Genomic DNA, 57,671 nt, shown 5'->3' on the forward strand with positions numbered 1-57,671 from the left:
CGTTGACGGCTGACAATGCCTGCTTCTCGCATCAAGCTGCGAGCCATGAACCGCCCGACATCATGCCCGCCGGCTTGCAGCTGTTTAGCCAAGGTACGAGCGCCCGCAGACTCTCTCGACGCCCTGTGGTGCTTGACCAGCATAGCCTTGAGTTTCTCTCGCTTAGGGCTCACCTTGCCTTGGCGCTGACGCCATGCGTAAAAGCTACTGCGGTTTATTCCGAACACACGACAGCAATCGTTAACGCCGTACTGCTCGCCCAGCTCACAGATCAACGAGAGTGATCTTTGGCGTCCAAAAGCAGGAGAGCACTGGCCTTTTTTAGGATTTCGATATCCCGGTCTCTTTGCCTGAGCAAGGCTTTAAGTTCCTGGATCTCTCGCTGATCCGCGGTAATCGCCTTGGCTCCCACCGGAGTCGAGCCCAAGCGTTCCTTGCGAACTTGATCGACCCAGCGGCGCAAGGCCGTAGGGCCAATATCCAAGCTGGCACAGACCTCGGGAACCGACTGCCCCTCGTCCAGCACCATGCTGGCAGCCTTGAGTTTGAACTCACTTGAATAAGATTTACGCATATCCAAACACCTCAGATTTGGACGCCATCATAGCGCCCGATTGAGGTGTCCAAAATCATTAGGCCAGTTCACTTCGCCACCCAACGCGGGGCAAGCCCGCCCGCCACAGGAAGCCTGTTTGCCACATGAAGCTGTTTGCAGCCACAAGCCTGTTCACCACAGTAAGCCCGCTTGCCTCAACAAGCCCGCTCACCACAGGAAACAGCTCAGCACAAAAAGCCCCGCTTGCTACAGGGCGCTATTCCCCGCTTACAAACGAGCTATCCGCCCGGACACAAAGTGCCCCACATCATTGAACCCCGGCGTGGACGAGTGCCCGGGCGTCACCAGCGAGTCGATGAAGGCTTCATCCTCCGCCGAGATCTTCACGTCGAGCGCGCCGATGTAGGCATCCCACTGTGCTTCCGTGCGCGGCCCGACAATCGCCGAGCTCACCGCAGCATTGTTGAGCACCCAGGCAATCGCAAACTCGACAATCCCCACGCCACGGCCTTGGGTGTACTGCTGGATCTGCTGGGCGATGCGCAACGACTCCACGCGCCATTCGGTTTCCAGGATGCGTTTGTCCTGGCGCGCCGCGCGGCTGCCGGCCTCGGGGGTTACATCCGGCGCGTACTTGCCGCTGAGTACGCCACGCGCCAATGGGCTGTAAGGCACCACGCCCAAGCCATAGGCGGCGGCCGCAGTGATCTGCTCGACCTCGGCCTGGCGATTGACGATGTTGTACAGCGGCTGGCTGATCACCGGCTTGTCCACACCCAGGCGCTCGGCGACGCGAATCACTTCGGCGATGCGCCAGCCGCGATAGTTGGACAAGCCCCAATAGCGGATCTTGCCCTGGCGGATCAGGTCACCTATCGCCGACACCGTGACGTCCAGCGGCGTGTCGTGGTCTTCGCGGTGCAGATAGTAGATGTCGAGATAGTCGGTATCCAGGCGCGTCAGGCTGGCTTCCAGCGCATTGAAGATACGCTTGCGGCTCAAGCCGCTGCGATTGGGCAGGCCGTCGGTGGGGCCGATGGCAACTTTGGAGGCCAGCACCCAATCCTCACGATGGCGCGCAATGGCTTCGCCGACGATCTCCTCGGAGCGTCCGCCGGTGTAGACGTCCGCCGTGTCGATAAAATTGATGCCCTGGTCCCAGGCCTTGTCGATGATGCGCAGCGAGTCCTCGGTGTTGGTCTGTTCGCCAAACATCATGGTGCCCAGGGTCAGGGCGCTGACCTTCAGTCCGGACTGGCCTAATGTGCGGTAAATCATGCAAAGCTCCTCAAGGCAGGGAAACGTGACCTATGCAATACCAGAGAGGGAGGCTCTAGAACAAGCCTGATGTCGCGTTTTGCTGCTCGTATGTGCGTACACGGCCCTACCGCCGATAACACTTGCTTGAGGAGCAAGCGAAATCAGCGGGTGATGATTCAAGGCAATCGCTGAGTATCCAGCAGGTCAGGCGGTATAGAAGGGCGCGCGGACGTCAAACTTACCGTCGAACTGGAATTCCCCGCCTTGGGGATTAACGAAACTGCAATTCAGCTTGCCTTTTGCGTGACCGGTGCCGGGTAATGAATCGAAATGCAGTGTTCCCTTGCGGTGGACATAAAACGTCCACCCAGGCAGGGCGCTGCAATTAACGTACACCCCTTTGGCTTCTGGGCCGATGAAATAGTCATGCTCGGTCAGGTTCTTATCTATTTGAATACTGACAATAAGATTTGAGGGCAGGGGTAGGGCAATGCGCTGCGAGCCAAAAACTTCCCACACGTGCGGAAAGACGGGCGATTCGTGACTGATGATGCCCGCACTCTCGGCGACAAACTGCTTATGTAAAAAAGGGCTGTTGGTGAATTCTCCCTCGAAGGTTCCCGTATTGAGCCTTGGATAGGAAACTCCCTTTAAATGGAGCACGCCGGCAGTCACATCCACATGGTCATTGTTCAATGCTGAGGAGAAGTGAAAGGCTGCTTTCATCTCGTCATTTTGTACGGAAACGGTAATCTTGCCGCTGACAACCGTGTAGACCGAAATCCCTGCGCGATGGGGCGTAAAGACGAAACCAGTGGCCTCGCCGGGGAAGCTGTAGGTGTGGTCCTTGCCATTTTCCTCAAGGCTGGCTGGCAATACCACACTGAGTCCGTAGTAGTTCTGGTGCGGATCGCTGCTTTGCAGTTGTACTCCGCTGAAACGCCATTGGCCGCCCGCTTTGAAAATGTGTTGCCTGTCAGGATCCGATACGAATGAGTGATTATGGCTGCCGCTGAACTTTGCGGTCAGCGTGCCTGTACTGGTGAGTGCCTCTGTCTCAGCTTTCATCTCGATGTTCCTTGCGTAACGTGAAGGGTACCTCGGGATGACTATGCTAATCGGGGTCAACGAACTCAGATACTGTCATAAATGACAGGTTTAAACGGCCGCGTTTTTATCGCCAAATTGTCACTGGTGCGTCGTGTTAAGCAACGACTGGCAGCGCCTCTGCAGAAAATCATGCAGTACTTTCACGCGCTCCGAGACCTGCAGGCGATGAGGACACATCAAGTTGAACGGCGCGGGCTCACCTTGCCAGTCAGTTAAGAGAGGCACCAGCCGGCCTGCTTTGATGTCGCGGGCAACATCCAGGTTGGCCTTATAGGCGATACCGTGGCCGGCCAGGGCCCAGCGCCGCACGATCTCACCGTCATCGCTGAGGTAGTCACCGCTGACCTCGACCTCCTGCAACAGTGCGCCTTGACGGAAATACCAGGTGCTGTTGGCGCGGCCGCGACGCATGTAGCGCAGCGTGCTGTGCTGCGCCAGGTCCGCCGGTGTGCGGGGTGTGCCGTGGCGTGCGAGGTAGTCGGGGCTGGCGCACGCGATGCGGTGGTGGCCGGGCACCACCGGCAGCGCCACCAGGCTGGAATCCTGCGGCACGCCAAAGCGCAGGGCAATGTCAACGGTGTCGCGAAACAGGTCGGCGTTGCTGTCATTGAGCAGCAGTTGCAGGCGGATAGCCGGGTGTTCGACCTTGAATTCATCCAGCCAGCCCAGCAGTACATTGCGCCCGAAGTCCGAAGGCGCCGCCAATTGCAGCAGGCCGCTGAGGCTCTGGCCTTGCTGCTTGATCGCTTGCTCGCCCTCGGACAGTGCTTCCAGCGCCACGCGCACGCTGTCCAGATAGCGCCGGCCTTCTTCGGTGAGGCGCATGCTGCGGGTGGAACGCGCGAGCAGGCGAATACCCAGGCGGGTTTCCAGGCGTTTGAGCGCGATGCTCGCCGCAGCCGGCGTCAGGTTAAGGCTGCGTGCGGCGGCCGAGAGGCTGCCGGTGTCGGCGGTGCGTACAAACACGTCCAGGTCGAGAATCGAGCTCATTTGTAAAAATCCTTTAAAGATCTTGTCGTTTTACCGGGATTTTTCGTCGATTGCCAAGCTGGGAAGATGAACGCTCACTTTCTGACCCAGGACACTTCTTCATGACTTCTTCCCTCAACGGCAAAACGGTGATCGTCATCGGCGGCAGCAGCGGTATTGGCGCCGCCGTGGCCAAGGCCGCCGCAGCACGGGGCGCCCAAGTGGTACTGGCCGGGCGTCGTTTGTCTGCGGGCAACGAAAACGGCCTGCGCAGCGAGCCGGTAGACGTTACCGATGCCGCTTCGCTGCAGCGACTGTTCGAAAGCGTGGGGCGGTTTCATCATCTGGTCTATACATCCGGGCCATCCGTGCGCGCCAAGACGCTGGCCGAGACCGACCTGGATGAGGCCCAGGCAAACTTCAATGTGAAACTCTGGGGTTCACTGCGGGCCATTCAACTGGCGCTGCCGTTTCTCGACGAGCATGGCAGCATCAGCCTGACCTCCGGGCAGTTGGGGCGTAAAGCGGCGGCTGGCCAATTCATCAAGACCGGCATCAACGCCGCGACCGAGGCATTGGGCAAGCAGTTGGCTAAAGAGCTCGCGCCACGGCGCGTCAATGTGATCAGCCCCGGGGTCATTGATACACCGGCCTATGCGGGGTTGACCGAGGAGCAGCGCCTGGCGATGTTCGCCAAGGCCGGCGGCGCCTTGCCGGTAGGGCGTGTCGGGCAGGCTGGGGAAGTGGCGGCGGGGTATGTGCTGGCCATGGAGAATGGCTTCATGACCGGCGCCGTGATCGACATCGACGGCGGCGGCTTGCTCTGACTGAACCGGCAGGAGCCGGCTTGCCGGCGATCGCGCCCTCTGGCGCGTAGCAAGGCTTTGGGCCTTATCGCCGGCAAGCCGACTCCTGCAGGATGAAAGTTACGCCTTCAGGGTTCGCGTCATCCGCAACGCCAGCACGCTGCCCGCCACGATCACCGCCGCCAGCAGGTACAGCGCCACATCCGTGGAGCCGGTGGCATCTTTCACGAAGCCGACGATATACGGGCTGAGGAAACCCGCCATCTGCCCCATGGAGTTGATCAACGCCAAACCACCCGCCGCCGCACCTGCACTGAGCATGGCGGTCGGTACTGGCCAGAACATCGGCAGGCCGGTGAGGGCGCCCATCGTCGCGATGGTCAGGCCGAGGATGGCAATGGCCGGGGTGGTGGCGAAATTCACCGCGATCACCAGGCCGATCGCGCCCATCAACATCGGCACCACCAAGTGCCAGCGGCGCTCTTTGCGCAAGTCCGCCGAACGACCGACCAGCAGCATGAAGACTGCGGCCAGCAGGTAGGGGATCGCGCTGAGCCAGCCAATCACCAGGTTATCGCTGAACCCCAGGTTCTTGATGATCGACGGCAGCCAGAAGTTGATCGCGTACACGCCGCTCTGGATGCAGAAGTAAATCAGGCCGAACGCCCAGATCGCCGGGTTCTTGAACACTTCCGCCAACGAGTCGGTGGTGGTTTTCGGCTTGTTCGCCAGGTCCGTCGCCTGGTCGGCTTCCAGCACCGCGCGTTCGTGCGGCGTGAGCCACTTGGCGTTGGCGAAGCTGTCGCTGAGCAGGAAGTAGGCGAGGGCGCCGAGGATCACGGTCGGGATGCCCTGCAGCAGGAACATCCACTGCCAGCCCGCCAGGCCGCCTTGGCCGGCGGCGAAGTGGTTGAGGATCCAGCCGGAAAACGGGCTGCCGAGCAAGCCGGACACCGGGATCGCCGACATGAACAACGCCATGATCCGCCCACGACGGAAGGTCGGGAACCACTGCGAGAGGTACAGCACCACACCCGGGAAGAAGCCGGCTTCGGCGGCACCGGTAAACAGGCGCAGGGTGTAGAAATGCGTCGGCGTGGTGACGAACAGCAGGCAGGTGGACAAGGTGCCCCAGACGATCATCATCAGCGCGATCCAGCGCCTCGGACCGAATTTGGTCAGCGCCAGGTTGCTCGGCACGCCGCACAGCACGTAGCCGATAAAGAAGATCCCGGCACCCAGGCCGTACACGGTTTCGCTGAATTTCAATGCATCGAGCATCTGCAACTTGGCGAAGCCAACGTTTACCCGGTCGAGGTAGTTGAACAGATAGCAGATGAAAATGAAGGGGATCAGGCGCAGGGTAATGCGCTTGTAGATGGCGTTTTTATCGTCATCGGTGGCCAGTGTGGCAGCGGCGCTCTGTGACATGGGGAGTCTCTCTTTATTATGATTTTTCGCGATGCGCAGGTAACGTTGATCGCCCAAAGAGTCTCAGCCACGTGGCAGGGTGCTGTCTTTGTGCTTGCGCACAGTGAAGCATCAATTGCGCTGTGCTGATGAACAACCTGCGTTTTCAAGCACTTCTTTCAAGGAGATGGCCCCATGTTCGAGCTGGATCATGACCTGGCTCAGGATATCGTCGATCGCACCATGGCGATCCTGCCGCACAACGTCAATGTCATGGACAGCCAGGGCCTGATCCTTGGCAGCGGTGAACCGGAGCGCATCAATACCCGCCACGAGGGCGCGCAACTGGTCCTGGCCAATGGGCGCGTGGTCGAGATCGACGGGCAGACCGCCAAGCACCTCAAGGGCGTGCAGCCGGGCATCAACCTGCCGCTGATGCACGACCAGCGTCTGATCGGCGTGCTGGGCATCACCGGTGAGCCGGAAGGCCTGCGCACTTACGCCGAGCTGGTGCGCATGACCGCCGAGATGCTTGTCAGCCATCGGCACCAGCAGGTCGAACAGCAATGGCGACGCCAGCGCTGCGATGACTTGCTGGCCTTGCTGCTCGCCGACACTGGCGACTCGCCGCGCCTGGTGGACGAGGCGCAACAACTGGGCCTCAAGCCGCAGCTGCCACGCACCCCGTACTTGTTCGAGCTGGGTGTGGGGCAATCGGCGGAGGCGTTGAGTGCCTGGCTGACCTCGCGCTATCCGGACAGCTGGTGTGTCAGCTCGGCGCAGTTTTCGCTGCTGTGGTGTCGGCCTGCCGCGCTGCAGGTCGACAATCCGCGCTTGTTGGAAAAGCTCGAAGGCCTGGGTTGGCACATTCTGCGCGTGGCCGTGGGTGGGCAAGCCGATGGCTTGGCGGGGCTGCGCCGCTGTTACCGGCGTGTCGGTGATCTGCTCGCGTATGGGCGCGATATCCTGCCGCAATCGCGGCTGCTGACCCTCAACCGTTATCGCCTGCCCGTCATGCTCTGGCGCCATCGCAACGATGATGCCCTGGACGAATTGCTCAAGCCGCTGCACAAGGTGCTGGCCAAAGACACCAACGGCCAGTTGCTCGCGACCTTGCGCAGTTGGTGCGACCACGACGGGCAAAGCCAGGCGTGCGCCGACGCCCTCGGCATTCATCGCAATAGCCTGCGTTATCGCATGGAGCGCATCGCTGAGCTGAGCGGCGTTGATCCGCTGACCCTGGACGGCATGCTGGCTCTTTACCTTGGCGTACAGCTGCTGCCCCAGGCTTTGTCGGAATGAACAACAAACCTGAGCCAGACTTGTGCATCGGACCGGCGTCATTCCCGAAGCCAACTGGCAGCATGGGCGTCATAAAAACCGGAGAAAGCCCATGAAAATCATCATCGCCCCCGACTCGTTCAAGGACAGCCTGAGTGCCGAGGGCGTCGCCCAGGCCATTGCCGCCGGGCTGGCGCAGGTCTGGCCGGATGCGCAGAGCGTCTTGTGCCCCATGGCGGACGGTGGTGAAGGGACGGTGGATGCGGTGCTCGCGGCCTGCAACGGCGAGTTGCGGCGCCAGGCGGTGCGGGGTCCGTTGGGGGCCACGGTGCAAGCGCGTTGGGGCTGGTTGGCTGACAGCCACACCGCGATTATCGAAATGGCCGAAGCCAGCGGCCTGCAACTGGTGCCGCCGGGCCAGCGGGACGCCTGCAGCAGCAGTACGTTCGGCACCGGTGAGCTGATCCGCGCCGCCCTCGACCTGGGTGCCCAGCGCATCATCCTGGCGATTGGCGGCAGCGCCACCAACGATGGCGGGGCCGGCGCGATGCAGGCGCTCGGCGTGCAACTGTTCGACGCCGATCACCAGGCCCTCGCACCCGGTGGCCTGGCCTTGGCTGGACTGGCGCGGATCAGCCTGGAGAACCTTGACCCACGGCTGGCGCAGGTACGCTTTGAAATCGCCGCCGATGTGAATAATCCACTGTGCGGCCCCCACGGCGCGTCGGCGATATTCGGTCCGCAAAAAGGCGCCAATCCCGAGCAGGTGCAACAGTTGGACGCCGCCCTCGGGCACTTCGCCGACCAGTGCGCCCAGGTGTTGCCCAAGGATGTGCGCGATGAGCCCGGCAGCGGCGCCGCCGGCGGCCTGGGTTTTGCCGCCAAGGCGTTTCTCGGTGCGCAGTTCCGGGCCGGGGTGGACGTGGTCGCCGAGCTGGTCGGCCTGGACGCCGCCGTACGGGGCGCCGACCTGGTGATCACCGGTGAAGGCCGCTTCGACGCCCAGACCCTGCGCGGCAAAACTCCGTTCGGGGTCGCGCGCATTGCCCGCCAACATGGGGTGCCGGTGATTGTCATCGCTGGCACCCTGGGCGATGGCTACGAACAGATGTACGCCCATGGCGTGAATGCCGCGTTTGCCTTGCCGTCGGGCCCGATGAGCCTGGAGCAGGCCTGCAGTGAAGCCCCGCGATTGTTGGCCGAGCGCGCGGCGGATATTGCGCGGGTATGGCGCACGGCTGCCGGGCGCTGACTTGAACCCTTGAACATGGGACAATCCGCGCCTTTTTGACACGGAGAGTCCCCATGCTGCGCCCCGCATTCCTGGCCATGCTGCTGGCTGGTATCAGCCCTCACGTCCTCGCTCGACCCGCGACTGAAACCGTACCGCTGCTGCGGGAAATCAAAAACTGGGTCACCGGTTGCGACAACTTGCGCAATTGCCACGCGCTCAGTTCACCCAGCGGCGTCGATGAAGAAGACTACAGTTCGCTGACCCTGCATATCTTTCACCAGACAGGCCCCGAAGGGTACTTGCGCCTGCGCTTTGATCACCGCGGCGAAGACCTGGATCTTTCCACCTTGCTGCTGGATGGCCACCCCTTGGGGCAGGCATTGACGCGCGACTTGCATGTGGAGCTGGACGATGAAGGCGGCGACCCCGAGATGCACTTCTACAGCGTCATCGAGGACGCGCCGGCGCGGCGCTGGTTGCAGCGGTTGCGCAATGGCCAGCGCCTGCAGTTGCCCGGCGATGAAAACGCAAAGGTGTCGCTGAGCGGGCTGAGTGCTTCGCTGTTGTTGATGGACGCGGTGCAGGGCCGGGTAGACAACGTCACCGCGCTGGCCCGGCCGGGCAAGGCCGCTGCCAGCGAGGTGCCGGCTCGCCAGCCGACCCCGGTGCTGCGCAAGTTCCCGACCGCCCCCGCACTGACCGCGCAAGAACAGGCCGGCCTGGCTGCAGCGGCGATCAAGGCGCTGACCAACACCGACACTGAAATGAAACCCGACGCCGAGGCCGGCGCCTTGAGTGCCGACCAGGCCATGATGGTGGTGCGCACTGACTGCGCGGCCTACAACTGCGAGTACGAAATCAGCAGCCGTGAGCGCAAGCCGCCTTACACCGAAACGTTGCTGAGCATTCAGCCTTTGCCGTTGGACGGCGCCGCGTTCGAAGGCTCCGTGGGGTATGACGAAACCACCGGCACCTTGAGTTATTTCTACAAGCTGCGCGGGATCGGTGATTGCGGTGCGGGCGGGGTCTGGGTCTTTGACGGCAAGGCGTTCCAGTTGCGTGAGTTTAAGATGATGCCGCGCTGCACCGGGACCCCCTACGGGGATTGGCCGGCGTTGTGGACAACCCTGCCGGCGCCCTAGCCAGGCAGCGCGCGTTGCCTCTACACTGGTCGGCCACGTGTCTTTCCAAGGATGAAACACCATGCACGCCCCTGAACCGCATATCGTGATCCAGCGCTTTGGCGAAACCCACCTCGAAGGCGTGGCTGCGCTCTATAACGATCCGGCCGTGTGCCGACAGGTGCTGCAGATGCCGTTTCAGTCGGTAGAGGCCTGGCGCAACAAGCTGGTCACCGACAATGAGCGCCGGCTACAACTGGTCGCCGTGCACGGCGGCGAGGTCATTGGCCAGCTGGGCCTGGAACAGTACCCGCGCGTGCGCCGTGCGCATGTCGGCTCGTTTGGCATGGGCGTGGCGCCGGCCTGGCAGGGCAAGGGCGTCGGTTCGCGCTTGTTGGCCGCCGCGCTGGACGTGGCCGACAACTGGATGAACCTGCGCCGCGTGGAACTGACGGTGTACGCCGACAACGAAGCCGCGCATCACCTGTATCGCAAGTTCGGCTTCGAAGTCGAAGGGCGCATGCGCGACTACGCCCTGCGTGACGGTGTTTTTGTCGACACCTTGAGCATGGCGCGCCTGCGCCAATCGGCTTAATCCTGCAGTGCAAACGCCACCGCAGCCTGCGCATGCAGCTCGGTAGTGTCCAACAGCGGCAGCGTGCTGTGCTCGGGCTTGACCAGCAGGCTGATTTCCGTGCAACCGAGGATGATCGCCTGGGCGCCCCGTGCGGCCAGGCCTTCGATCACCCGCAGGTAGACCGCGCGTGACGCATCGCTGATCACGCCGACACACAATTCGTCATAGATGATCCGGTGCACGGCCTGGCGCTCGTCGGCGTCCGGCACCAGCACGGTCAGGCCCTGGGCGGCGAGGCGCGTCTTGAGAAAGTCCCGCTCCATGGTGAACGCCGTGCCGAGCAAGCCGACGGTCAGCGTGCCGGCGGCCACGGCAGCGGCGCCGGCCGCATCGGCGATATGCAGGAAGGGAATCGACACCGCCGCCTCGATGCGCGGCGCGACCAAATGCATGGTGTTGGTACACAACACCACACACTCGGCGCCCCCGGCCTGCAGGCGAAGCGCGGCATCTTCGAGGATCAGCGCGGCGTCATCCCAGCGCCCGGCATGCTGGGCTTGTTCCATCGGGCCGAAATCCACGCTGTACATCAACAGTTGCGCCGAGCGCAGCGGGCCGAGCTGGTCGCGCACGCGCTGGTTGATGATGCGGTAGTACTCGGCGCTGGACTCCCAGCTCATGCCGCCGATAAGGCCGATAGTGCGCATGCGATGCTCCTGACAAGGAAAGTCGCTTCACCTTACCCAGCGGCTGCCGATTAGTCATACGCAGTTGCCAACTCATTCACCATAGCAGTTCAAATAACGGCGCTTGCCGATCGCAGCCAGCGTGCTGGGGGACTCGTCCATACCTGTAAGAAATGACAGTATATTTCGAATCAATGCGCGTATCTAATCAACAGTGGCGAGCAATCAATACACCTGCCAGACCGCTGGGACGGGAGGGGTAGGGATGGCGGTTCACCCCCCCCACACTCTGAGAGGCATTGTCCGGGTCGACTTAAGGCAATGCCCACATTTCAAGAGATTAGCTTCAAGTAAGATCAGGCCGGTTGAAGAAACTACGATCTATTCTGCTTCGTCGTGACGGCAGGCGTTGCAGCCGGAGCCCAATCTTATAAAAAGTTGATTCAGGAGGAATCCCTCATGGCATCGCAACCCTGCGAAGGCGATCCCGGCACCGGCCAACGCGATCACTTATCACCGACACCGCTCATTATTCCCGAAATCCATCTGCCTTTCGCTGGTCCGCCACCGCGTTCCGACTGTGAGCCGTTGCGTGCACATGCTCTCGCCTGGGCGCAGCGGTATGGCTTGATCGGACGCCGCGGTGCGCATCGGTTGAGTACCACTGCGCTGCTCGAACTGGGCATTGCGCTGTGCGGAAGGGCGCCCACGCCACAAGCCGAGATTCTGGTCTGCTGGTACCTGTGGGCGCTGATCCTCGATGACCGAATCGATGATGGCCCTTGGGCGGAAAAAGGTGCACTGGATCGTTTCATCACCGCAGTACAGGCTTTGACCGACGGTTGCGAGGCTGATCCTGCAGCTGAAACCAGCCGTTTTGATGACCCGATGCTCAGTGTTCTGGTCGATGACCTGTGGCCTCAGACCCAGCGCTTGGGGGACGACCATTGGCGAAATAGGCTCGTGCGGCATTTGATCCAACATCTGCGAGCGCAGTCGACGCTGGTCCGCGTGCGGGAAACCGACACGGCGCTCACGTTGGCCGAGTACCTGCCTTTGCGCCGTAACTCTTTCGGCGCACTGTTCTTCTTTGATCTCATCGATGCGGCTGAAACGCTCGATCCGTACGCGGATGCAGCGGACACCGAATGGTGGAACACGCTGCGTGAGCACGCTGCCGATATAATTGCCTGGACGAACGACATCCATTCGATTGCCAAAGATGTGGTGTGTGGTGAGCGCTTCAACCTGGTGTCGATCCTTGCCGATACCAGAAGCCTGGACTGGCCTGCCGCGATTGAATCGGCCCATCAGATGGTGAACACGGCGGTTACGCAGTTCACCGCGGTCGCCGCCCAGCCTGCGAATCATCGGCGGTCCGCCGCGACTGACCCCGATCGGCTGCGCCAGGTTGTCCGGGCGGCGGGCGACTGGCACCGGAGCGTTTCTCGCTATCACCTGCAAGCTGCCGACGCTTCGGCACAGGATAACCGGCAAGTGGATCTGAAACTGACCCCGCCGACCCTTAAATTCCGTCAATTCGAAGTCGACCCGTACCCATTGTATGAGCGTTTGCGTACCTCGCTACCGATCGTTTACGACGAGCCCACCGATGTGTGGCTGGTCAGTCGGTATGTGGATGTGAAGGCGGCGCTGACCCATCCTGGGGCGAGCAACAACAACTACAGTTGGCAGATTGGACCGTTGCTGGGACACACAATTGTCACTATGGACGGATGCGAGCACGCTCAGCACCGAGCGTTGCTGAGTCCATCGTTTCGCAGCAATGCCCTCGCGGCGCTTGAGACCTCCATCATCGCGGTAACCACAGACCTTCTGGCGCAAATGCAGGGTCGACCTCAGGTGGACCTCATTGCCGATTTCACCGCGGCACTGCCCGTGCGGGTGATGGCTCGCGCACTGGGTCTCCCGGCTGAAACCCGCGAGGAAGTGGAGCGGCTTAAACGTTGGTGTGCCGTGGGCTTTGCTTATATGGGCAACTATCGACAGGACCCGGCACTGTTGACCGGTGGGTTATCCAACCGAGACAGTTTCTACGACTTCATCCAGCCACACATCGACGCCCGCCGTTCTGAACCCTCAGATGATTTGATTTCGCAGCTCCTGGCGGCTCAGATCGACGGCAAGCCGTTGTCGGAGACGTTCGTCCGATCCTACTGTGCGATCCTGATGACGGCGGGTAGTGAGACCAGTCACGGTGCGCTGGCGAATCTGATTGTCAACCTGCTGAACGAGCCGGGTGTCAAAGACGCGGTGATGACCAATCCAGAGCTGATGGATAATGCGCTCGCCGAAACCCTGCGACGCAACCCGCCTTTGCAACTTGTACTGCGGGAGGCCCGTGAATCGCTGGAGCTGCCGTCGGGAACGATTCCTGCCGGAGCGACCCTGGCCTGTCTGATCGGCTCGGCCAACCGTGATCCAGACCAATTCACCGATCCGGACACTTTCAACATGTCGCGCACCGAACACGCAGCCAGCCATTTCGCCTTTGGCGCGGGGCGCCACTTCTGTCTGGGCTCAATGCTGGCACGGATGGAGATCACGATCAGCGCTCGCATGCTGCTACAGGCCTTTCCAAACCTGCACTGGGCTCCTGGGTTCAAGCCTACCGAGCACGGATTCCTCAATCGATGCCCTGGGCAACTGGAGGTCACACTATGAGTACTACTGACTTCACTGAGGAACCCGGCTACACCAGCAGTTATCTTGCCGATCAGCACGCAGGCCAATTGGCCCGTTTACGCACCCTGGAGCGTGCCTTTGACCCCTTGAGCCAGGAGGTTTTTAATCAGTTGGATCTTGCGCACACGCCCGCCATCCTCGATCTCGGCGCCGGTGCCGGATCCCTCGCGAGATGGCTGAGCAAGCGATATCTCGACGCGACGGTCACCGCCACTGACATCGATACCCGATTCCTGGCCGATATTCCCGGCATTCGGGTGCTGACCCACAATGCGGCGACTGATGGTTTTCCTGCTGCCTCCTTTGACGTGGTGCATGCTCGGGCGCTGCTGTGTCACCTCAGCGAACGCGAAGAAATCTTGACGCGAGCCGCAACCTGGGTCCGCCCTGGCGGTTGGTTGGTGATCGAAGACGTGAGTCTGCAACCGAGCTTGAGCACTGCGAACCCGCTGTTTCGAAAAGTCGCCGAGGCCGGAGTCACCCTCCTGGAGCAGACCATCGGCTCCAACATGCGCTGGGCTGATACGCTTGCCGCTGGATTACGTGCTCGGGGACTCTCCAGCGTCGGGCAGCGTACCCTCGAAGGTCGAATCGGTGACAACAGCCTCGCCGATGCCTTTTGGGCTGCAACCACCGCCCAGGCTGGACCGGCGCTGCTGAAACTGGCGTTACTCACTCAAGACGACCTTGACGCCATGGCCCGCCTGCGTGCCGATCCAGGGTTCGACGAGGCAGCGCTGACGTTCGTCAGCGCCTGGGGGCAAGTCCCCTTACCTGAGTAAACCTCGCGCACTGAAAGCAGTGTGCGGGGGAGGGCATGCGTAATTGCACGGAAGGGAATGCACAATGAACAATGATGTAGTGTTAGTTGACGCCCAGGATGTACAGATTGGAGTGTGTGACAAACGCACAGCACACCTGGGAGCGGGAAAGCTTCATCGCGCATTTTCAGTGCACCTGATCGACAGCGACGGGCGTCATCTACTTCAGCGTCGTGCCGCCGGAAAAATGCTCTGGCCAGGGTTCTGGTCGAATGCGTGCTGCAGTCATCCGGCTCCGGGAGAGACTATCCTGGATGCCGCAGCTCGTCGTCTGCGTGAGGAATTAGGCGTCACGGCCTCGTGCCGTTTTTTATACAGTTTTGAGTACCATGCGCGCTTTGGTTCAATCGGCGCGGAACACGAATTTTGTCATGTATTGGTTGCGCAATCTGACGCTTTGGTCAGCCCGGCACTTGAAGAAGTCAGCGAGATCAAGTGGTGGACACGAGCCGAAATATCCGCGCGCCTTTCAGAATCGCAAGAACAGTTCACTCCCTGGTTTCGAATGGAGTGGCGTCAGCTTTTATCGGAGCATCCCTCTTTCGATACACCTGTATTGCAGGCCTGATCAAGCCGCAATGGGCGTCAGGCAAATCCCCTGAAATCCTTAATCCCAGGCGAGAATCTTGCGCGTGCTGCAGGGTGTACCTGCAGCACGCACCACCGTCATGACAGGTATAAACCTGTTAATTCTAACAGTAGACGGTAAGCGTTTTGGCGCTGTTAATGGAGGTCAGGCCTATTCCATGCGGCCTGATCCATTGATACGAGGAGGATTGCCAGATGCCAAATACCTACGAGTTTCTCAGCTTCGACGCCCTGCCTGCGGTCACGGTTACCGAGACAGACGATAAACTCACGATCACCGCGCCGGCGATTCCTGGCCTTGATGAGAAACAGGAAGTGGTGTTCTTCCTGCGTAAGCCGACGGGTCATGGAATTGCGATCTACCTGACCTTGCAACCAGACAACTTGAAGCGGCCAATGGTGATTGAGCTTGATAAGAGCCAGCTTCCCAAGACGAAGGAATTGCATATCGACTACGGCGCTTACGTTAACAGGCGCGCCGTTCATCGATCAGCCGTGGCGCAATATCCCGCCGCTGAAACGCCAGCCCAGGGCTGACACGTCAACCGCACCTTCCATTGCATTCCACGTTGAGGCCGGGGCGCCCGGGTTGGAGTTGATCCAACGGTCAGCGACGAGCCGCGCCTCACGCTGGTGTTTAGTCATACGCTGAGTGGCCGCATCTGCCATGATCAGGCTTCGCAATCTGGCTCACCCAAGGAAATCCGCAATGGACGATGTACAGCAACTGGGCGAGATGCTTCGTCATTACGCTGATAGCGAAGCGCACAAAAAACAGCAATTTGACCTGCAGTCGGCGCGCTGGACGCACAAGCTCAGCGAGTTGTTCGGGCAGATCGAGCAGTGGCTCGAACCGGTCAAGCAGGTGGGGTTGCTCGAAGTCCACCGTGAGCCCTATGTGGCCAGCGGGCCGAGCGTGCCGGTCGAGGCCTCGACCTTCAAGACTGAGAAGCTGACCGTGCAGATCACCGGCAAACCGGTGGAGTTCGTGCCGGACGTGATGGGCGTGGGCGGCTTGATTTCCGTGGCCGTGATGGGCCTGACCGCTGCGCGCCACGGCAGTGTGTCGCTGGTGCTGGCGGCGGATAAAAATGACTGGATCTGGAAGAAAACCAACGGCCTGAAAGACCCGGACACTTTTGCCTTCGACGCCAACTTCCTCGCCTCGCAATTGCAGAGCCTGATTCCGCGCGAACGCGGCTGAGGCACACGGCCCTCGCCGGCACGTCGGTGCCGACTGAGGACGTGTCTATTTCAGCGCCGGGTCGCCGGGGTTGAGCGCCTTCCAGCTTTGCAGCACGGCCTGCGCCTTGGGTTCCTGGCCATTTTCCAGGTAGTACTGGATCAGCGACAGCCGCGCAGTGCGGTGATAGGGCTGACGCTTGAGCAGGTCTTCCAGTTGCTCGCAGGCTGGCTCGACCTCACCGATGTCATGCAGGGCCACGGCCAGTACGTACGCAAACTGGGCGTTGGCCGGGTCCAGTCGTGCCGCTTGGCGCAGGTAGGGCATGGCCTTGGCGGTGTCGCCAGCGCGAATCCGCATCAAGCCCTGGGTGTGCTGCAACAGCGGCGCGTCGGGGTGCAGTGCCAGCTGCTCGGCGATCAACGCGCGTGCTTCGTCGGCGCGGCCATTGGCTTCAAGCCACTGGGCGAGGGTCACCAATGCCGGGAAAAAGTCCGGATCGCGCAATAACGCGGCGCGCAACTGCGCCTCGACCCGGTCGCCACGGCCGCTGGCCTGGTAGAGCATCGCCAGGTTGAGGTTGGCTTCGGCGCGTTCCTGCAGGCTCAACTGCACCTGTTCATATTCGGCGATGGCCTTGTCCCAGGCCGGGCCCTGTCCCGGCACACTGAGCAGATCGCGCGCGGCGAGGATGCGCACGGCGCGCACCGGATCCTTGAGCAATGGCCCATACAGCGCGACACGCTCCGGTGGCGGCAACAACGCGCTGACCGCACGCACGGCACTTTCGCGCACCTGCGGGGCGGCGTTGGCCAGGTCCCTGGTTGCCAGCTTCAGCGCTTGTTCGCTGGGGTAATTGGGCAACTCCATCAACATCGTCGCGCGCTGGATCGCCGGCAGGTTGCTGCGCGCCAGCTGGTCATACAGTGCCTGGGCCGCACCGGGCTGGCCCCCGCGAATCAGCGCCATGCTGTCCGCGTAGCTGGGAGCGCGCAGCACGTCACGCGCGCCGGCGGGGATGCTGAAGCTGTGGTCGTGCCGCAAATCGTTGCCCATGTAGAACTTGCCGGGCATATGGCAATCGACGCAGAACGAACCGGGTTGCCCAGGTGGCAGCCGCGTGTGTTCGCTGGACTCGTAGTTTTTTGCCTGCAAGCCACGCCCGGCCACCGTAGCGATCGGGGTTTTGCCTGCCGGGTTATGGCACTGCAGGCATACGCCATTGCCTTGGGCCTTGAGCTCGGCGCTGTGGGGGTTGTGGCAATTGCTGCAGCGCACGCCTTTTTCGGCCATTTTGCTTTGGGCGAAGGAGCCGTGTTCAAACACTTCATCCTTGATCTTGCCGTCCAGGGCATACAGCTCGCGGGTCAACACGCTGGGCAGGTAGTCGTCCATCAGGCGCTTGCCCACGGTGAAACCATCGCCCAGCGGCGCACGGCGTGCATGGCAGCGGGCGCAGGTTTCGAGTTCGACGGTGGCGTCCTTGTCTTTCAAATCCACGGCAAACCCGGCGTGCACCGCATCAGTGTTTTTGGCGGTCCACTGCAGGTGGTTGGAGGCCGGGCCATGACAGGCCTGGCAGCCCACGCCGAGGCTGTTCCATTGACTGTTAAAGCGGTTGTTGAGCGCATCGAAGTTGCGTTTGTAGCCGGTGGTGTGGCATTCCACGCACATGAAGTTGGCGTTCTGGTTGGGTTTGCTCCAGTGCAACGGGTTCTTGAAGTTGACGCCCTGGCCTGGATAGAGATGAAACCAGCGGCCTTTCTGTGTATCCCAGGCCACGCCCAGGGCCTGCAAGCGACCGTCGCCGACTTCGAGCAGATATTGCTGCAACGGCGCGATGCCAAAGGTGTAGGCCACCTTGAAGTCGGCCGCCTTGCCATCGCTGCCCGGCGTGTTGACCCAGAACTCATCGCCGCGTTGATAGAACCGCGTGGTTTCACCTTCGGCACTGAACGAGGCGTTGTTGAAATCCGCCGGGACCGTCTGCGGCGTGGCGGGCTGCATCGCCAGTTGGTGGTGCGAGCCTTGCCAGTCCTTGGCCTGGGCCTGGTGGCAGCCCTGGCACTGCTGCTCGTCGACCAGTTGCGCAGGGGGCGTGCTGACCACCGGTTTGGTCGCCGCCACGGGCGCCGGAGCCGGTAACCGAGGCGCGCTGGCCTGCAGGAAAAACCAGATCCCGGCCATGGCCGCCAACAGCAGCACAATCAGCACGGGGTACAGGTAACGACGGGGCGAATCACGGTGGGGTACAACAGGTGCTGGTTTGGGCTTGGGCATTCCGACTTCCGCTGTCTTGATGCATGGACGCTCTACGGCGTGCTTAAGCTCCGTGCAGCTTTGACGCTGGCCACAGTCCTGTCAAACGGGCAGGTGAAAAAAGCACTATTTCGCCAGGATTGGCTATACCTACAGCTCAGTGTTTTGACGAAGACCGCCAGGGAGTTCAATGATGAAACTAAGGCTAATGATCAGCACCGTGTGCATCGCAACCCTCGCCATGAGCGGTTGCGCCAGCAAGGTCACGCAACCGGATGAGTACTCGGGCTTTCTCTCCGACTACAGCCAGCTCAAGGAGGCCCAGTCGCCTTCGGGGGCCGAAGTGATGCGCTGGGTCGATCCCAAGCTGGATCTGAGTCGCTATAACGCGGTGTACATCGAACCGACGCAGTTCTACCCCAAGCCCCAGGCCACCGCGAAAATCCCGGACAGCACCCTCAATGGCATCAACACCTACTACAACCAGGCGCTCAAGCGTGAGCTGGCGAAGTCGTTGCCGCTGGCCAATGCCCCCGGCCCTGGCGTGATAGTGGTGCGTGCGGCGATCACAGCGGTAAGCAGCAAGACAGAGTCCCTCAAGCCGTATGAGTACATTCCGGTTGCCCTGGTGGCGGCGGCGGTGAGTACCGGCACCGGCATCCGCGACCAGGAAACCACCCTCGGCACCGAGGCGCAGTTCCTCGACGGCGCCAGTGGCAAGGTGCTCGCCCAAGTCGTGCGCAAAGGCACCGGTAAGCCACTGGCGAACGACTCGCAGGTGATGAAGGCCGACGATGTCAAAAGCGTCATTGATGGCTGGGCATCGGACCTGCATCAGTCTTACCTGAAGCTGAAAAAGCACTGACGCTTAAAACGCATTCCTGGCCGGTTTGTTGTAGTAGCTGAGCAGGGCATCGTAGCGGCGGGTGACGAGGTAATAGTCGTCACTCAGTTGCTGCGGTGGGGCGTGTTCGTGCCAGTGTTGGGTGAGCGTGCGCAAGGCTGAGAGGTACGCGTCGGCCGGCTCGTTCAGGGTGTACCAGAGAAAATGGGCTTCTTCGTCGAGCTTGTCGCCCGGATGGGTACGCACATAGGCCCGGGCGCTGTCTGCCGCCTGTTGCACGGTGTCGGCCAAGGCTGCCACGGCAGGCGGCGTCAGGCTGGCGTTGCGCATGCCTTGCTCGATCTGGTTCACGGCCTGGCGCGCGGCGATCATGTAATTGAGCACCTGCCAGTGCATGTCCCGGCCGAAGCGTGCCTCGATCAACGCCAGCTGCGCCGGGCGCACCGCCATGTCGGCCTGCTCCAGCGGCGTGCGCAGCGCGGTCGAGGCCGCCAGGTAGTCCTGGCCTTTCTCGGCCAGTTGCAACGCATACTGTTTTCTCACGGCTTCGACGAGGATTTGCTGCGCGGCAGACGCCCACTCCGGCAGCGTGACCCGATCAGCCAGCGAGGTGAAGCTGTTCAGGCTGGCCGCGTAGGTCGCGGCGGGCCCGAGCAGTGGGCTGTCGGGTTGCTGGCGCCGCAGTTTCAGGGTGTACAGCTCAGAGCAGACCGACGCGCGGATGTAGCGGGCATCGGGCTCGTTGCGGTCGCCGAATTTATCGTAGCTGCGCACTTCCTCCTGCCCGGTACTCATGAAGTAGTAGGCCAGGCGTGTTTCGCGATCGACGCGGTTTACGCAATCAATGATCGGCGCAATGGCGCTGGCCGCCGCGGTGTAGGGGCTGTCGCGCTGGTCGAGCCACAATTGCGCGTATTGCAGCGGTTTGGTGGCGCCGGCTACGCCGAGCAAGCCCAGGCCGAGCACCAGGCCGATAGGCACCAGCCATTTCGGATTCATTGCGTAGCCTCCTGTCCATACCACTGCGCCTCGGTGGCGGGGGCCTGGCACGCGGTGTCGGTGCGCGGCATGCGACTGCACAGGCGTTCGGTCCAGGGTTGCAGGCCCTGGTTGCGGGTGACGCGGTGCTGGCTGTCGAGCAGGGCCAGGCCCGCGTACAGCACAATCCCCAGGATCACCAACAGTGCCATGCCCAGTGCGGCCCAGCGCGGATTGCGCGCGGTCCACGGGGTGTGGCTGTTCATCAAGGGTCGCTTGATCACGCCGATAAGCGCCAGCACCGCCACCAGTGTCAGGCTGGCAAGCGGGCTGAAGACATACTCCAGCGTGGCCGCGAGGATCAGTCCAGGCACCAGGTCCCGTATCGGCAACAATGGCAAGTGTGTAGGGCTGAGCCAGCGGGGCAGGCGTTGACTGAGCTGCTCATCCAGCACGCGGTACTGATGGGCCAGCGGGCGCCAGGCCTGCCAGGCCACGCCGGCGCCGATCACTGCCGCGAATGCCCACAACACGCCGTAGCCCAGCGTCGGTACCACGTTGCCGGCCAGGGTTTCGGCCTTTGCCAGCGCGCCGACCAGGCAACTCAGCACCAGCGCGACGATCCACGGCCAGGTGTCCATCGCCGTGTCCCAGCCTTGCCAGAAATACACAGTGCCGCCGGGCATCGCCTCGGCCTCGGCCACGTGGTCGGCGTAGATGTCGGCGCTGAGCGCCTGGCAGGCTTTCCAGTCGTGTTCGTTGAAGCGCTGGGCGAAGGCACGCCGCTGGCCCAGGCTCAGCGGTGCCAGCAGCAACCGCGCGGCCCGTTGTTGCGGGGTGTTGGGGGCTTCGGCCGCCAGGGCACGCTGGCGCGCCATGACGATTGGCGCTTGCTGGCGCCGCAACAGCAGCGTCCACTCGTCTGCCGGGCACTCATGGCCCGCGCCGCCGTGCCAGTGCTGGCCGGCGCAGACTGCCTCGAATACGGCGCTCGACCAGTAGTGACTCTGCGCCAGCAGCCGCGCCAGCCACTGGTTGAACCACTCGGCATGTGGGTGATTGTTCACCCAAGGGTGCTCGTCGCGCGCTGCATAAGCGGCCAGGAACGCCGCCTCATCCTTGTGCTCCAGAGCCTCGCGCAGCGGTTGCTGCAAGGCCGCGCGGTGCTTGCGCTCGAGCTTCCCGACCAGCTCGGCGGGCAACTCCAGGCGCTGCCAGGCGGTCAGCCAGTTGAACGTTTCAAAGGCCCAGCGCGTGTCTTCGGGGTTGAGGTCGCCTTCGATGTCGCGCAGCAGCAGGTGGATTTCGAAGTGCAGGGCGCCGCCATTACCGAGCGCCGCCTGGTAACGCTCGGCCAGGGTCTCGCCATGGGTCTCGATGATGACTTCGTCGGCTTCCTGCGGGTCCTCGCTCCACGTCAGCGCGGCCTCATAGGCTTCGCGCAGGCGCTGGAAACCCTCGGGGTCGTCATCCGGCCGGGTCTTCTTCAGCAGCGCCGCGTAAGTGCGCTTGATCGTGCGGCTATCGGCATCCGGCGGCAGGCCAAGGACATTCCAGCAAGTCATGTGCGGTGCAACTCCCTAAACAATCGCGCGCACATTACCTGTTTTACGGGGTGATAAACCAGCGGTAGTAGGGGTTGGCGCTGTCTTGCTGCAATACATCGCGAATATCCCGGCCCCAGGCATCGCGGTCGCCGTCGTAGGCATGCAGGCTCGCGCGGTAGAACTGCAGCAGGCGTTGCTGCTCGGCGGCCACGGTGCGGGTGAAGGCTGCATCGGCGTTGACCAGCGGCGCCGGCACCCGCAGGTCGAGCAACGCCGGCAGCACCCGCGTGATCTCCTTGCTGCGCACCCATGGCGCGTATTCGATGCGCGGCTGGTCGTCGGTGACCGGCAATGCATCGGCGGCAAAGCGCTCAAGACCCTGGCGGTCGGTGACCCAGGTGGCCAGCAGCGTGGCCGCCGAATCGATACCGACGTCCGCCAGCGCGCTGCTGACGCCGGGTTGCGCAAACCGTTGGCGAATGCGTTCGGCATCCAGTTCGATGGGGTCGCGGGAGCCCACCAGCAACATCTCGTGGAATTCACTGGTCCACAGCGAGGCGTACGGGAATACGTTGAGGAAACTGCGCACCAAGGCACGGGAATCGTCGATATTCTGCGTCGGCAACGGCAGCCATTGCGCCAGCAGGCCCTGATTGCCCAGGCGCGTGGCCGCCAGTTGGTAGAAGTCCTGGGAATACAGGTTGACCACGCCGGCGGCGGAGGGCGGCGGCGGCTCCAGGGTGATCAGGTCATAGGTTTGCGGGTTGCGCAGCAGTTCCTGGCGACCGTCGCGCAGGCGCACCTCCACGCCCGGGTCACTCGCGGCGTTGTAGTTGCCCTTGAACAGCGGCGCGGCTTGCACCACGCCCGGCAACAACTCGGCAACCACACGCTGCTCCAGGCCCGGATAGCGCAACAGCGCACCGGCGGTGATACCGGTACCGAAGCCGATTACCAGCGCCGATTTGGGCTCGGCGTTATGAATCAACAACGGCAACAATGCCTGGATGCGCATGTAGCGCAGCGACGGCATGGCGTCACCGGTATTCGACACGCCCTGGATATACAGGCGCTGGAAGCTCCGCGCGCCCTGGCCCTGGGTGACCACCGCGACCGTCGCGCCACGTCCTTCCTGGTAAAACGCCACGCTGGCATTGCGCGCGCCGGGCAGCAGCTTGGCGAGCCGGTCCACCGGCGTCAGCAACGCCACCGCCAGCGACACCAGCGCCACTGCGACCACGGCCTGGCGCCGGCCTTTTTTCACGCCATGGCCACGGCGTACGGCCAAGTAACCCACCATGCAGGCGACCACGGCCAACAGGCCGAGGGTGCGCACCAGCCCCAACCAGGGAATCAGCACAAAGCCGCACAGCATCACCCCGACAATCCCGCCGAGGGTGTTGAAGGCCACCACCGCGCCGACATCGCGCCCGACCTGCTGGTTGCCGACACTCAGGCGCAAGGCCACGGGGAACGCCGCACCGAGCAACAGCGTAGGCACAAACACGATGCACAACGCCGCCACGGCAAAACGCGCGCTCATCCCGGGCAACTCACTGCCGCCCAGGCTCAACACCAACGCCTCGGCCTGGGTTTGCAGCAGCACCAGCCAACGCCCGAGCAAGGCGATTTCCAGCAGCGCCACCAGCCCCGCGCCGGCAATCAGCAGGCCAAAGACACCCCAGGGATCGCGCAGGCGCTGCACCCGATGGGCCATCAACTGGCTGCCGATAAACAGCCCGCCAAGGTAGGTGGCCAGCACCACGGCAAACGCGTAGGTACGGGTGCTCATGAACTGCACGATGGACTGCGACCACACCACTTCATACCCCAACGCCACGCCCCCGGCGATGGCGTACAACACCAGTGCCAGCCGCGCCGGCTGCACGCGATGGGCCGGCGGCACCCGCGCCGCCACCGGGTGACGCACCGACAGCAGCGCCCCCAGCGCTGCCACCAGGTTAAGCAGCGCCGCCGCCAGTGCACTGCCGCGCACACCGAATTGCGCGATCAGCACAAACGCGCTCAGCAAGGTCCCGGCAATCGCGCCCGCGGTATTCGCCGCATACAGGCGCCCACCGGCCTGGCCCAGGCCCTTGGCGTCGATGTTCAGCGAACGCACCAGTACCGGCAGCGTGCCGCCCATCAGCAGTGCTGGCAAACCAACCAGCAGGAACGGCAGCGCCCAAGCCAGCAGGCCGATGCGCTGCTCCAGCCAGGCGAACGGTTCAGCCGCCATGCCCAGGGCCAGCGTCGCGCCGACGCCAAAGACCGCGACCAGTAATTCAATCCCGGCATACAACAACAGCGGCCGTGCAGAGCGGTCCGCCAGGCGCCCGAACAGCAGCCCGCCCAAGGCCAGCCCGGCGAAAAACGCACTGATCCCGGTGGTGATCGCGTACACCTCCACGCCGACCACCAGCGACAGCTGCTTGATCCACAGCACCTGGTACACCAGGGCGGCGCTGCCGGAGATAAACAGGAGGAGGGCGGGAATGAGGATTGCGGCGGACGAGGTCACATCAATGGGCTTGCTGGCGGTGCGTGAGGTCATTGCCGAATTCCAAGGTAAGCGCAGGAACCTGTGGGCGCACGCAAGCCGGTGCCCACAGTGATCTCCAGTGATTCACAGAATGTGCCCACCCCATGCGGTGAGCACAGTGTTACCGCTAGCCCGCAGGTGCGGCCTTCATCTTCGCCTCGATTTTCTTGTCCACCGCTTCACGTATCTGGTCGATGCTGAAGCTGGCCGGTTTCTGGCTGGGCGGGTACTCGATGAACGTCTCGAGGAACTTCGCCGATTTGGTCACCGCGACCGCACCGAGGTAGACGTTCTTGGTGCTCCAGTCGTAGTACTGGTCGGAGACCACGTCCGCGCGTTCATACGGGTCCATCCTCAGGTTGAAGATCTTCGGCACCCGCAATTGCACGAAGGGCTCGCTCCAGACGCGGAAACCACCCGGCTGGCGTTGTTCGGCGAACACTACTTTCCAGTTGTCGAAGCGGACCGCCACCAGCGCTCCGTCATCGTTGAAGTAGAAGAACTCGTTACGCGCGCCCTTGGGTTGCTGGCCGGTGATGTACGGCAGTTGGTTGTAGCCGTCCAGGTGCACTTTGAAGTTGGTGCCGCCTGCCGTCGGCGCCCAGCCCTTGAGCAGCTTGTCCTTGACGTCGCCATCACCGGCGGCGGCCAGCAGGGTCGGGAACCAGTCCAGCCCCGAGACCATTTCGTTGGACACTTCACCCGCCTTGACCTTGCCCGGCCAACGGATGATCGCTGGCACCCGGTAGGCGCCTTCCCAGTTGGAGTCTTTCTCGTTGCGGAACGGCGTGGTCGCCGCGTCCGGCCAGGAGAACTGGTTCGGCCCGTTGTCGGTGGTGTAGACGACGATGGTGTTGTCGGCGATTTTCAGCTCGTCGAGGGTTTGCAGGAGCTTGCCCACATCGCCATCGTGTTCGAGCATGCCATCGGCGTACTCGTTGCCGGGCATGCCGCTCTGGCCCTTTATCGAGTCACGCACGTGCGTGAATACGTGCATGCGCGTGGTGTTCATCCACACGAAGAAGGGTTTGTTGGCTTCGGCCTGTTTCTTGATGAATGCCTGGGCCGCCGCGGTGGTTTCATCGTCGATGGTTTCCATGCGCTTGGTGGTCAAGGCACCGGTGTCTTCGATCTTGCCGTCGGCGAAGCTGTGGATCACCCCGCGCGGGGTGTTGGCCTTGACGAACTCCGCGTCGTCCTTGGGCCAGTAGGGGCGCTCGGGTTCTTCTTCGGCATTGAGGTGGTACAGGTTGCCGAAGAACTCATCGAAACCGTGGTTGGTCGGCAGGTATTCGTCGCGGTCACCGAGGTGGTTCTTGCCGAACTGCCCGGTGGAGTAGCCCAGCGACTTGAGCGCCTGGGCGATGGTGATATCACGCTTTTGCAGGCCGATTGGCGCGCCCGGGATGCCCACCTTCGACAGGCCGGTGCGCAACGGCGTCTGGCCAGTGATAAAGGACGAGCGCCCGGCCGTGCAGCTGTTCTCCGCGTAGTAGTCGGTGAACAGCATGCCTTCTTTGGCGATCCGGTCGATATTCGGGGTCTTGTAGCCCACCACGCCCATGGAATAGGCGCTGATGTTGGTCTGCCCGATATCATCGCCGAATATCACCAGGATATTCGGCTTGTCGGCGGCCCAGGCGGATGCCGAGGCCCCCAGCACCGAAGCCGCCACCAGGGCGAGCTTCGGCAGCCACTTACGTATGCGAGTCATAAGACTTGCTCCTTCTAGGGCTTGAGTCGCATTGCCTGCGACCAACGTTTTTTACAGTCCATCGCTACGTCTTGCTTATTGCACCTTCACTTGCACAGCCGGTTCGAAGGGGTAGATGCGGCGCCATTCGCTCGCCATGTCCACCACGGTCCAGTGCTGTGTCCTGGCCAGGTCCAGGGCCTTGTCCAGGCGCCCCACCTGAGAATTGCGGTCATAGGCCCACTCGCGCTTGGCGTCGGTGTGGTGGACCAGGCCCATAAAGCGCTTGCCCGAACCTGCGGCGGTCCACTGCAGCATTTGCAGGTCGCCGTCGGAGTTGCCGAAGGCCAGGATCGGCCGGCGGCCGATGATCGAGTCGATGCTTTCCGGCTTGCCCGGGCCGTCGTCGTTGTGCGCCAGCTTGGCCGTGCGCAAGACCTGTGGCTGGCCGTCCTTGAGCTGGAACTGGGTGACAAAATTCGAGCCGATCACCTGTTCCGGCGGCACGCCATACACCTCCTCGGCGAAGGCGCGCATGAACGCGGTGTCACCGCCGGAGACGATGTAGGTCTTGAACTGCTGGCTGCGCAGGTAGTCGAGCATTTCCAGCATCGGCTGGTAGATCATCTGGTCGAACGGCTTGCCGGTCTTGGGATGACGGGCCTGCTTCAACCAATTCCGGGCATTGGCGACAAAGGCCTCGGTGCTGACCCCGGTGTGGGTGGCACCGATGATTTTCAGCAGGCCGTCCATGCCGCTCTGGGCCAGGGCCTGGTGATCGTTCTCAAGCACAGCCTTGAACGGCTGGGTGGTTTTCCAATCCGGATGCTGCGGCGCCAGGCGCTTGACTTCATCGAAGGCAAACAGCACTTCGAAGTACGCCGGCTGTTCGGTCCACAGGGTGCCGTCGTTGTCGAACACGGCGATGCGTTCGGCGGGCTTCACGTAGTCCTTGGAGCCTTCGACCGTCACGGCCTGGACGAACTCGATGATCTGTTGTTTGCTCGGGCCTTCGTTCCAGGAGGGCAACGGGTCGGCAGCGAGGGCGGGCAGGCTCAGCAGGAGCAGCAGGGGCAGCAGGGGCAGGGCAGAACGCAGCGACGTCATGGGAAGTCCTTTTCGTGACGAGGGTTCAGTGCAAGCAAGCGTAGTCGACGACACACCCAGCGCAATGTCGCGCACAACGTTCGCCACAGCGGTGGAACACGTGGCCACAGGCCATGTAGCAGGTAGCCAGCCAGTACCAACAGCACCCCGGCGGCGATCCAAATCATCCACTGCCGCGACAGTTGCCAGCGGCTGTGCTGCCCGAGGGCCTTGAGGTCCTCGGCGACGGAAAACGTCGGCGTGTAGGCGCTCGCCGCCTGGGCGTCGAAGGTCAGCGCCGGAAGCTGCGCGAGTTGCAGGCGATGGTGACGGCTGTCCCACCATTTCACGCTGATCGCTGGCAGGCTGAAGTGACCGCCCTGTTGCACGCGGTACACCAACCGGTCGATACGCTGGCCGCCGGTGATGGCACCCCGGCCGTCATCCAGATTGCTGATGATCGGCGCTTGCGGGTACAGGCGCAGGCCACTGACATCTGCAGCACTGGGGGGTGGGAGCGACAGCGCCGGGGTGTCGTCGGCTTGCAGGGTCAGGGTACGCGTGAGGCTGTCGCCGACACGCAGGTCGGTGGCCGCCAGGGTCTGGCTCAGGCGCAGGTCGCTGGCAACCAGCACGGGTTCGCCGGGGGCAAAGCCTGGAGGCTGGGTGGCCTCGAACGTCAGCTGCGCACTCTGCGCACTCAGGGGCGCGCTGGCCTGGCCGGGTTGGGCGCTGACGGTCAACGCGGGCACCGTGAAACGTTGCGCCACGTTTGGAGTGATTCGGTACGCGTAGCGCATGCCGTAGAAAGTCTTGCCGTCGATCACTTGGGTGGTGTGCTCGGCCTCACCGCCGGGCGCTTGCACGCGTGCGCCGTCGAGTTTGAGCGGCGGCAACGTCGCGGCGGCGGTGAACCAGGTGTCGGTCAGTACGTCGACCTGGACTTGCAATTGCTCGCCCACCACTACGGACGCGCCCGGTATCAGCTGGGCTTGCACCCGCAGTTGCGGCTCGGCCGCCCATAACGGTCCCGCAAGCAACAGCAGCACGGCGCAATAACCCTTCATGGCTGCGTCTCCTGATCCTGCAGGCTGAATTTTCGCCGCAAAAACGTGGCCGGCGAGGTGGTCAGGTTCTGCAGCCACAACGCATCGTTACGGGCTTGCTCGGTCTGGATCGTCTTGCTCTGGCCTTTGCCGGGTGCCTTGTCGAACTTGACCTCATCGGGCTTGGCCTCGGGCGCGTTATTCGCCGCGCTCTCGGTGTCTTTTTTCAGCGCGATGGCCAGCGCGAGGTTGGCGCTGGCCTCGGGAAACACCGGCTGCAACTGTAACGCGTGTTGATAGGCGATGATGGCGTCATCGAACTTGAAGCGGCGCACGTGGATATTGCCGAGGTAGAAGGCGGCCGGCGCGGTGTCGAGGGTCGCGAAGGTGGCCTGGGCCAAGTCGTAGTCGGCGGCGTTGTAGGCGGCGATACCTTTCCAGTACGGGTCGACAAACAGCGCCGCCGCCTCGGGGTAGTGGTGGTGCTCGAAGGCCCAGCGGCCTTGCTGGTCCGGCGTGAGGAACGGATTGGCCTCGGCCTGGGTCGGCTGCAGCAACACGCCCAACAGCAACACGGCTGTCCAGTTCAGGCTCCAGCCCCGCCGCACGCTCAACAGCGCCAACAGCAACAGCGGCCAGCACAGCCAGTAACCGGCGTCTTTCCATTGCAGCAGGCGCTGCTGCTCGTCGGCGTTCTGAAAGTGCGCCTGGGCGTGCAGTTCGATCCAGTCGAGGTCATCGTCATTGAGTGTAAGGCTGCCCAGCGGCGCGTCGGTGGCCGAGGCCAATGCCTTGAGCGTGGGGCTGCTACCCAGGGCCAGCACCAACACTTGCAGCGGGCTGTCGGCCAGATGCTGCTTGAGGCTCGGCAATTGCGCGGTGTCAGCACCGTCGGTGATCAGCAGCAGGGTGCCGGGAGCGTTGTCCAGCAAGCGCTTGGCCTGATCGATCACGGCGGCCACATTCTTGCCGGGCTGGCTGATCAGGTCGGTGGCCAACGCCTGGATGAAGGTGTCGAGCAATGCCGGGTCATCGGTGGGTGGCAGTACCAGGTGGGCGCTGCCGGCGTACACCAGCAGCGCAGTGCGTGCGCCTTTGCGCCGCTGCACCAGGTCGTGCAGCATGTGCTGGGCGGCGCGCAGGCGTGTCGGTGGCACATCGGCGGTGTCCATCGAGGGCGACAGGTCGACGGCGATAATCAGCGGTGCGCGGTTTTCGAGGAAGTCCGGGCGATCCTGTTCCCAGGTCGGCCCGGCAGCGGCGATGGCGCCGAGCATCAGCAGGGCGCTGAGCACGTGCACCGGGCGCAGGCGATGGCGATCGGTGGGCGTCAGCAGTAAGTGCGGCAACAGATGGGGCGCGATATTTGCGCGCAGGCGCCGCTGCAAGTCGCGGCTGCGCCGCCAGATCAACGGCAGCAACACGCCAACAAGCGCCAGCAGCAGCCAGGCGGGGCGCAGGAAATGGAAGTCAGCGAGATTCATCTGCGACCCTCCGGTGCGGCCAGCCGGCGGCGATCAGGTGATACACCGCCAACATCGCCAGCGCCGCCGCCAACGGCCACCAGAACAGATCGCGCTTGGGCTGGTGGCTCAGCGTCTTGACCTGATGCGGGGTGATCGTATCCAGGGTGGCGTAGACCTGGGCCAGGCTGTCACGGTCCTCGGCGCGGAAATAGCGGCCGCCGGTGGCCGAGGCAATCGCTTGCAGCGTGCCCAGGTCGACCTTGGCCTCGCCGCTGGCCTGCGGGTCGCCAATCGCAATGGTATGGATGATCACGCCCTTGGCGGCGGCCATCTCGGCGGCGTGGTCGGGTGGGATTGCGCTGCTGGTGTCGTTGCCGTCGGTGAGCAGGATCAGCACTTTCTGCGGCTCATGGGCCTGGTCCAGCAGCTTCAGGCCCAGCCCGATGGCATCGCCGATGGCGGTATTCGGCCCGGCCATGCCGATGCCGCTGTCGTCCAGCAGCAGCGACAGGCTGGTGTGATCGAGGGTCAATGGCGCCTGGGGATAGGCGCCGCTGCCGAACAGGATCAGGCCGATGCGGTCATCCTTGCGCTGCTGGATAAAGCCATGCACCACCTGTTTGACGGCGGCCAGGCGGTCGATCTTGTGTCCGTCGGCGTCGTTGAAGTCCTGGGTTTCCATGGACTGGGAAATATCGATGGCGAGCATCAGGTCGCGCACCGGTTGCTGGCGTTCGATGGGTTTTTCCACCCACACCGGGCGGGCGATAGCCACGACCAGCAAGGCCCAGACCAGCAGGTTCAGCAGCAGTTGGGCGCGATTGTGCCGCGCGCCGCTGTTGGACGGTACGGCGCCGACGGCCTCGGTCATGCCACTGAAAAACGGCACGCGCACGGCGCTGCGGGCTTCACGGTAGTGCGGCAAATAGCGGTAGGCCAGCCATGGCAATGGCAGCAACAGCAGCAGCCAGGGGTAATCAAGCTGCCACATGGTGATGCTCCACCCAGGCTTTGCACTGGGCCAGCAAGTGCGCGTCCGCCGCCGCTGTGCCGTAGGCCAGTGCACCCAGGCGCTGGCTGAGGTCAGCGGGCACGGGCGCGCCGGCGTGGCGCTGCAGGAAGGCTTGCCAGTCGGCGCCGCTCAAGGTCGGCACGCGCTGGCGTTCCTCGGCGCGCAGTGGCATCGACAGCGCGACGCGCTTGAGCAGTTCGGGCAGCTCGCGCATATCCTGCAGGGCATTCAGGCGTGCCAGGGCTTCGCGCCGGTACGCATCACGTCGCCAACGCAGCCACCTGCGCGCGGCCAGTATCAGCACGCCCAGCACTACCACACCCAGCAGCACGCCCCAGCCCCAGGTCTGCGGCCAATAGCTGACCGGCGCGGGCAAGCCCAACTCCTGGAGTTGCTCGATGCTCGGTACCGGCGTGCTCACCGGCGTCTCCCCAATTCGCTGCGCAATTGATCGACGGCGGGCAGGGCCGTGCTGATCATCAGCAAGGGCACCTGGCTGCGGCGCAACAGACTCGCGACCGCCTTCAAACGCCCGCCGAGAAAATCGCCCAAAGGTTGGCGCACCTGGCGCTTGCTCACCTCCAGCGTCACCTGCAACTGGCCCTGGGTCACGACCAATTGTCCCCGGCTGGGCACGTTGAGCGCCAGCGGGTCGTAGACCTGCAGCGCCACCACATCGTTATGCGCCGACAGTTGCTGCAGCAGTTGCAAGGTGCGCGGTCCGGCACCGGCGAAATCACTGACCAGGCAGATCAAGTGGTCGTGGCCGGCCACCGCCAGGCAGTGTTGCAGGACCTTGTCCAGCTGGCTGTCGCCGTCGCCATCGGCGTTGCTCGCCTTCAACTCGCGATTCTGCTCGGCGATACGGCTGCACAGCGCTTCCACACGCTTGCGGCTGCGCAACGGCGCGACACTGTCGATGCGTGCATCATTGAACACCAGGCCGCCGACCCGGTCCCCGGCGTTGAACACCATCCACGCCGCCAGCGCGCCCAGCTCGGCGGCGACCGCCGACTTGAAGCTGCGCACCGAACCGAAAAACATCGACATGCGCTGGTCCACCACGATCAGCGCCGGGCGGTCGCGCTCTTCGGTGAAGGTGCGCACCACCGGTTTGCCGGTGCGCAGGGACGCGCGCCAGTCCAGGTGGCGCAAATCGTCACCCGGCTGGTAGCGGCGCAGCTCGTCGAAATTCAAGCCACGCCCGCGCAGGCGTGAGGCATGGTTGCCGGCCAGAATGCTGCCCTGGGGCTGGCGCGAAACGAAACTCAGGTCGCGCGCCTGGAATTGCAAGGCCATCAATTGCGCCAGGCTGACGTAGACGAAGCCGTCGGCGTTCATGCCGGAATCGCCACTTTGCTCAGCAGGCGGTCGAGTACCTGATCGGCGCTGACGCCATCGGCCACGGCGTCGTAGCTCAGTTGCAGGCGATGCCGCAGCACCGGGTGCGCCACCGCCTGCACATTCGCCGGGGTGACAAAGGCCTGGCCCTGCAACCAGGCGTCGGCCCGTGCGCAGCGGTCCAGGCCGATGCCACCGCGCGGACTGGCGCCGAGGCTGATCCAGCGTGCCAGGTCGGCATCGTAGTCGGCGGGATGGCGGGTGGCGTTGATCAGGTCGATCAGGTAGCGATCGATAGCGGGGGACACCTGCACCGCGCTGACGGCGTGGCGGGCGGCGAAGATCACTTCCTGGGCCAAGGTAAAGCCCTGCACGGCCTGGGTGGTGGCCGCCTGTTCTTCCTCACGCAGCAGGCGCAGGACCTGGGTTTCATTCTCGGCACTGGGGTAGTCCAGCAGCACCTTCATCACAAAACGGTCCATCTGCGCCTCCGGCAACGGGTAGGTGCCTTCCTGCTCGATAGGGTTTTGCGTGGCGACCACGATAAACAGCTGCGGCAACACATGACTGGCGCCGGCCACGGTGATTTGCCGTTCTTCCATGGCCTCCAGCAGCGCCGCCTGGACCTTGGCCGTGGCGCGGTTGATCTCGTCGGCAAGGATCAGGTTGCCGAACAAGGGGCCGGGCTGGAAGCGGATCTGGTTCTGGCCGTCGACCTGGTGCAGCACTTCGGCGCCGGTGATGTCCGAGGGCAGCAGGTCAGGGGTGAACTGGATACGGCTCATTTTCGCGTCCAGGTGCCGCGCCAGCGCCTTGACCGTGCGGGTCTTGGCCAGTCCCGGCAGGCTTTCGAGCAACAGGTGCCCGTTGGCCAACAGGCCCAGCAGGATCTGGCGGATCACCTGGTCCTGGCCGAGCACACTTTGCGCCATGCTGGCTTGCAAGGCTTTCACATCATCGAGCGCTGTCATGCCAATCATCCTTGAAACGGTGGGTCACCAGGGAGCGGCGACCACGATGTATTGCACGGAACTGCCGACGTATCGCGGCTGGTACCAGGTTGGCCCGCAATGCTGGTAGGCCACGCCGTTGGCGACCACCGAGACACAATCCGGCGGCACGCTGCTGACCTGGGTGCCGATCGCCAGGATGGTCGCGGTGGTGGCGCCGACCACGGCTGCCCCCGCCCAGGGGTGATACCAGTCATCCGGGTGCGGCGGTGGTGGCGGAGGGGGCGGGGGCGGCATCGGATAGGGATGCGGTCCAGGCCCCGGATGAGGTTGCGGCCCTGGATTCGGATGGGGCTGCGGGTGCGGCGCCGGATGCGGCGGTATCGGCCGTGGCGCCGGCATCGGGTGCGGTGGCGGCGGCCGGTAGCCACCGCCGCCGGGATGCGGCACCACAAATGTGCGAGCGCCACCGCCACCGCGCAATTGCCAGGCCTGGGCCACCAGCGGGTCGAACAGCGTCAACACCAGGCTGGCCGTGAGTACCGCCGCCGTGGTCTTCATGGCTGTTCTCCCTGCGGCTCCAACTGCTGCAGTGGGACGGCACGCGCACCCGCCGGCGCGATGAATTCAAAATCCCTGGCCGCCAGCGCAGGGCTGAGCTGCCATTGATAGTCGACGCTGTGGCGCGGCTGTTCGGCGCTGTCGCGGCGGCTGATCACCAGGCGACACGGCAGCGGTTGCGGGCCCTGGCGCACCCACAGTTGCCAGTCGATATCCGGCTGGCGAAAGGCATAGTGGTCACAGGCCTTGCCGTCCAGGCTGTCCTGCCCGATTAGCAGTGCGCTGCGCAGGCCCACGGCCTTGGCGGTGCCGGGGTTCCAGCGAAACAGGTCGGCCAGCGGCAACTCGATGCCGTAGCGCTCGCTCAACTGGTCGAGCAAACCGCTGATGTCTGCCGGGGCGTCCTGGCTGGCGAAGTAACCGCTGCGGCTATCGAACAGGGTAAAACGCCTGCCGTTGTAGAACAGGCTGCGGCGCTTGCCGTCGCTCTCGACCGTCACCTGCAGCTTGTCCGGCCGCTTGGCGAGCAGGCGGGTGTGATGGCGAAACTCGATGACCTGGCCATTTTCCAGCACTTGGTCGGTACGGCTGTCAGCCTCGATGCGAAATTGCTGCAGGCTGCGCAAGTAGCCGCCCATCTGCTCCAGGGCGCTGAGGGCCTTGGGCTCCAGCTCGTCGGCCGAGGCGCCATTGGCGGCCAGCAGCAAGCTGATCAAGACCATGCGTGTGCGATGAAAACGGGACATGGCGCACCTCGTTCAAAGCATGAAAGTGGGAATTACCGGGATGAACGACACGCGGAAATTCCAGCTACTGCTGATCAGGTCGCCCCCTTGCAATTCACCGGGGCGCTGACGTCGCTCACCGGCAGGCGGTTGATCCGGTTCCAGTCGACACCCAGCGAAATCGGGACAGCCGGCATGGAGCTGCCGAAGTCGGGCAGGTTGGCGGCCGACAGGTTGAAACTGCCGAGCAGGCCGACCCACAGTGAGGCGTCGCGTAACGTTCTCACCAGACGTACTGCAGGCGGAAGGTCCAGGTGTTCACGTCCGGCGAGCCACGGCGCTCGGACACGGTGTCGGAGTAGGCCAGCAAGCCGCCAAACTGTGGCGAGAGCATGAAGCCCAGGCTTGCACCGAGCAGGGCGTTTTCCTGTTTGTTGTCCTGCCAGTCGCCGTCGATGCGGCTTTCGCCACCCCGGCTGTAGGTGGCGTCCAGCGAGGCCCATAACGCACGGTTGAAGGTGTAGCTGTAATGGCCTTCGATGGCGTACAGCGGCTTTTGCTCGAGCTTGCTGTCGCCGTGGTAATCCTTGTTATCGCCAAACAGCGAGACCCAGGTGTTGATTTCCAGCCAGGTCGGGCCGATGGGGGTGCCGAAGCCGAGTTCCGGCTTGAATACCCAGCGGTTGGAACCGATGTTGATGATGCGGTCTTTGTCGTAGTCACCGGTGGGCGCGGTGATCCACAGCGCGCCGGTCAGGAAGGTCTCGGGTTTCCAGCTGGCAAACTCTTCGGCGGTCAGCGCCGGGCCACCGAAGATGTTGTGCGCAAACACGATCTGGGCGTCGCCCATGCCGCCGTTGTGCTTGGTACCGTCGAAGAAGCGCGCATTGTCGAACGACGCCGAGACATCCGCGTACGGCTGGATGAACTGAATGGCACTGTTGCGCCCGTCAATGCCGAACGAGCGCGCGTAGCGGAACAGGTAGAGGTCGGCATTCAACGACAGGCCGGTGATCGGCAGCGTGGTGTCGATGGGGGTGTTGGTGTCGACTCGGTTGTAATAGCCGAACACCATGTTCAAGTCGGTGGGCGTGTTCTGCCAGTCCCTGGCGTTGTCGGCAAATCCCATGCCCGGCACCAGGGCCAATGTCGATGCACAGAACGCACTCAGTCGGGCACGTGAAATCATGGCGCTACTCCTTGTCGGCCTGATATCTGGGGCTACATGCCCGGTCTACCCCTGTTGCGACCGGGCAGGCAGTGTTACTTCAACGGGGTCAAGGGTGGCAGTTTCCATTGACCATTACCCACCTCAGGCTTGGGCAGGTAAATCCGCAGTACCGCGTAAAACGGACCGGGTGGGGCCGGCAGCCAGTTGCTCTGCTCGGCCTTCGGTGGTTCGTGATGCTGCAACGCCAGGGTCAGGCCGCCATCGGCGTCCAGTTTGAGGTTGGGCAGCATGCGCGAATTGATCAGGTAGCGTTTCTTGTGGTTGGGCACCAGCAGCTTGGTCTTGCCGTCGTACATGGTCAGCGACCAGAACGCGTCGGCCGGTGGCAGCTGGTCCTTGGCGAAATGCACGGTGTAGCTGTGGCGTGCGCCGTTGGCCGGCTTGCCTTCGCTGTCGACGAAGTAACCCAGGTAGGCGGCCTCATCGGTGGAATTGCCGAAAATCCCCATGTCCGCACCGGCGTAGCGGTACAGGTAGTTGTTCTGCAGGTGATCGCGGCTGCCGAACAGGTCACCGCTGCTGACCTGGTGGGTGTCGACCTTGTCTTTCTTGAAGGCGGCGAATTCGGCGCGGGCGTCGGCAATCCCTTCTTCCAGGGACTTGCGCTGTTCAGCCGTCAGGTCCTTGACCTTGAACGGCGCGCCGGGGGCGATACCGATCTTGGCAAAGCGCGCCAGCAGGTCTTTTTCACTGTCCTGGGGGGCGGCGAAGGCCAGCATGAAGTTCAGGTAGCGAAACAGCTGCGGGCCTTCGGTCATGGTCGCCATGGGCTTGGGCCATTCGATCTTCGGTGCCTTGGCCGGCGCCGCTTGCTTCACGTAGCTGCTCAGCGGCTGCACCTTGTAGCCATTCTGGATCTGCTTGACCTTGTTCAGGTCCTTCTCGTCAAACAGTTGCGTGCGGTACAGGGCATAGGCGATGTTGCTTTCGCTGTAGACCACGCGGTCGATGTCGACCGGCTGCTGACCTTTCCAGTCCGGGCCGGCGATCATGTAGTGGCCGCCGTTATTGCCGGTGCTGCGCGTGCCCAGGTAGGCGAAGTTCTGCGTGTAGAGGTCGATCAACTGCACCGAGTAGTAACGGTTGTCTTCGATCTTGGGCAGGGTCAGCACTTGCGGCTCGCTGCGCAGGTCCAGCCAGACAAAGGAGTAGGGCGTGTCCGAGTTCGGGGTGACGAAAGCGCTGTCCTTGGGCGTGAAGACCTGGGCGGTGTTGCCGATATGGTTGAACGGTGCCTTGAAGTTGGCACCGCCCTTGTCGACGGCTTGGGTGTAGAGCGTCTTGTACATTTCCACCACCGGGTAGCCATACAAGTAGGCTTCCTTGGCAATGGCCCGGGCTTCGCTGGGCGTCGCGGTGAAATCGGCCCAGGCGCCGGTACTCATGAGTATCGAGAGGCTCGCCAACAGCAGGCGCGTCGGTTTTCTGATCATGTTGTTGCGTCTCTTAGGGAACTGGGGTGATGTCGTCGAGTTTCCAGCTTTTATCGAAGTAGGCCTCGGTCGGCGCGTACAGTCGGAAATAGCTGAACCAATGTTTGCCGGGGAGAGTTTGCACCCAGTTGCTCTCGAAGTCTTTTGGCGCGTGCGGTCCGAAGTAAAGATCGATCGATCCATCGGGGTTTTTCTGTAAATCCTGGCGTGAAGACAGGTCGGCCTTGCGTTGTGGGTTGTCGATCAGGCAGCGGCTGTCGATGTCGTAGACAGTCAGTGACCAGAATTGCCTGGCGGGTGGATTGGCGCCCACATGCAGCGTGTAGTGTTTGCCGCCGTCGAGCCATTGGCCGTCTTTATCGGTGTAGGCGCCGAGGTAGGTCTGGCCCAGGCCCGGGGTCTTGGACACCATGCCCTTGGTGTTGGTGACCGCCTCGTAGAACCAGGCGCTACGTTCCCACAGCTGGTCGTAGTAGCCAAGATGCTGGGAGGGTTCGACGATGTTCAGCACTGTGCCCCACTGCCGGTCTTGAGCAGGAAAATATCGAACAGGTTGAGGTCGCCGATGCCGGTGCTGTAGCCACTGTGCGGATCCGGGCGGGTGCTGATCGGCAGCGTGGCACGCAACAACTGCGGCACGCCGATGAAGTCCGACGGTGCAATCGGCAATGTACCGCGCAGCAACAGGTCATTGGTGTGCGCGTTACTGTCATACACCCTGGGCGTGTAGTAGTCCTGCAAGTTGGCGCCCGGTGCCAGATTGAGCGGGTTGTTACTCTTGTTGGCGGTATCGGCGTTATCGGCGTGTGCAGAAAACGTCGGCATGGTGAACGCTGCCAGCATCAATGCCGGAACAAACGGTGATCTGGACATGACAATTCCCCAATTCCATGGCGACTTGCCCGACTACATCTACGTGCTCGGGCTGCCCTGCGTCATAAACGCTGTAGGACCTGTCGATTGAAATTAGCAGCTATATCCAGACGCGCTAGCAACCCGAATGAATTAGTTGTTTAGAAAGGGGAAGAGCAGTGGCCTACCGCTCCAAGGAGTGATAGGCGGCAACGGGGAAATGTCAGGCTGCCAGTATGGCTTTGACTTTGTCGCGCAGTTGATCGATGGAAAACGGCTTGCCAATCACGTGCATGCCCGCGGGCACATCGATGCTGTCGGCATAGCCGCTGGCAAACAGGATCGGGAGGTCAGGACGCAGTTCACGCACTTTGGTCGCCAGTTGCTTGCCATCCATGTCCGGCAGGCCGACATCGGTCATCATCAGGTTGATGACATTGTTGGAGTCTTTCACCACTTTCAGGGCCTCTTCGGCGTCGGCGGCCTCAAGCACCTGGAACTCCAACTCTTCAAGCACATCGACGATCAACATGCGCACGATGGCATCGTCTTCGACGACAAGGATGGTGGGGGCGGTGGCGGACATAATGAGGGTTCCCGAAAAGTGAGGTGCAGGTCGTGCTCAGTGCAAAGACCATCTTCTAATGAGTGGCTTCGATCCTGGCAAGTTCCCGCAGCAGGTCTTCATTGTGAAGGCAATGGACAAGAATGTCCCGCTCGGGAGAGGACCCTGCGCCTCACGCGGTCGAGTGAGGCGAGGGCTATTCACGTGCCAGGCATTATAGCGGCGTCATCAACTGCGCTACGGCCGCACCGTCAACCTTGTCGGCAGCCAAATCGCGCGCTTGGAATTCGCTGACGTTGTAGGTCAGCGTGCCGTGTTTTTTGCCATAGGGCCTGCGCGTCACCGCAGTCAGCCCGCTGCTTAACGCTTTATCCAGGCCTTCCTGCATCGATTGCAATGTTTGGAATTTCACCAGTCCTGCGTCCGGGTCATAAAAAAACCATTCTGTTTCTCCGTTCTTGACCTTGATACCGGCTAACAGCCCATGATCTTTCTCACCGATCCTCAGGGTTTTCGAGGTGGGGGAGTTGGTCAGGTCTTCGATGATTTGCGCGGCCGTGCATTTTGCGACGGTTTGATCCAGGTGAAAGCTTTTTTTGTCGCCGACCACGTCTTGAAAGGTTCTCAGGGTCTTGATGAAGGTTTGCGCTTCGGGGGTCAAGGGCGCGTCGGCGGCGCGGTACAGGTTGGTGAGGAACACGTCTTCTTTGCCATGCTCGATCGCCAGCGCCATCGTATTTGCCATTGCCGCGCACTCGCCGCGGGAGGCGGGGTCGACATGCGCGTGGTAGTGGGTCTGTGACGCCGGGAATAACCGCACACCCGGTGCATCGACGTCACAGTTCAGAAGATGTGAGGCGTGTTGTGCATTCTCAATTGCCTTCGACTTGATTTCCTTGGCAAGCATGCCAATTTCTTCCGCAGTCCGGCCGGGCTTGGAAATCAGTTCGATGAGCCCTTGCGTGCTGATATCTGGGTAATAATCGCGAAGACGGGTCACATCGCCACTTTCAAAGCCACGATTGAAATCAGCGCGATTATGCGGCCACTGCGCACGCTCGAGGTTGTTCTTGAACCCTTCGTGATGAGGCCCGATCGGTGCTCCAGCGTCGATAGGGCCTGGCCTGCCATTCAGAGGGGTGAAGTGCTGCAAGGGCGCGCCAAATGCCTCCTGCTTGAGCGGATTGTAGGCGTACCAGTTGCCATTGCGATGGACAGCGACCCCGTCGACGGAACCCTCGGCGACTTTATACGACCCCAGGGCTGCCGCCCCATATTCCTTGTTGGCCGCCTTCAACAGGTCATAGCTCCCCGATGCGCCCCGAACCTTGTTGATCAGCCATTGGCCTGAATGGCTGAACATTCTGGCGCCCTGGGTCGCCAACGCGGCTGTACCGATGGCCAGGCCCTTGGCGCCGCTCAAAGGGTTGAGTGCGCTGATCAGGGCGCCGCCGATGATGCGTCCCGCGTGCGCAGCCTTCACCGCAGCGGAGGCACCCGTCGAGGCTACCTTGGCGACTTTTGCGCCGGCTCCGTAGCCCGCGGTCAAGAGACCGAACGCATCCAGGCCAAGGTCGATAAGGCCCGACTCGTAGTCACCCTGGCGAAAATTGACAATGGCCGACCTCAAGGGAATCAAGTTGAGGAAAAACTCCTTGACGCGCTCACCCCCGGCTTTCTGCTGATCCAGTGTCGTGGTTCCAAAGGCTTGCGTGCGTTGATCATGGCCACCGATATCCAGGTGTTTAAAAAAAGCGTCGGCGAGGTAGTGTGTGCGTGCGGAAGTAAAGCTCAAAGGGACTGGCGCCGAATCCACCGGTGTTCTTTCAGGCGCTTGGCGGTCATGGTCATCCGGTATGAATTTTTCTATGCGGGTCTGGATATTGCTGTTGCGTTGATCGCCCCGGGTAATGGCCGCTTCCGAGCGCTTGATGATGCGGCTGTTTAAAATGTCCACTTCATACACGCACACCTGCGGTTTTCCATCCACCATTCGCTGCGTTCTTATCAGCAACTCATTGCGTCTGGAGCGAAAGACGGGCGGGTTTATAAACCCTGTATCAATGACATATTGGTTTTTTTGGTAAAGATCAATTTTACCCAGTTCGAGGTTTTTTCGATCTTCCAGGGGCAGTTCAGAGATCAAGTGCCTTATTTGGGTCTTGACGCCTTTTTCCAGGGAGTCGACAGCGGTTTCGTACTGGCCGAGAAACTCGCCGTTGACGTTAAGCCTGGGCCGCTCGTTGATCGCGTCTATGGGGATCCGGCTATCGTCGGTTTTCCAGCGGACATTGATCCCCATCATCGCCATGTCGAGCATCGAATGCTTGCCATCCAACTGCTTGGATTTGTCATCCGAAACCGTCGTGAGACATTTCTCCTCGAACGGTAGGCCTTCGCCAAACTGTTGCTTGAGCTTCTCCAGGGCAATCGCTTTGCGACTTGGAATGCTGGCCCCGAGTAATTCAGAGGCCGTGGTTCTTTCGTTGATTTGCTGATTGAACGCGGTCCTGACGGTTTCCACTTCCTGCGGAGTGTAGAGCGCGTCCTCTTTCCTGGCGACAAGGCCATTGATCACGCCCCAATCCAGCAGCAAGGCCTGGGTGATATGGTCCGGGGGATCATTCAGCGCTTGTGCCGCGCTCATGACATGGCCGTAGCTCATCTGTGACGCCGTTCCCGGCGCAATCGCTTCGATCTTGGCCACCGCCCGACAAAAATTGACCCAGGCCTGGCTGCCATTGACCACGCTGCCGGGAATATCCTGGACCAGCAACTGCGGCGCCACGCGTGCCAGCAACACGTGGGTGGCGAGTTTGGCTTCGGCCTGCGTGACCCGGCCGGCAGTCACCAGATGGCGACTCAGCCCATCGACGACAGTGGCCGCGGGCATGCCCCAATACGCTTCCTGACCCAGATCAAAGCCGGCGACCGACTGCCGGCGGGGTTGCTCGACGGACTCACGATCCAGGCCAATGTTAATGGCGGCCATCACGTAATCGCCGAGGCTGGTGGGCGTGGCAATGCCATTCAGGCCGTCCTGCACGGCTTGGCCTATCGCCTGGGCCTTGGGTGACTTGAGCAGGGTTTGCAGGGCCTGGGCCGGTTCCTGCAATTGGGCCTCCGACAACGAGGCGGCTTTTATCAGCGCACCCAATGCGCCTCGGGCCAATTGTGTCTGGGTGTCGGAGGAGGGGGTCTGGTTATCTCTGCGCAGGTTGCTGGAATCGACAATGACCCGGACCTTGCGTTGCTCCTCCTGCGTCAGGGGATGGGGCCAGGACAGCGCTCCGCCGAGATTGCCCTCTGGCTGTTGCAGGGCGTGAGCGTGAGCGGCTTCGGCCAGGTGAGCCAGGTCGGATCGGGTCTGAGGGATGGGCAAATCATGATGCTTGATAAACATTTCGAGGCTGACAGAGGGCGCGCCGCCCAAGGCGTTGAACCGATGATCGTCGGAGCGCGAATCAATGGCGACCTGAGTGTTTTTCAAATGGGCCAGCACGGCGGAAGGCGCCGCGTCCTCGGCCAGGCTTTTTGCCGCGCGGGTCAGCTGTTGTGCCAGGTTTTTCCAATTGTGTGCATTTGCTTGCGCACGCGCCTGGGATGAATCCGATGGGGGCGCACTTGGCGTGTTCGCCGGGGGGGTGTCGTTTACGTCGGTAGCAGTGTGGGAGGATTGCGCTGACGTTGCTGGATGGGTGTGCTCTGTGACTCTGGGCTGTAGTTGCGAAACGGACGAAGACATCATCGTTATCACCTTTGCAGATTAGGATAATCGCCTACAAAAAAGCCTCACTGCGCGTGAGGCCTACTGCAAATGAGTGACGAGCCGAACTGAGCAGTTCCGGTGGGACCGCCTGCAGAAATGTCATAAATGTTTTGGTTGGGCGGATGTAACAGACTTGGCGGGCGGCACAGGTCGTGGCGCAGGAATCTGTACGCTTAATCCTCAATACACATTAGAAACGTAGCCCTGTACCGCCACTTTGGGGCAAACTCCCGGTTTTTCCATACTTGGCCAAGGCATGCCCATGACTCCTGCGTCGTCCGTCGATGAAAAGAGCTTTCGTACACTGCTCAGCCGAAACGTGGCTTTGCCCCTGGGTGTGGGCGTGCTCAGTGCGGTGTTTTTCGTCTGTCTGATCACCTATTTGCTCTCGGTTATCCAGTGGGTGGAGCACACCGACCGGGTCATCAACAACCTCAACGAGTCGTCCAAGCTGACGGTGGACCTGGAAACCGGCTTGCGCGGCTTCCTGATCACCGGTGACGAGCATTTCCTCGACCCGTATGAAGTGGCCAAGCCGCGCATCATTGGTGATTTACACAATTTGCAGGAGCTGGTGGCGGATAACCCTCAGCAAGTGGATCGGCTCAAGCGCCTGGAGGCGATGCAGGCCGAGTGGAACAAGTACGCCCAATCGATGATTGACCTGCAGCGCCAGAGCGGCGATTACCGGGGGGCGGTGAAGTCCGGTCGCGGCAAGAGCCTGACCGACGCGATTCGCCAGGAATATGCAGACGCCGTGGAGATGGAGCAGCAGTTCCGTGTCACGCGCAATCAAGATGTCACCCGCACCACCGTGATCAGCGTGACCGCATACCTGGCTTTCGTGCTGGGCCTGAGTGGTTTTCTCGCCTATATCGGTCGTAAGAATTTACTTGCACTTTCAGATAGTTACAGCGCAAACCTCGCGTCACAACAGAAGATCGCGCGACGCCTCGAACAACAAGCCTGGCTGCGTAACGGCCAGACCGAACTGGCCGAACAGGTGCTGGGCCAACTGACCCTGAACATGCTCGGGCGCAACATCCTGCAATTCTTCGCCCAGTACATGGGCTCGGCCGTCGCCGCGTTGTATGTGCGTGAGGAACACGGCGGCCTCAAGCGCGTGGCCACTTATGGCTTCTCCCGCGAGCAGGAACAGTTGGAACAGTCGATCTACAGCGACGAGGGCATCGTCGGCCAGGCTGCCCAGATGGACCGCCTGATTCGCCTCGACGACGTGCCGGTGGATTACTTCAAGGTCAGCTCCGGCCTTGGCGATGGCCCGACCCGCAGTGTGCTGGTGGTGCCGACCAGCGACGACGACCGCGTCAATGGGGTGATCGAGCTGGGGTTCCTGCGCCCGTTGGAAGAGCGTGATGTAGAGCTGCTGGAGCTGATTGCCGGGAACATCGGCACATCCATCGAGGCCGCGCGTTATCGCCAGCGTCTGCAGGAAGTCCTCGCCGAAACCCAGCAGCTCAACGAAGAACTGCAGGTGCAGCAGGAAGAGCTCAAGACCGCCAACGAGGAACTGGAAGAACAGTCGCGCATCCTCAAGGAGTCCCAGGCCCACCTGGAAACCCAGCAGGCGGAGCTGGAGCAGACCAACGAGCAGTTGGCCGAACAGACCCAGACCCTGGCCGAGCAGCGCGACGCCATGGACCGCAAGAACGTCGAGCTCAACCAGGCCCAGCTCGAGCTGGAAGACCGCGCCGAAGAACTGCAGCGCTCGAGCAAGTACAAGTCCGAATTCCTCGCCAATATGTCCCACGAGCTGCGCACACCGCTGAACAGCTCGCTGATCCTGGCCAAGTTGCTGGCGGAGAACCCGCAGGAAAACCTCAGCGCCGAACAGGTCAAGTTCGCCGAGTCGATCTATTCGGCCGGCAATGACCTGCTCAACCTGATCAACGACATCCTCGATATTTCCAAGGTCGAAGCCGGCAAGCTCGAAATGCGCCCGGAAAATTCCAGCGTGGCGCGCCTGGTCGACGGCCTGCGCGGCATGTTCGAACCGCTGGCTGCCGACCGCAAGCTGGGTTTCCAGGTGGAGGTCCAGGAAGGCACACCAGCGATGCTGTTCACCGACCGCCAGCGGCTGGAGCAGATCCTCAAGAACCTGCTGTCCAACGCGGTCAAGTTTACCGAACAGGGCCAAGTGAGCCTGTCGGTGTACCGTGCCGCAGGCGAAGGCATTGCGTTCAGCGTGCGCGACTCCGGCATCGGCATTGCCCCGGACCAGCAGGAAAGCATCTTTGAGGCCTTCCGCCAGGCCGACGGCACCACCAACCGCCGTTATGGCGGCACCGGCCTGGGCCTGTCGATCTCGCGCGACCTGGCCAGCTTGCTCGGCGGCTATATCAGCGTGACCAGCGAGCCTGGCAAAGGCAGCGTGTTTACCCTGGTCTTGCCTGAGCAGTACGTCGAACGCCAGGAAGACTCCCCGCCTATCGAGCAGCCGCGCCAGGTGGTGGCCGCCCCTGCGCCCAAGCCCATCGCGGTGTCGCCGCTGCCGGTGGCCGATGCGCAACAGATCCCGCGGTTTGCCGATGACCGCGACAAGGCACCGTTCACCACGCGCTGCATCCTGGTGGTGGAGGACGAGCCGAATTTCGCCCGTATTCTCTTCGACCTGGCCCATGAACTGGGTTACCACTGCCTGGTGGCCCACGGCGCGGACGAGGGCTACAGCCTGGCCGAGGAATACACTCCGGACGCGATCCTGTTGGACATGCGCCTGCCGGATCACTCCGGGCTGACCGTGTTGCAACGCCTCAAGGAGCACGCCAATACCCGCCACATCCCGGTGCATGTGATTTCCGTGGAAGACCGCGTCGAAGCCGCCATGCACATGGGCGCGATCGGTTATGCGGTGAAGCCCACCACCCGTGAGGAGCTCAAGGACGTGTTCGCGCGCCTGGAGGCCAAGCTGACCCAGAAGGTCAAGCGCGTACTGCTGGTGGAAGATGATGACCTGCAGCGCGACAGCATTGCCCGCTTGATCGGCGACGATGACATTGAAATCACCGATGTTGGCTATGCCCAGGCCGCCCTCGACCTGCTGCGCACCAATATCTATGACTGCATGATCATCGACCTGAAGTTGCCGGACATGCTCGGCAACGAATTGCTCAAGCGCATGGCCACCGAGGATATCTGCTCGTTCCCGCCGGTGATTGTCTACACCGGGCGCAACCTGACCCGCGATGAAGAAACCGAACTGCGCAAGTATTCGCGCTCGATCATCATCAAGGGCGCGCGCTCCCCAGAGCGCCTGCTGGATGAAGTCACACTCTTTCTGCACAAAGTCGAATCCCAGCTGTCCCATGATCGCCAGAAGATGCTCAAGACCGCCCGCAGCCGCGACAAAGTCTTCGAGGGGCGCAAGATCCTGCTGGTGGACGACGATGTGCGCAACATCTTCGCCCTGACCAGCGCCCTGGAGCACAAAGGCGCCGTGGTGGTGATCGGGCGTAACGGCCGCGAGGCCATCGACAAACTCAACGAAGTCGAGGACATCGATCTGGTGCTGATGGACGTGATGATGCCGGAAATGGACGGTTACGAGGCCACTGCCCTGATCCGCCAGGACCCGCGCTGGAAGAAGCTGCCGATCATCGCCGTGACGGCCAAGGCCATGAAGGACGATCAGGAACGCTGCCTGGCGGCGGGTTCCAACGATTACCTGGCCAAGCCGATTGATCTGGACCGCCTGTTCTCGCTGATTCGCGTATGGCTACCGAAGATGGAACGCATTTAAGTGGAGCGAAGTTTTTTGGAGAAGAGCAGCGATATTGAGCTGCGCCTGTTGATCGAGGCGATTTACCTCAAGTACAGCTACGACTTTCGCGACTACTCCGGTGCGTCAGTCAAACGCCGCGTGGCGCACGCCTTGCGCCAGTTTGATTGTGCGACCATTTCGGCGCTGCAGGAGCGGGTGCTGCACGATCCGGCAGCGTTCATGCAACTGCTGCAGTTCCTGACGATTCCGGTAAGCGAGATGTTTCGCGATCCGTCGCACTTCCTGGCAATCCGTCAGGAAGTGGTACCGCTGCTGAAGACCTACCCGTCGATCAAGATCTGGATCGCCGGCTGCAGCACGGGGGAGGAGGTGTACTCCATGGCCATCCTGCTGCGCGAAGAGGGCTTGCTGGAGCGCACGATCATCTACGCGACGGACATCAACCCGGCGTCCCTGGACAAGGCCAAGCAGGGCATCTTTTCCCTGGAGAATGTGCGGGCCTACACCGCCAACTATCAGCAGGCCGGTGGCCAACGTTCATTTGCCGACTACTACACCGCGGCTTACGATTACGCGATCTTCGATAAGTCGCTGCGTGAGAACGTGACATTCGCCGATCACAGTCTGGCGACCGACAGCGTGTTCTCAGAAACACAATTAATTTCATGTCGTAACGTATTGATTTATTTCAATAAAAAATTGCAGGATCGAGCATTCGGATTGTTTCATGAGTCGCTGTGCCATCGCGGCTTCCTGGTGCTGGGCAGCAAGGAGACCCTGGATTTCTCCGCCTTCGGCAAACAATTCGAACCCTTGGTCAAACAGGAACGGATCTACCGAAAACTATGACTCAAGCGACTGCCAACCCGCCATTGGTCGCGGGTATAGAGGCTATCGTCATCGGTGCATCCGCCGGTGGTGTCGAAGCGTTGCTGAAGGTTTTTGCCGAACTGCCCAGAGGGTTCGGGTTGCCGATCATCACGGTGTTGCACCTGCCCGATGAGCGCCGCAGCCAGTTGGCCGAAGTGTTTGCCCGCCGCCTGGCCATGCCGGTGGTGGAAGCGCGCGACAAGGAAGTGATCCAGCCTGGCACTCTGTATTTTGCCGGCCCCGGCTATCACCTGTCGGTGGAGCACGATCGCAGCCTGTCGTTGAGCCAGGAAGAGCGCGTACACCATTCGCGGCCCGCGATCGATTTCCTGTTCGAGTCCGCCGCCGATACCTACGGCCCGGGCCTGCTCGCCATACTGTTGACCGGCGCCAACCAGGACGGCGCGCGTGGTCTGGCCCACGTCAAGCAACAGTGTGGAACTACCGTGGTGCAAGAACCCACTGAAGCACGTGTTGCCATCATGCCCCGTGCAGCCCTGGCGCTGCATACACCTGACCACATTCTTACGTTGAGCCACATTGGTTCACTGTTGGCTTCCCTGGAATATTCCCCATGTTAAGTACTGTCCAGGCCAAACTGCTGATCGTTGACGATCTGCCGGAGAACCTGCTGGCCCTCGAAGCGCTGATCAAGCGCGAGGATCGCCAGGTCTTCAAGGCATTGAGCGCCGATGAAGCCTTGTCCCTGTTGCTGGAGCACGAATTCGCCATGGCGATTCTCGACGTGCAGATGCCCGGCATGAATGGTTTCGAGCTGGCCGAGCTGATGCGCGGTACCGAAAAAACCAAGAACATCCCGATTGTGTTCGTCAGTGCCGCCGGCCGCGAACTCAATTACGCCTTCAAAGGCTACGAAAGCGGCGCCGTGGACTTCCTGCACAAGCCGCTGGATATCCATGCGGTGAAGAGCAAGGTCAACGTGTTCGTCGACCTGTATCGCCAGACCAAGGCAGTCAAACAGCAACTCGAAGCCCTGGAGCGCGCGCGTCGTGAGCAGGAACTGTTGCTCACGCGCCTGCAGGCTACCCAGGCCGAACTGGAGCAGGCGGTACGCATGCGCGATGACTTCATGTCGATCGTCGCCCATGAAGTGCGTACGCCGCTCAACGGCCTGATCCTTGAAACCCAACTGCGCAAGATGCACCTGGCGCGGGACAATGCGGCCGCGTTTACCCTGGACAAGATGCACGCCATGGTTGACCGCGACGAGCGGCAGATCCAGAGCCTGATCCGCCTGATTGAAGACATGCTCGACGTGTCGCGTATCCGCACCGGTAAATTGTCGATTCGCCCGGGGCGTTTTGACCTCGCGCAACTGGTGCGCAACCTGGTCGAGAACTTCGCGCCGCAAGTGGCGGCGGCGGACTCGTCCATGCACCTGGTGGCGGAAGAACCGGTGGAAGGCAACTGGGACGAGTTCCGCATCGAGCAGGTGGTCACCAACCTGCTGACCAACGCCTTGCGCTATGGGGCCAAGAGCCCGGTGGATGTGCGCGTATACCGCGAGCACGGCGAAGCGCGGGTAGAGGTGCGCGACCGTGGCATCGGTATCAGCCAAGAGAACCAGAAGCGTATTTTCCAGCAGTTCGAGCGGGTTTCCGCCAGCCAGGTGGCGGCGGGCCTGGGCCTCGGGTTGTTTATTTCAGAGCAGATCGTTGCAGCCCATGGCGGCACCATCGAGGTCGAGAGCCAGATAGGCGAGGGCGCCTTGTTTCGGGTGTGCCTGCCCCTTGAGCCGTCGGTATGAAATCAATCGTCACCCCGACGCAACCTCTGCGTGACCCCATGGTCGTAATTGCAGCAATTGACCGGACAAAGGCTTCCCATGAGTGAAGATGCACAAGATGTCGTACTGATCGTCGAGGACGACGAATCCATTATGTTTGTGCTGGGTGAGTACCTGGCAGGCCTGGGCTATCGGGTGTTGAAGGCAATTGACGGGGAGCAGGCGTTCCAGATCCTGGCGACCAAGCCGCACCTGGACCTGATGGTCACCGACTACCGCCTGCCGGGCGGAATTTCCGGCGTGCAGATCGCTGAACCGGCGGTCAAGCTGCGCCCGGAATTGAAAGTCATCTTTATCAGCGGCTACCCGCAGGAAATCCTCGACTGCAACAGCCCGATCACGCGCAATGCACCGATCCTGGCCAAGCCGTTCGATCTGGATACGTTGCAGGAGCATATCCAGCGCTTGTTGGCTTGACTCTATTCGCTGTTTTTACATGTTTTTGAATCCCAGCTACGCGTCGTCCGCGCACCACGGACGACGCGTAGCTGTTTGCGTGCACACCGATGTAACGCGCTAGCCGGCAGTATTCCATGGTTTTTTGCCGTAGAACGCGGGGCGATAGTTGATCACTTGTTTTACCTGTTTGTTGCCAGATAGTCCGTCGCTGACGATGTCGACTCGCTTGTGTTCATTATCGACTTTTAGGATTCTGTCGACTTTTCCTTCGAAGTCTCTTTTGAGTTTCTCTTCCGCGATGGTTAAAAGAGCGTTCTCATCGAGCTTTGGATTTTTGATTTTAGCGATGTGCAGATTAGTTTTAAATGGTATCTCGAAATCATTGATGTTGACCGTGACGGTGCCTTCGAAGGCTGCCACAGGCTTGCCGGTCAGCTCACCAAACTTGGCAGCGAAAGAATGGGTACCGGCCTCGCCAGAAAAACAGGTAACAAATCGTACGCTGTCGTATTTCTTCGGGTCGATACCGTGTTTCCCAAGTAGTTTGAGAAATTGTGCTGGCGTGTAAGAGTGCTCGGCGAAGTCTGATACAGTCGAGCCAAGATTGAATAATTTTTTTAGCGGGTTTCTTTCCCAACCATGCGCAACAATCGTCAATCGGGACGTGCCTTGAACGTCGTTTACAAAAGTGAATATTTCTTTGTCAATCGCTTTTATGTCCCTCATCGTGCCGCCCATATCCACGACGTTGTCAACTGCCAGTTGCCTTCCGAGTAAAGAATAGCGGTCATTCGCGCCGCCGGGGTTCATGCTGAAGCCCTCGAGCGGTCGCCCATAAACCTTATCCGCCTTGGCCGAGTAGCGGTAAACTTTTCCGGTACGGGTATCCACTTTGGCGAGTGTCTTGTACTGGCTCACCCCATTGGCCCCCTTCACCGTCAGTTCGGCGACATCCGCTCTCGTCGCCAAATGCAGCAAGTCCGAGTTGCGAATGGCACCACTCAAGGATTTTGCCCCCTTGCCAGCCAGCTTGGCACCTCCAATCGCCAAGTCACCCAGCCCGTCGAGGGGGTTAAGGGCGCCAATGGCCCCTCGGCCGACTATTTTGCCCACATGAAGCGTTTTGCCCAGCAATGAGGCGCCGACTTGCAGGGCTTTGGCGCTCTTTGCCGCAGCACCTATCCCCGCCATAAATCCAAATATGTCCAGCGACAGATCAAGAATACCTTCGCCAATTTTCCCTTCCTGAAAGTTGATAATTGCCGATCGCAGCGGAATCAGGTTGAGCATGAACTCTCGAAACTTCTTGTAGAAGGGCACTTCGGTATCAAAGGTCGTCAGTCCCTGCGCTTCTTTTTCAAAAGTTTCGATATCCGAGTTGGTTATAAATGCATCCGCTATGTAGGACGTCCGCTCACTGCTGTAGCTGTTGGGAACCACGGGAGCGTCGTGTTTTTCATCGGTTAAGCCTGGGGGGTACGGACGTGACGAAACGGGTTTTACTTCTACGAAATTTGTGCCTGGGTGGGTGTGATCGAGTGGAAACTTGCCAGGCTGGAAATCTCCAAGGTCAGCACGTTCGAGGATTCGATCATTCTTTAGGTCCACCTCATAGGTGCGAGGCGCCTTCCCGGTTCGTTCAATTTTGAACAGCAAGTTATTATCGGTATTTCTCTTTGGTATCGGCCCCATTGAGTAGGGTGTGTAGGTTATGCTGTCCTCTCGGACAATAGTGATTTTGCCTTCCTCAAAATCTTTCCGAATGGCCAACGGCTGTTTAGCTATCAAGCTTTTGAATTGAACGCCGAGGCTTTTCTTGATTGCCGTACTGTAGTCTCGAAACGTTGCTTTGAAACTACCCGACACATCAGGCAGTTCTTTTAAGACGGCAAGCACGCTGCGGGTATCAATATCAGCGGATGAAGAAACTAATGCAGCGACGACGTCACCGGTATTATGACGAATGTTATCGCTGACGTTGTTTCGTACAATCGGTGCATCCTGCACACTTCTGCCGTCGAGATACAGGTCCATGATCGAGTAAGGCCCTGGGAAATCGGGCACGTCAGGTTCGAAGCTCATGCATTTTTTATCAAACAGCGCCGGATCCATGTCAGGCAACGCGTTCTTCAACGCTGCCAATGCGATGTCCCTTGCGATCGGCATCGGAGTACGTTGCGCCTGGGAAGCAGCGCTCAGTTCTTGAATCTGGCGATTGAAAGCGTTACGCACGGTCTGCATCTGTGTGTCGTTCTGGGGGTATCCCAGGCCATTGGCCAGCGCCCAATCCTTGAGGGCATTTTCCTGGGCAACATATTCAATCTGACGCTCCTCGGCAGAGACCGGTGCAATGGATGCGTGGAGCATGACCTGCGCATAGTTCATGGTTGCAGTCGAACCGGGTGCGCTGGCTTCAAGCCGATCTACGGCCGTGACAAAGCTGACCCAACTGTGAGTGCCATAGATCAGCTTGTCAGGGATGTCCTTGACCAGAAACTCAGGCGCCCGGGTCGATAGCAGCAGGGGTACTTGAATCTTTGCCTTCTCGGGCGACGAGGCTCTGCCCAAGGTTGTGACAATTTCCTTGATTATTTCTGCGGCGTTCTTACCGTAATTGTACGAGGTTGCCAGCATGCACCCGCCAAGATTGGCTTTTGGTGACACGCCCGGTGGGCTTCTGCGAAAGCTCTCATCAATGCTCAAGGCCGCCAGCAACCAATCTTCGGCACTGCCTTTGATCGCCATCGTTTCGAACTCGGCCATGATCGCTTCGCCCAATGCCTGGCCTTTCGGAGACTGGATCACCCGGTCGATCACCCGTTGCGGGTCCTGCAACTCGTCGGGCTCAAAGTTCATGCCCTGCATCAAATATTCCAGCACGTTGTTGAAACGGCTCACATTTGGGTCTGTCCTGAGGTACGTCAGCAGTTGCTGCTGGCCGTTGCGATCAAGCGGAACCGGCCAAGTGAGTGCGCCCCCATAGTTTCCATAAGGTGAGCTTTTGGGTTCTGGAGCGAGCAGGGCACTCACAAGGTTTTCCACGTGCAGTCCAGTGGTTGGGATATCCCAGCCATTGGTTTGCAGGTACTGCTTAAGGCTGATCTCACCTGATGTGCCAGCAAGCGTTTTCGCATAGGTGCTGTCGGGATCGACCGGGATTGTATTCTTCTCAAGATGCTCACCGATCAACGACGGTGGCAGGTCTCCGGTTTCCAGAAAGGTAACCATCTGCATGAAACCCTGGGCTGCGTGGCGCTGCGTATTGTGGTTAGCCAGTACCGTCCTCTGCCTGTCGAGGCTTTCTTCGCTGCGGGTTTCATGAAGACTGGAAAATTGCTCCAGGGGCAGTTCGTGGAAGGCCTTGTCCCGCTCCAGCTCTGCGACCCGCTGTGGCACTTCACCGGGCAGCGTTGCACGCTCCCGATAGAAACGCCCCACGAGCCATAATGGCGCGCTGTTGCTATTTTCCGACAAGGGCGGCTTGAATTTCGAAAACCCATAATTTGCGGCAATGACTTTGCCGGCCTGCATGACCGGACCGCTCACCTCTGCCCAGCGCTTGTCGTCTTGCCCACGGCTCTGCAGTACAGGATTGGAGGTAATGTGATGCTGAACCTTGTAGGAAATTTGGCCTGTTTCAGGAGATATCTGAACCGTGCGCGTATCGATCCCCACAGATCTCATCCAGTCGCCTACATCCGGGGACTGCATGGCGCGCCCCAGTTGTGCCCACCACTGGCCAAAGGTGGAATGTGGCGGAATGTTTTCCAGCATAAGCTCGCTGTCCCGGCTGGCGATACCGGTGATTTGTGGCAGTGTGCTGGCATAAAGCGCCGCCAGTTGAGTGTCGCCAGTGGCGCGAGAGGTACTCGAAAACGGAGAGGGTGTCGGGGTATCGCTTTCGGGGTCGATGCCATTGCCCGTAGCCGGCTGATCAACGGGAACCTGGGGGAAGGTGGAATTCTGGGTAGGTGTGCGAGGTGTTTGGGCTGCGGAGTTTGGCATCATCGGTGTGGTTCATCCAGGTCTTATTCAGAGGGTACCAGGGGCACATTTCATACCCTCAGGTACAAACCTTCGTACCCAAACTGTGATGAGTAATTCCACGCTTCGCCTGGCCAATGATTGCAGGCTATGTTCGTGTTGGGTGGTGATCCTGCGAACGCAATCAGGCCCGAATCATCTCCCTCACCTTACGGATGTATAGGCAGCATCAGCGCGTTTTTCCGGCACGGTTGCCTGGCAATCGTTGGCTCAGTAGGCTCGGTACCTACCGGCGGGGCTGAGGATCAGGCTGCTGGAGCCAGTCTCAGCCCCGCCGGCCAAAGGCGCGGGAACACGTGAATGCAGTCCTGCATTGTTGGCTTGATGGAGGGGCGGCGTCGAAAGCTCGACGCCGCTGATTTCACAGGTTCAAGGTGCCAATTTTTTCACATTGGCATTAAGCGTGCTGGCGGGTGTGTAGGCAAATTGCCAACCCGGTTTGCCCCCGAGCCCATCGAGGAAGTCCTGCAGGCCTTTGCTTTTGCCATTGCTAAGGGGGAACACTGACATCCCGCCACTATATTCCGGCGGATTGCCATTTCTGATCATCGCCACGTCAAGGTCCGGGCTATTGATATTGAAAAGAAACAACTCATCGTTTTTTGTTTTTTGAATGTAGACGGTATGCCCGAATTCTCCGCCTTGGTTGGTATGCTTGAAATTAATCAGCCCAGACTCTGTGATGTCTTCGGCATTGAAGGTCGCCTTCAGACTGTCTTGTTTGATGTCCATCAAGTCCAGATAGCGTCGTGAGTAATTAGTACCCTCACCATTTGTACTTGCTATGACCGCGGTAAATACTTCGGGCGAAAGGGTTTTTTCAGATTGACCGATGAGCACGGAAGACTCGTAACAGATTCGCTGTTGATTGTCCGGCGCCTGATAGAGAATTTCCCAATTCTTCCGCAATTCTGCGTTAGAGAGGGGCGTAGTGCCAGAAAGCGCTAGGGGGTTTTCATACAGTTTTTTGACATCTGCGCTGAACACACTGTTTTTTTGCTGCCAGGCATCGTCATGGTCAAAAACCTTGAAGGTCAGCTTGTTGGGGTCGGTGTCGTGGGTTTTATATTGCGGTTTCAGCTTTTTATCGCGGGTCAGTTTTTCAAGCCCCTTTTGCATGGCCTCTGCACTGCTGAAGTCGGCGAGACCAAAATTAGGATCGTAGAAGTAATAGGATCTGCTGCCATCCTGGATTTTTACTCCTGCCGCCATGGCGTGCCCCGGCGAGTCGATCATCACTGACTTTGAAACAGTAGCGTCTGCCAATTCCTTGACCATGTCATTGACTGAGAGCTCCCGTACAGGCTGTCCTGCGTGAAAAGCACTGCGGGCACCCACTTGATTTTGCATCTTGCTCAGTTTGCCAATGAATTCTCGTGAGGCTGGATCCGTTGGAAAGGCCGCTGCGCTAAACATGTTTTTAATCAGTTGCCCTTCCTTTCCTTGCTCCATTGCGGTGGCCATCACGCGTGAAAGCGCAGCGCATTGCCCATCAGACAGTTGCGCGGTCTTGGAAAAGTAAACGACCTGCGGCATCGGGTGCACGTTGCCAAAACGTGGTTCGATGACGTCGATAAACTTCGCTGAACCATTGCGCCCCAGTTCGTAGGCGACGTCGTCGTACTTTTTGACCAGCATCCCAACCTGCCTTGCTGTGAGGTCTCTGTTACCCGCCAATTTCATGATATCGGGGGCTTTCATATTATTTGAGAAGCCCTTGATCGTTTCTGGGTTTCCAGAATAATACCCGCTCTCAAACGCCTCTTTTTCCGGCCCTTCGCGATGTGTCCTGACCGTTCTTTTCCAGTTATTGACAACGGCCTCATCGACTTTCTTGACGGTGCCATCGGCCGTCGTCCATTTCCCCAAGTCTTCCGTATTGAGTCGAGCAGAGGGCAGGAAGTCCCTCACCGCAGGGCCGTAGGCTTGGCCGGTTACCGTGTTGTAGCGATGCCATTTGCCATTTTGCAGGACAACGGGACCTTCCACTAACTCAGCGTTCACTTTGAAGGTGCCCAGAGACGATGCATCAAAGCGTTTGGCGGCGAGTAACAAGTCATAACTCCCAGCGGAGTTCGTCAGGGTGTTCAAACGGTGAGACACCGCGTTGAAACTGATCACGTTCGAGGATTGACTCCCCGACAACAAATCCCCAGGCAGAGCAGCTCTTTTAGGGTGGTTGGCTAAAGAGGGAAGCAGTCGTCGGGTGATTTCATCTTTGATTTGCTCACCGGTTAAATGTGCGGTGTTGGTAGGGACACTTCTTGAAATTTCGTTGATAGCGTCCGGCGACAGATTCGCTTGCAGAGGTCCTTGGAAGGCCTTGACTTCACGCTTGATCAATCCCCCGAATTGCTGCCTGAAAGAATCGACGCTGCCACTGGCAGGGTCGCACATTAACAGCCGCACGTTATTAAAACTTTCTGGATTTATATTGGAAGCCTTGAGCGTCGCCAACAGTTCAGCGGGTGTATTGTTCTTCCCGTTGTAATATATTTTCATCGGCTCATCGAGCAACAGGTCTGCGGCATTTGGGTCAATGCCATGCGCGCAAACGTTAAGTCGCTCAACGCCTTTGTATTCATCTACATAAGTAAAAATACCCGTCCCCGGCGAATTAAAATCCTTAATGTTTCGCCCAAAATTTATACTGTTGTCTTTGGCCAAACTCCTTTCCAGATGGTTTTCATTAACTCTTCGCGCAGCACTGTTGGAATACCTCGCCGTTTCAGGTGTAAAGTTATCAAGGGGCTTACCGTAGACCCTGTTCTTGATAACATCGTAAGGCAACCATTTGCCCGCAGCGTCATTGTATTTGGCCGCGACGCTGACAGGCTCGGTACTGCCCGCTACCTTGTAAGTTCCCATTGCAATATCGTGTCGGTTAGACAATTTCACCAAATCGACGTTATCCGTAATGCTCATCACCTTACCGAAACGCTGAGCCCCTATGACAGTGAGCTTTTGCCCGCCTTTTCCCACCAGGCGAACCAAGTCATCCAGGCCACCTACCGGGTTTGCTGCGGCAAGAATGCCTGCGCCGGCCATTTTGGCAATGCTCAAGGATTTGAGCGCCCCGCTGGTACCTATTTTGCCGATATTGCTGGCGACCTTCCCCGCAGGGACCACGAAACTCAAGCCATCCATGACAAACAGCATGGCGGCCTGTGCAGCGTCCCCGTCAATAGCTGCTTCGATGGCGTTCTTGAACGGAATCAAGCCCAGCAGGAACTCTCGTCCGGCGATGTGTTGTCGGGTGGTTTCCTCCAAGGCGCTTTCCCCGTGGGCAGCATTCTTGAATGTTTCATAGTCAGGTGTGAAATGTTGGCTGGCCGCCAGTTCCGCAAGGTATTCGGACTTCCCACCGAAATAAGACATCGGCATGGCGTTGACCGAACTGTCCTGAGGGGGCGGCACCCATTCTTTCTCTGGCGTTATGCGATGCAGCTGTATTTGCGAGGTGGTCGACTCGGCCCGAGGCGGTTTACCGGTTTTGTAGGCATTCCAATCAAGGCGGTGAGTTTTATTTATTTCGGTATTCACCAGCGGTTTCACACCGCCGAGTTCCAATTGACGGGGAAGATCCGTGCGTTTACGAATCAGCATGCTATTGGGGAAAACTTCGTAATGGCAGACATTGCCCTCGTGCTCAGAGCGAATTAACAATCCACCTAATCCTTTCGCAACGATTTCATCCGCCGAGGGGATGAGATGTGAAGCATAGCCGGTGATGGCCGGGCGTAAGTAATATAATTCCTGCTTACCAAACTCAAGATGCTTACGGTCCTCCTCGGGTAACTTCGAAAACATATTCTTCAGCAGGTTTTTATGGCTGACTTTCAAATCATGGTGGTAGGCATCGAATCTCGTTTTGAAAGTGAAGTTCGGGTCCGTCATGCCTTTGCTGGTAAGGTCATTAGCCGACAGGCTTGAATCGATAGACCTCCAGCGCCCAGGACGCAACTCGTTTGACATATAAACATCGACCGGCGAGAAATAACGATTGTCGCCGTATTGCTCGTTGGCCGATTGCAGGTAGTTCCTTTCTAGCGGTAGCGTCTCGCCAAACACATCCTTTAACTTTTCCAGCGCTATGTCACGGCGAGTCGGCATGGGCGTCATGAGGTGCTGGGAGACTTTCGACAACTCTTCAACTTGCTGATTAAAATGTGTCTGGCACAGCTTTAAATCCTCCAGTGAGGGAGTATCGCCCGCTTGATTGCCGATGACGCTATTGAGCTTCCCCCAGAGCATCAGCGATTCATTGGTAAACACGTTCCTGAGCGCTTGCTCATCACTGCTGAGCGGTGTCAGGTTGGCGCGCTCCATAATCTGAGTGAAGTTCATTTGAGCACTGGCCCCAGGCGCCTGTGCCTCAATGAACTTGACCGCAGCCCTCAAGTGCATCCACGAATTGGAGCCATAGGTAACGCTACTGGGGATGTCCTTGACCAATAGCTCCGGGGCGGCACGGGATAGCAGCAGATGCGTTCCAATGGGGGCTAGCCGTGCCGACGTTTTGCCGGTGGCGACCAAGTGGTCCGACAGTGCCTGCTTTACGCCCGCCAAGGGTTGACCGTAGAGGCGGTCGGCCGATAGAT

Annotated in this window: 44 protein-coding genes and 2 pseudogenes (1 of these 46 running past the window's edge); 17 read left to right on the forward strand and 29 right to left on the reverse strand. The window is 60.6% G+C overall.

Annotation, left to right across the window (positions count from 1 at the left end; translation table 11 throughout):
* Nucleotides 1-284: hypothetical protein (locus QMX97_RS09815; protein ID WP_282396802.1), on the forward strand; the 284-nt coding region annotated here is incomplete at its 5' end.
* Here the strand turns inward: QMX97_RS09815 and QMX97_RS09820 are convergent.
* From QMX97_RS09820 to QMX97_RS09835, 4 genes are all read right to left on the reverse strand, one after another.
* A complete protein-coding gene (locus QMX97_RS09820) occupies nt 272-574 on the reverse strand; it encodes a transposase (protein WP_231997079.1) in 303 nt (100 codons plus the stop codon). The genes QMX97_RS09815 and QMX97_RS09820 overlap by 13 nt on opposite strands.
* 249 nt (nt 575-823) lie before the next feature.
* Entirely contained in the window at nt 824-1,834 is a 1,011-nt protein-coding gene (locus tag QMX97_RS09825; RefSeq protein ID WP_106803792.1) for an aldo/keto reductase, read from the reverse strand.
* Nucleotides 1,835-2,020: 186 nt separating this feature from the next.
* Nucleotides 2,021-2,884: a hypothetical protein gene (locus QMX97_RS09830; protein ID WP_282396803.1), complete on the reverse strand. Its 864-nt coding sequence runs from the start codon at nt 2,882-2,884 to the stop codon at nt 2,021-2,023.
* 120 nt (nt 2,885-3,004) lie between these two features.
* Complete coding sequence (locus tag QMX97_RS09835; RefSeq protein WP_282396804.1) at nt 3,005-3,916, reverse strand: LysR family transcriptional regulator; 912 nt, start codon at nt 3,914-3,916, stop codon at nt 3,005-3,007.
* Between the two features lie 101 nt (nt 3,917-4,017).
* On the opposite strand from QMX97_RS09835, the gene QMX97_RS09840 reads away from it, so the two are divergent.
* On the forward strand, nt 4,018-4,722 hold the full coding sequence (locus tag QMX97_RS09840) for an SDR family oxidoreductase (protein WP_201144547.1): 705 nt from the start codon (nt 4,018-4,020) through the stop codon (nt 4,720-4,722).
* 99 nt (nt 4,723-4,821) lie between these two features.
* Here the strand turns inward: QMX97_RS09840 and QMX97_RS09845 are convergent, their stop codons facing one another.
* Complete coding sequence (locus QMX97_RS09845) at nt 4,822-6,132, reverse strand: MFS transporter (RefSeq protein WP_106803796.1); 1,311 nt, start codon at nt 6,130-6,132, stop codon at nt 4,822-4,824.
* Nucleotides 6,133-6,306: 174 nt separating this feature from the next.
* On the opposite strand from QMX97_RS09845, the gene QMX97_RS09850 reads away from it, so the two are divergent.
* From QMX97_RS09850 to QMX97_RS09865, 4 genes are all read left to right on the forward strand, one after another.
* Nucleotides 6,307-7,413: a sugar diacid recognition domain-containing protein gene (locus QMX97_RS09850; RefSeq protein ID WP_120448657.1), complete on the forward strand. Its 1,107-nt coding sequence runs from the start codon at nt 6,307-6,309 to the stop codon at nt 7,411-7,413.
* A gap of 91 nt (nt 7,414-7,504) precedes the next feature.
* Nucleotides 7,505-8,644 carry a glycerate kinase gene (locus tag QMX97_RS09855; RefSeq protein ID WP_065905415.1) on the forward strand — a complete coding sequence of 380 codons (1,140 nt, stop codon included), beginning with the start codon at nt 7,505-7,507 and terminating at the stop codon, nt 8,642-8,644.
* Between the two features lie 53 nt (nt 8,645-8,697).
* Complete coding sequence (locus QMX97_RS09860; RefSeq protein WP_282396805.1) at nt 8,698-9,768, forward strand: DUF1176 domain-containing protein; 1,071 nt, start codon at nt 8,698-8,700, stop codon at nt 9,766-9,768.
* A gap of 61 nt (nt 9,769-9,829) precedes the next feature.
* On the forward strand, nt 9,830-10,342 hold the full coding sequence (locus tag QMX97_RS09865; protein ID WP_065905411.1) for a GNAT family N-acetyltransferase: 513 nt from the start codon (nt 9,830-9,832) through the stop codon (nt 10,340-10,342).
* Here QMX97_RS09865 and QMX97_RS09870 read toward each other — a convergent pair.
* The gene (locus tag QMX97_RS09870) at nt 10,339-11,031 is read right to left on the reverse strand and encodes an aspartate/glutamate racemase family protein (RefSeq protein ID WP_120448653.1); all 693 of its coding nucleotides are present in this window, start codon (nt 11,029-11,031) and stop codon (nt 10,339-10,341) included. The two genes, QMX97_RS09865 and QMX97_RS09870, sit on opposite strands and share 4 nt — an antisense overlap.
* Before the next feature lie 438 nt (nt 11,032-11,469).
* Here QMX97_RS09870 and QMX97_RS09875 point away from each other — a divergent pair, with 438 nt between their 5' ends.
* The 5 genes from QMX97_RS09875 (at nt 11,470) to QMX97_RS09895 (ending at nt 16,329) form a co-directional block, all read left to right on the forward strand.
* A complete protein-coding gene (locus tag QMX97_RS09875) occupies nt 11,470-13,695 on the forward strand; it encodes a cytochrome P450 (RefSeq protein ID WP_282396806.1) in 2,226 nt (741 codons plus the stop codon).
* Nucleotides 13,692-14,498: a class I SAM-dependent methyltransferase gene (locus QMX97_RS09880; protein ID WP_282396807.1), complete on the forward strand. Its 807-nt coding sequence runs from the start codon at nt 13,692-13,694 to the stop codon at nt 14,496-14,498. Before QMX97_RS09875 ends, QMX97_RS09880 begins: the two co-directional genes overlap by 4 nt.
* Nucleotides 14,499-14,562: 64 nt before the next feature.
* On the forward strand, nt 14,563-15,105 hold the full coding sequence (idi, locus tag QMX97_RS09885; protein ID WP_083221412.1) for an isopentenyl-diphosphate Delta-isomerase: 543 nt from the start codon (nt 14,563-14,565) through the stop codon (nt 15,103-15,105).
* A gap of 215 nt (nt 15,106-15,320) precedes the next feature.
* On the forward strand, nt 15,321-15,662 hold the full coding sequence (locus tag QMX97_RS09890) for a hypothetical protein (protein ID WP_201144537.1): 342 nt from the start codon (nt 15,321-15,323) through the stop codon (nt 15,660-15,662).
* Nucleotides 15,663-15,834: 172 nt separating this feature from the next.
* Nucleotides 15,835-16,329: a hypothetical protein gene (locus tag QMX97_RS09895; protein ID WP_065905406.1), complete on the forward strand. Its 495-nt coding sequence runs from the start codon at nt 15,835-15,837 to the stop codon at nt 16,327-16,329.
* 45 nt (nt 16,330-16,374) lie between these two features.
* Here the strand turns inward: QMX97_RS09895 and QMX97_RS09900 are convergent, their stop codons facing one another.
* Nucleotides 16,375-18,588 carry a tetratricopeptide repeat protein gene (locus QMX97_RS09900; protein WP_282396808.1) on the reverse strand — a complete coding sequence of 738 codons (2,214 nt, stop codon included), beginning with the start codon at nt 18,586-18,588 and terminating at the stop codon, nt 16,375-16,377.
* A 172-nt stretch (nt 18,589-18,760) separates the two neighbouring features.
* Between QMX97_RS09900 and QMX97_RS09905 the strand changes: the two genes are divergently transcribed.
* Nucleotides 18,761-19,432 carry a DUF3313 domain-containing protein gene (locus QMX97_RS09905; RefSeq protein ID WP_120448650.1) on the forward strand — a complete coding sequence of 224 codons (672 nt, stop codon included), beginning with the start codon at nt 18,761-18,763 and terminating at the stop codon, nt 19,430-19,432.
* A 3-nt stretch (nt 19,433-19,435) separates the two neighbouring features.
* Here the strand turns inward: QMX97_RS09905 and QMX97_RS09910 are convergent, their stop codons facing one another.
* The 20 genes and pseudogenes from QMX97_RS09910 to QMX97_RS10005 form a co-directional block, all read right to left on the reverse strand.
* The gene (locus QMX97_RS09910; RefSeq protein WP_282396809.1) at nt 19,436-20,410 is read right to left on the reverse strand and encodes a DUF3829 domain-containing protein; all 975 of its coding nucleotides are present in this window, start codon (nt 20,408-20,410) and stop codon (nt 19,436-19,438) included.
* Nucleotides 20,407-21,954: a J domain-containing protein gene (locus QMX97_RS09915; protein ID WP_282396810.1), complete on the reverse strand. Its 1,548-nt coding sequence runs from the start codon at nt 21,952-21,954 to the stop codon at nt 20,407-20,409. Before QMX97_RS09915 ends, QMX97_RS09910 begins: the two co-directional genes overlap by 4 nt.
* 43 nt (nt 21,955-21,997) lie before the next feature.
* A complete protein-coding gene (locus QMX97_RS09920; protein ID WP_282396811.1) occupies nt 21,998-24,490 on the reverse strand; it encodes a fused MFS/spermidine synthase in 2,493 nt (830 codons plus the stop codon).
* A 115-nt stretch (nt 24,491-24,605) separates the two neighbouring features.
* Nucleotides 24,606-26,192 carry an arylsulfatase gene (locus QMX97_RS09925; RefSeq protein ID WP_262135261.1) on the reverse strand — a complete coding sequence of 529 codons (1,587 nt, stop codon included), beginning with the start codon at nt 26,190-26,192 and terminating at the stop codon, nt 24,606-24,608.
* Nucleotides 26,193-26,267: 75 nt separating this feature from the next.
* Nucleotides 26,268-27,278, reverse strand: a complete 1,011-nt coding sequence (locus QMX97_RS09930) for an HAD family hydrolase (protein WP_282396812.1) — start codon at nt 27,276-27,278, stop codon at nt 26,268-26,270.
* The gene (locus QMX97_RS09935) at nt 27,275-28,324 is read right to left on the reverse strand and encodes a hypothetical protein (RefSeq protein WP_282396813.1); all 1,050 of its coding nucleotides are present in this window, start codon (nt 28,322-28,324) and stop codon (nt 27,275-27,277) included. The genes QMX97_RS09930 and QMX97_RS09935 overlap by 4 nt, the downstream gene beginning before the upstream one ends.
* Nucleotides 28,321-29,787, reverse strand: coding sequence for a VWA domain-containing protein (locus tag QMX97_RS09940; protein ID WP_282396814.1), 1,467 nt, complete (start codon nt 29,785-29,787; stop codon nt 28,321-28,323). The genes QMX97_RS09935 and QMX97_RS09940 overlap by 4 nt, the downstream gene beginning before the upstream one ends.
* Nucleotides 29,774-30,760: a VWA domain-containing protein gene (locus tag QMX97_RS09945; RefSeq protein WP_282396815.1), complete on the reverse strand. Its 987-nt coding sequence runs from the start codon at nt 30,758-30,760 to the stop codon at nt 29,774-29,776. The genes QMX97_RS09940 and QMX97_RS09945 overlap by 14 nt, the downstream gene beginning before the upstream one ends.
* Nucleotides 30,747-31,202 (reverse strand): DUF4381 domain-containing protein, encoded by a 456-nt coding sequence (locus tag QMX97_RS09950; protein ID WP_282396816.1) that lies wholly within the window; start codon nt 31,200-31,202, stop codon nt 30,747-30,749. Before QMX97_RS09950 ends, QMX97_RS09945 begins: the two co-directional genes overlap by 14 nt.
* On the reverse strand, nt 31,199-32,122 hold the full coding sequence (locus QMX97_RS09955) for a DUF58 domain-containing protein (protein ID WP_282396817.1): 924 nt from the start codon (nt 32,120-32,122) through the stop codon (nt 31,199-31,201). Before QMX97_RS09955 ends, QMX97_RS09950 begins: the two co-directional genes overlap by 4 nt.
* Nucleotides 32,119-33,093 carry a MoxR family ATPase gene (locus QMX97_RS09960; protein WP_282396818.1) on the reverse strand — a complete coding sequence of 325 codons (975 nt, stop codon included), beginning with the start codon at nt 33,091-33,093 and terminating at the stop codon, nt 32,119-32,121. The genes QMX97_RS09955 and QMX97_RS09960 overlap by 4 nt, the downstream gene beginning before the upstream one ends.
* A gap of 24 nt (nt 33,094-33,117) precedes the next feature.
* Nucleotides 33,118-33,633 (reverse strand): hypothetical protein, encoded by a 516-nt coding sequence (locus QMX97_RS09965; RefSeq protein ID WP_282396819.1) that lies wholly within the window; start codon nt 33,631-33,633, stop codon nt 33,118-33,120.
* Nucleotides 33,630-34,379: a DUF2092 domain-containing protein gene (locus QMX97_RS09970; protein ID WP_282396820.1), complete on the reverse strand. Its 750-nt coding sequence runs from the start codon at nt 34,377-34,379 to the stop codon at nt 33,630-33,632. The genes QMX97_RS09965 and QMX97_RS09970 overlap by 4 nt, the downstream gene beginning before the upstream one ends.
* 74 nt (nt 34,380-34,453) lie before the next feature.
* On the reverse strand, nt 34,454-34,645 hold the full coding sequence (locus QMX97_RS09975; protein WP_282396821.1) for a hypothetical protein: 192 nt from the start codon (nt 34,643-34,645) through the stop codon (nt 34,454-34,456).
* On the reverse strand, nt 34,642-35,547 hold the full coding sequence (locus QMX97_RS09980; protein WP_282396822.1) for a transporter: 906 nt from the start codon (nt 35,545-35,547) through the stop codon (nt 34,642-34,644). Before QMX97_RS09980 ends, QMX97_RS09975 begins: the two co-directional genes overlap by 4 nt.
* 74 nt (nt 35,548-35,621) lie before the next feature.
* Nucleotides 35,622-37,022 carry a DUF1254 domain-containing protein gene (locus QMX97_RS09985; RefSeq protein ID WP_065905394.1) on the reverse strand — a complete coding sequence of 467 codons (1,401 nt, stop codon included), beginning with the start codon at nt 37,020-37,022 and terminating at the stop codon, nt 35,622-35,624.
* A 13-nt stretch (nt 37,023-37,035) separates the two neighbouring features.
* A pseudogene (locus QMX97_RS09990) lies at nt 37,036-37,569 on the reverse strand (DUF1214 domain-containing protein); the annotation flags it as partial.
* Nucleotides 37,548-37,895 (reverse strand): annotated as a pseudogene (locus QMX97_RS09995) (hypothetical protein); the annotation flags it as partial. The pseudogenes QMX97_RS09990 and QMX97_RS09995, both read right to left, overlap by 22 nt.
* Before the next feature lie 202 nt (nt 37,896-38,097).
* On the reverse strand, nt 38,098-38,460 hold the full coding sequence (locus tag QMX97_RS10000; protein WP_201144529.1) for a response regulator: 363 nt from the start codon (nt 38,458-38,460) through the stop codon (nt 38,098-38,100).
* Nucleotides 38,461-38,653: 193 nt separating this feature from the next.
* Nucleotides 38,654-42,184 carry a hypothetical protein gene (locus tag QMX97_RS10005; protein WP_282396824.1) on the reverse strand — a complete coding sequence of 1,177 codons (3,531 nt, stop codon included), beginning with the start codon at nt 42,182-42,184 and terminating at the stop codon, nt 38,654-38,656.
* Between the two features lie 286 nt (nt 42,185-42,470).
* Between QMX97_RS10005 and QMX97_RS10010 the strand changes: the two genes are divergently transcribed.
* From QMX97_RS10010 to QMX97_RS10030, 5 genes are all read left to right on the forward strand, one after another.
* Nucleotides 42,471-45,968, forward strand: a complete 3,498-nt coding sequence (locus QMX97_RS10010; RefSeq protein ID WP_201144522.1) for a response regulator — start codon at nt 42,471-42,473, stop codon at nt 45,966-45,968.
* A 15-nt stretch (nt 45,969-45,983) separates the two neighbouring features.
* Nucleotides 45,984-46,799, forward strand: coding sequence for a protein-glutamate O-methyltransferase CheR (locus QMX97_RS10015; protein ID WP_065905537.1), 816 nt, complete (start codon nt 45,984-45,986; stop codon nt 46,797-46,799).
* Nucleotides 46,796-47,401 carry a chemotaxis protein CheB gene (locus QMX97_RS10020; protein WP_106803813.1) on the forward strand — a complete coding sequence of 202 codons (606 nt, stop codon included), beginning with the start codon at nt 46,796-46,798 and terminating at the stop codon, nt 47,399-47,401. Before QMX97_RS10015 ends, QMX97_RS10020 begins: the two co-directional genes overlap by 4 nt.
* Nucleotides 47,395-48,588: a hybrid sensor histidine kinase/response regulator gene (locus QMX97_RS10025; RefSeq protein ID WP_065905381.1), complete on the forward strand. Its 1,194-nt coding sequence runs from the start codon at nt 47,395-47,397 to the stop codon at nt 48,586-48,588. Before QMX97_RS10020 ends, QMX97_RS10025 begins: the two co-directional genes overlap by 7 nt.
* Before the next feature lie 78 nt (nt 48,589-48,666).
* Entirely contained in the window at nt 48,667-49,044 is a 378-nt protein-coding gene (locus tag QMX97_RS10030) for a response regulator (protein ID WP_065905380.1), read from the forward strand.
* Between the two features lie 99 nt (nt 49,045-49,143).
* On the opposite strand, the gene QMX97_RS10035 is transcribed toward QMX97_RS10030, so the two are convergent.
* Together QMX97_RS10035 and QMX97_RS10040 are read right to left on the reverse strand one after the other, a co-directional pair.
* On the reverse strand, nt 49,144-53,034 hold the full coding sequence (locus QMX97_RS10035; protein WP_282396825.1) for a hypothetical protein: 3,891 nt from the start codon (nt 53,032-53,034) through the stop codon (nt 49,144-49,146).
* Nucleotides 53,035-53,439: 405 nt separating this feature from the next.
* On the reverse strand, nt 53,440-57,671 hold the 3' portion of the coding sequence (locus QMX97_RS10040) for a YopT-type cysteine protease domain-containing protein (protein WP_282396826.1). Its footprint extends 1,195 nt past the window's final position; only the last 4,232 of its 5,427 coding nucleotides appear in the window; the start codon falls outside the window, past its right edge; it ends in the stop codon at nt 53,440-53,442.

The organism is Pseudomonas sp. PS01298 (genome assembly GCF_029959745.1).
Classification (GTDB): Bacteria; Pseudomonadota; Gammaproteobacteria; order Pseudomonadales; family Pseudomonadaceae; genus Aquipseudomonas; species Aquipseudomonas aylmerensis.

Bases quoted from the DNA above. Each gene is read 5' to 3' on its own strand.
- QMX97_RS09820 (WP_231997079.1), bottom strand. From the start codon at position 574: ATGCGTAAATCTTATTCAAGTGAGTTCAAACTCAAGGCTGCCAGCATG.
- QMX97_RS09825 (WP_106803792.1), bottom strand. From the start codon at position 1,834: ATGATTTACCGCACATTAGGCCAGTCCGGACTGAAGGTCAGCGCCCTG.
- QMX97_RS09830 (WP_282396803.1), bottom strand. From the start codon at position 2,884: ATGAAAGCTGAGACAGAGGCACTCACCAGTACAGGCACGCTGACCGCA.
- QMX97_RS09835 (WP_282396804.1), bottom strand. From the start codon at position 3,916: ATGAGCTCGATTCTCGACCTGGACGTGTTTGTACGCACCGCCGACACC.
- QMX97_RS09840 (WP_201144547.1), top strand. From the start codon at position 4,018: ATGACTTCTTCCCTCAACGGCAAAACGGTGATCGTCATCGGCGGCAGC.
- QMX97_RS09845 (WP_106803796.1), bottom strand. From the start codon at position 6,132: ATGTCACAGAGCGCCGCTGCCACACTGGCCACCGATGACGATAAAAAC.
- QMX97_RS09850 (WP_120448657.1), top strand. From the start codon at position 6,307: ATGTTCGAGCTGGATCATGACCTGGCTCAGGATATCGTCGATCGCACC.
- QMX97_RS09855 (WP_065905415.1), top strand. From the start codon at position 7,505: ATGAAAATCATCATCGCCCCCGACTCGTTCAAGGACAGCCTGAGTGCC.
- QMX97_RS09860 (WP_282396805.1), top strand. From the start codon at position 8,698: ATGCTGCGCCCCGCATTCCTGGCCATGCTGCTGGCTGGTATCAGCCCT.
- QMX97_RS09865 (WP_065905411.1), top strand. From the start codon at position 9,830: ATGCACGCCCCTGAACCGCATATCGTGATCCAGCGCTTTGGCGAAACC.
- QMX97_RS09870 (WP_120448653.1), bottom strand. From the start codon at position 11,031: ATGCGCACTATCGGCCTTATCGGCGGCATGAGCTGGGAGTCCAGCGCC.
- QMX97_RS09875 (WP_282396806.1), top strand. From the start codon at position 11,470: ATGGCATCGCAACCCTGCGAAGGCGATCCCGGCACCGGCCAACGCGAT.
- QMX97_RS09880 (WP_282396807.1), top strand. From the start codon at position 13,692: ATGAGTACTACTGACTTCACTGAGGAACCCGGCTACACCAGCAGTTAT.
- idi (WP_083221412.1), top strand. From the start codon at position 14,563: ATGAACAATGATGTAGTGTTAGTTGACGCCCAGGATGTACAGATTGGA.
- QMX97_RS09890 (WP_201144537.1), top strand. From the start codon at position 15,321: ATGCCAAATACCTACGAGTTTCTCAGCTTCGACGCCCTGCCTGCGGTC.
- QMX97_RS09895 (WP_065905406.1), top strand. From the start codon at position 15,835: ATGGACGATGTACAGCAACTGGGCGAGATGCTTCGTCATTACGCTGAT.
- QMX97_RS09900 (WP_282396808.1), bottom strand. From the start codon at position 18,588: ATGCCCAAGCCCAAACCAGCACCTGTTGTACCCCACCGTGATTCGCCC.
- QMX97_RS09905 (WP_120448650.1), top strand. From the start codon at position 18,761: ATGAAACTAAGGCTAATGATCAGCACCGTGTGCATCGCAACCCTCGCC.
- QMX97_RS09910 (WP_282396809.1), bottom strand. From the start codon at position 20,410: ATGAATCCGAAATGGCTGGTGCCTATCGGCCTGGTGCTCGGCCTGGGC.
- QMX97_RS09915 (WP_282396810.1), bottom strand. From the start codon at position 21,954: ATGACTTGCTGGAATGTCCTTGGCCTGCCGCCGGATGCCGATAGCCGC.
- QMX97_RS09920 (WP_282396811.1), bottom strand. From the start codon at position 24,490: ATGACCTCACGCACCGCCAGCAAGCCCATTGATGTGACCTCGTCCGCC.
- QMX97_RS09925 (WP_262135261.1), bottom strand. From the start codon at position 26,192: ATGACTCGCATACGTAAGTGGCTGCCGAAGCTCGCCCTGGTGGCGGCT.
- QMX97_RS09930 (WP_282396812.1), bottom strand. From the start codon at position 27,278: ATGACGTCGCTGCGTTCTGCCCTGCCCCTGCTGCCCCTGCTGCTCCTG.
- QMX97_RS09935 (WP_282396813.1), bottom strand. From the start codon at position 28,324: ATGAAGGGTTATTGCGCCGTGCTGCTGTTGCTTGCGGGACCGTTATGG.
- QMX97_RS09940 (WP_282396814.1), bottom strand. From the start codon at position 29,787: ATGAATCTCGCTGACTTCCATTTCCTGCGCCCCGCCTGGCTGCTGCTG.
- QMX97_RS09945 (WP_282396815.1), bottom strand. From the start codon at position 30,760: ATGTGGCAGCTTGATTACCCCTGGCTGCTGCTGTTGCTGCCATTGCCA.
- QMX97_RS09955 (WP_282396817.1), bottom strand. From the start codon at position 32,122: ATGAACGCCGACGGCTTCGTCTACGTCAGCCTGGCGCAATTGATGGCC.
- QMX97_RS09960 (WP_282396818.1), bottom strand. From the start codon at position 33,093: ATGACAGCGCTCGATGATGTGAAAGCCTTGCAAGCCAGCATGGCGCAA.
- QMX97_RS09965 (WP_282396819.1), bottom strand. From the start codon at position 33,633: ATGAAGACCACGGCGGCGGTACTCACGGCCAGCCTGGTGTTGACGCTG.
- QMX97_RS09970 (WP_282396820.1), bottom strand. From the start codon at position 34,379: ATGTCCCGTTTTCATCGCACACGCATGGTCTTGATCAGCTTGCTGCTG.
- QMX97_RS09980 (WP_282396822.1), bottom strand. From the start codon at position 35,547: ATGATTTCACGTGCCCGACTGAGTGCGTTCTGTGCATCGACATTGGCC.
- QMX97_RS09985 (WP_065905394.1), bottom strand. From the start codon at position 37,022: ATGATCAGAAAACCGACGCGCCTGCTGTTGGCGAGCCTCTCGATACTC.
- QMX97_RS10000 (WP_201144529.1), bottom strand. From the start codon at position 38,460: ATGTCCGCCACCGCCCCCACCATCCTTGTCGTCGAAGACGATGCCATC.
- QMX97_RS10005 (WP_282396824.1), bottom strand. From the start codon at position 42,184: ATGTCTTCGTCCGTTTCGCAACTACAGCCCAGAGTCACAGAGCACACC.
- QMX97_RS10010 (WP_201144522.1), top strand. From the start codon at position 42,471: ATGACTCCTGCGTCGTCCGTCGATGAAAAGAGCTTTCGTACACTGCTC.
- QMX97_RS10020 (WP_106803813.1), top strand. From the start codon at position 46,796: ATGACTCAAGCGACTGCCAACCCGCCATTGGTCGCGGGTATAGAGGCT.
- QMX97_RS10025 (WP_065905381.1), top strand. From the start codon at position 47,395: ATGTTAAGTACTGTCCAGGCCAAACTGCTGATCGTTGACGATCTGCCG.
- QMX97_RS10030 (WP_065905380.1), top strand. From the start codon at position 48,667: ATGAGTGAAGATGCACAAGATGTCGTACTGATCGTCGAGGACGACGAA.
- QMX97_RS10035 (WP_282396825.1), bottom strand. From the start codon at position 53,034: ATGATGCCAAACTCCGCAGCCCAAACACCTCGCACACCTACCCAGAAT.